At 36.6% G+C, this 52,063-nt stretch carries 47 protein-coding genes (1 of these 47 only partly in view); 29 read left to right on the forward strand and 18 right to left on the reverse strand.

Annotated features, from left to right (window positions below):
• Window positions 1–1,256, forward strand: the 3' portion of a protein-coding gene (locus HMPREF0693_RS01450) for an amidohydrolase (RefSeq protein ID WP_004242950.1). It extends 145 nt beyond the left edge of the window; only the last 1,256 of its 1,401 coding nucleotides appear in the window; the start codon falls outside the window, past its left edge; the stop codon is at window positions 1,254–1,256.
• A 73-nt stretch (window positions 1,257–1,329) separates the two neighbouring features.
• Here the strand turns inward: HMPREF0693_RS01450 and yidZ are convergent, their stop codons facing one another.
• The 4 genes from yidZ to mnmH all read right to left on the reverse strand — a co-directional run bounded on the left by yidZ (window position 1,330) and on the right by mnmH (window position 6,170).
• The gene (gene yidZ, locus HMPREF0693_RS01455) at window positions 1,330–2,301 is read right to left on the reverse strand and encodes an HTH-type transcriptional regulator YidZ (RefSeq protein WP_004242951.1); all 972 of its coding nucleotides are present in this window, start codon (window positions 2,299–2,301) and stop codon (window positions 1,330–1,332) included.
• Window positions 2,294–3,442 (reverse strand): MFS transporter, encoded by a 1,149-nt coding sequence (locus HMPREF0693_RS01460; protein WP_004242952.1) that lies wholly within the window; start codon window positions 3,440–3,442, stop codon window positions 2,294–2,296. Before HMPREF0693_RS01460 ends, yidZ begins: the two co-directional genes overlap by 8 nt.
• A gap of 204 nt (window positions 3,443–3,646) precedes the next feature.
• Window positions 3,647–4,699 (reverse strand): serine hydrolase domain-containing protein, encoded by a 1,053-nt coding sequence (locus HMPREF0693_RS01465; protein ID WP_004242953.1) that lies wholly within the window; start codon window positions 4,697–4,699, stop codon window positions 3,647–3,649.
• Between the two features lie 382 nt (window positions 4,700–5,081).
• Window positions 5,082–6,170 (reverse strand): tRNA 2-selenouridine(34) synthase MnmH, encoded by a 1,089-nt coding sequence (mnmH, locus tag HMPREF0693_RS01470; RefSeq protein ID WP_017827712.1) that lies wholly within the window; start codon window positions 6,168–6,170, stop codon window positions 5,082–5,084.
• 303 nt (window positions 6,171–6,473) lie between these two features.
• Between mnmH and HMPREF0693_RS01475 the strand changes: the two genes are divergently transcribed.
• The 9 genes from HMPREF0693_RS01475 to HMPREF0693_RS01515 all read left to right on the forward strand — a co-directional run bounded on the left by HMPREF0693_RS01475 (window position 6,474) and on the right by HMPREF0693_RS01515 (window position 15,572).
• Window positions 6,474–6,755, forward strand: coding sequence for a YtcA family lipoprotein (locus HMPREF0693_RS01475; RefSeq protein WP_004242955.1), 282 nt, complete (start codon window positions 6,474–6,476; stop codon window positions 6,753–6,755).
• A 3-nt stretch (window positions 6,756–6,758) separates the two neighbouring features.
• Window positions 6,759–7,799, forward strand: coding sequence for a multidrug transporter subunit MdtN (gene mdtN, locus HMPREF0693_RS01480; protein WP_004242957.1), 1,041 nt, complete (start codon window positions 6,759–6,761; stop codon window positions 7,797–7,799).
• A complete protein-coding gene (locus HMPREF0693_RS01485; protein ID WP_004242958.1) occupies window positions 7,786–9,642 on the forward strand; it encodes an FUSC family protein in 1,857 nt (618 codons plus the stop codon). Before mdtN ends, HMPREF0693_RS01485 begins: the two co-directional genes overlap by 14 nt.
• Window positions 9,639–11,114: a TolC family protein gene (locus HMPREF0693_RS01490; protein ID WP_004242959.1), complete on the forward strand. Its 1,476-nt coding sequence runs from the start codon at window positions 9,639–9,641 to the stop codon at window positions 11,112–11,114. The genes HMPREF0693_RS01485 and HMPREF0693_RS01490 overlap by 4 nt, the downstream gene beginning before the upstream one ends.
• A gap of 57 nt (window positions 11,115–11,171) precedes the next feature.
• Window positions 11,172–11,570: a DUF6122 family protein gene (locus tag HMPREF0693_RS01495; protein WP_004242961.1), complete on the forward strand. Its 399-nt coding sequence runs from the start codon at window positions 11,172–11,174 to the stop codon at window positions 11,568–11,570.
• A gap of 91 nt (window positions 11,571–11,661) precedes the next feature.
• Window positions 11,662–13,014: a molecular chaperone gene (gene yegD, locus HMPREF0693_RS01500; protein WP_004242963.1), complete on the forward strand. Its 1,353-nt coding sequence runs from the start codon at window positions 11,662–11,664 to the stop codon at window positions 13,012–13,014.
• A 137-nt stretch (window positions 13,015–13,151) separates the two neighbouring features.
• Window positions 13,152–14,177 carry a threonine aldolase family protein gene (locus HMPREF0693_RS01505; RefSeq protein ID WP_004242965.1) on the forward strand — a complete coding sequence of 342 codons (1,026 nt, stop codon included), beginning with the start codon at window positions 13,152–13,154 and terminating at the stop codon, window positions 14,175–14,177.
• Between the two features lie 172 nt (window positions 14,178–14,349).
• Complete coding sequence (locus tag HMPREF0693_RS01510; RefSeq protein WP_004242966.1) at window positions 14,350–14,613, forward strand: YjbD family protein; 264 nt, start codon at window positions 14,350–14,352, stop codon at window positions 14,611–14,613.
• A 359-nt stretch (window positions 14,614–14,972) separates the two neighbouring features.
• Window positions 14,973–15,572 (forward strand): LysE family translocator, encoded by a 600-nt coding sequence (locus tag HMPREF0693_RS01515; RefSeq protein ID WP_004242968.1) that lies wholly within the window; start codon window positions 14,973–14,975, stop codon window positions 15,570–15,572.
• Window positions 15,573–15,633: 61 nt separating this feature from the next.
• On the opposite strand, the gene xylB is transcribed toward HMPREF0693_RS01515, so the two are convergent.
• From xylB to HMPREF0693_RS01535, 4 genes are all read right to left on the reverse strand, one after another.
• Window positions 15,634–17,088 carry a xylulokinase gene (gene xylB / locus HMPREF0693_RS01520; RefSeq protein WP_004242969.1) on the reverse strand — a complete coding sequence of 485 codons (1,455 nt, stop codon included), beginning with the start codon at window positions 17,086–17,088 and terminating at the stop codon, window positions 15,634–15,636.
• Between the two features lie 78 nt (window positions 17,089–17,166).
• Window positions 17,167–18,483 (reverse strand): xylose isomerase, encoded by a 1,317-nt coding sequence (xylA, locus tag HMPREF0693_RS01525; protein WP_012367934.1) that lies wholly within the window; start codon window positions 18,481–18,483, stop codon window positions 17,167–17,169.
• 10 nt (window positions 18,484–18,493) lie between these two features.
• Window positions 18,494–19,969: a Na+/H+ antiporter NhaC gene (gene nhaC, locus HMPREF0693_RS01530; protein ID WP_004242972.1), complete on the reverse strand. Its 1,476-nt coding sequence runs from the start codon at window positions 19,967–19,969 to the stop codon at window positions 18,494–18,496.
• 6 nt (window positions 19,970–19,975) lie between these two features.
• A complete protein-coding gene (locus tag HMPREF0693_RS01535) occupies window positions 19,976–21,145 on the reverse strand; it encodes a MalY/PatB family protein (protein ID WP_004242973.1) in 1,170 nt (389 codons plus the stop codon).
• Window positions 21,146–21,333: 188 nt separating this feature from the next.
• Between HMPREF0693_RS01535 and HMPREF0693_RS01540 the strand changes: the two genes are divergently transcribed.
• On the forward strand, window positions 21,334–22,503 hold the full coding sequence (locus tag HMPREF0693_RS01540; RefSeq protein WP_004242974.1) for a XylR family transcriptional regulator: 1,170 nt from the start codon (window positions 21,334–21,336) through the stop codon (window positions 22,501–22,503).
• Window positions 22,504–22,515: 12 nt separating this feature from the next.
• Here HMPREF0693_RS01540 and HMPREF0693_RS01545 read toward each other — a convergent pair whose 3' ends face one another.
• Entirely contained in the window at window positions 22,516–22,800 is a 285-nt protein-coding gene (locus tag HMPREF0693_RS01545; protein ID WP_004242975.1) for a VF530 family protein, read from the reverse strand.
• A 104-nt stretch (window positions 22,801–22,904) separates the two neighbouring features.
• Window positions 22,905–23,972 (reverse strand): alpha/beta hydrolase family protein, encoded by a 1,068-nt coding sequence (locus tag HMPREF0693_RS01550; protein WP_004242976.1) that lies wholly within the window; start codon window positions 23,970–23,972, stop codon window positions 22,905–22,907.
• Window positions 23,973–24,193: 221 nt separating this feature from the next.
• Here HMPREF0693_RS01550 and HMPREF0693_RS01555 point away from each other — a divergent pair, with 221 nt between their 5' ends.
• The 5 genes from HMPREF0693_RS01555 (at window position 24,194) to HMPREF0693_RS01575 (ending at window position 29,721) form a co-directional block, all read left to right on the forward strand.
• Entirely contained in the window at window positions 24,194–24,508 is a 315-nt protein-coding gene (locus HMPREF0693_RS01555) for an antibiotic biosynthesis monooxygenase family protein (protein WP_004248086.1), read from the forward strand.
• 33 nt (window positions 24,509–24,541) lie between these two features.
• Window positions 24,542–25,243: an ArsR/SmtB family transcription factor gene (locus HMPREF0693_RS01560; protein ID WP_004242979.1), complete on the forward strand. Its 702-nt coding sequence runs from the start codon at window positions 24,542–24,544 to the stop codon at window positions 25,241–25,243.
• Between the two features lie 1,020 nt (window positions 25,244–26,263).
• Window positions 26,264–27,370, forward strand: a complete 1,107-nt coding sequence (locus tag HMPREF0693_RS01565) for a TIR domain-containing protein (protein ID WP_004242982.1) — start codon at window positions 26,264–26,266, stop codon at window positions 27,368–27,370.
• Between the two features lie 79 nt (window positions 27,371–27,449).
• On the forward strand, window positions 27,450–27,764 hold the full coding sequence (locus tag HMPREF0693_RS01570; protein ID WP_004242983.1) for a hypothetical protein: 315 nt from the start codon (window positions 27,450–27,452) through the stop codon (window positions 27,762–27,764).
• A gap of 829 nt (window positions 27,765–28,593) precedes the next feature.
• Window positions 28,594–29,721 (forward strand): hypothetical protein, encoded by a 1,128-nt coding sequence (locus tag HMPREF0693_RS01575; protein WP_004242984.1) that lies wholly within the window; start codon window positions 28,594–28,596, stop codon window positions 29,719–29,721.
• A 134-nt stretch (window positions 29,722–29,855) separates the two neighbouring features.
• Here the strand turns inward: HMPREF0693_RS01575 and HMPREF0693_RS01580 are convergent, their stop codons facing one another.
• A complete protein-coding gene (locus HMPREF0693_RS01580; protein WP_004242987.1) occupies window positions 29,856–30,365 on the reverse strand; it encodes a GNAT family N-acetyltransferase in 510 nt (169 codons plus the stop codon).
• Between the two features lie 154 nt (window positions 30,366–30,519).
• Here HMPREF0693_RS01580 and HMPREF0693_RS01585 point away from each other — a divergent pair, with 154 nt between their 5' ends.
• The 5 genes from HMPREF0693_RS01585 to HMPREF0693_RS01605 all read left to right on the forward strand — a co-directional run bounded on the left by HMPREF0693_RS01585 (window position 30,520) and on the right by HMPREF0693_RS01605 (window position 33,522).
• On the forward strand, window positions 30,520–31,011 hold the full coding sequence (locus HMPREF0693_RS01585; RefSeq protein ID WP_004242988.1) for a hypothetical protein: 492 nt from the start codon (window positions 30,520–30,522) through the stop codon (window positions 31,009–31,011).
• 258 nt (window positions 31,012–31,269) lie between these two features.
• The gene (gene osmB, locus HMPREF0693_RS01590) at window positions 31,270–31,491 is read left to right on the forward strand and encodes an osmotically-inducible lipoprotein OsmB (protein ID WP_004248092.1); all 222 of its coding nucleotides are present in this window, start codon (window positions 31,270–31,272) and stop codon (window positions 31,489–31,491) included.
• Between the two features lie 541 nt (window positions 31,492–32,032).
• Window positions 32,033–32,782, forward strand: coding sequence for a bifunctional NADP-dependent 3-hydroxy acid dehydrogenase/3-hydroxypropionate dehydrogenase YdfG (gene ydfG / locus HMPREF0693_RS01595; protein ID WP_004242991.1), 750 nt, complete (start codon window positions 32,033–32,035; stop codon window positions 32,780–32,782).
• A 97-nt stretch (window positions 32,783–32,879) separates the two neighbouring features.
• Window positions 32,880–33,236 carry a DUF1283 family protein gene (locus HMPREF0693_RS01600; RefSeq protein WP_004242992.1) on the forward strand — a complete coding sequence of 119 codons (357 nt, stop codon included), beginning with the start codon at window positions 32,880–32,882 and terminating at the stop codon, window positions 33,234–33,236.
• A 49-nt stretch (window positions 33,237–33,285) separates the two neighbouring features.
• A complete protein-coding gene (locus HMPREF0693_RS01605; RefSeq protein ID WP_004242993.1) occupies window positions 33,286–33,522 on the forward strand; it encodes a DUF1161 domain-containing protein in 237 nt (78 codons plus the stop codon).
• 229 nt (window positions 33,523–33,751) lie between these two features.
• Here HMPREF0693_RS01605 and bioD read toward each other — a convergent pair whose 3' ends face one another.
• From bioD to HMPREF0693_RS01620, 3 genes are all read right to left on the reverse strand, one after another.
• Entirely contained in the window at window positions 33,752–34,423 is a 672-nt protein-coding gene (gene bioD / locus HMPREF0693_RS01610; RefSeq protein WP_004242994.1) for a dethiobiotin synthase, read from the reverse strand.
• 195 nt (window positions 34,424–34,618) lie between these two features.
• Window positions 34,619–35,830, reverse strand: a complete 1,212-nt coding sequence (gene mlc, locus HMPREF0693_RS01615) for a sugar metabolism global transcriptional regulator Mlc (RefSeq protein ID WP_004242997.1) — start codon at window positions 35,828–35,830, stop codon at window positions 34,619–34,621.
• 129 nt (window positions 35,831–35,959) lie between these two features.
• Window positions 35,960–36,874: a LysR family transcriptional regulator gene (locus HMPREF0693_RS01620; RefSeq protein WP_004242999.1), complete on the reverse strand. Its 915-nt coding sequence runs from the start codon at window positions 36,872–36,874 to the stop codon at window positions 35,960–35,962.
• A gap of 138 nt (window positions 36,875–37,012) precedes the next feature.
• Between HMPREF0693_RS01620 and HMPREF0693_RS01625 the strand changes: the two genes are divergently transcribed.
• Both HMPREF0693_RS01625 and tus read left to right on the forward strand, forming a co-directional pair.
• Window positions 37,013–38,278, forward strand: coding sequence for an MFS transporter (locus tag HMPREF0693_RS01625; protein WP_004243000.1), 1,266 nt, complete (start codon window positions 37,013–37,015; stop codon window positions 38,276–38,278).
• A gap of 472 nt (window positions 38,279–38,750) precedes the next feature.
• The gene (gene tus / locus HMPREF0693_RS01630) at window positions 38,751–39,680 is read left to right on the forward strand and encodes a DNA replication terminus site-binding protein (RefSeq protein WP_004243001.1); all 930 of its coding nucleotides are present in this window, start codon (window positions 38,751–38,753) and stop codon (window positions 39,678–39,680) included.
• A 75-nt stretch (window positions 39,681–39,755) separates the two neighbouring features.
• On the opposite strand, the gene fumC is transcribed toward tus, so the two are convergent.
• Window positions 39,756–41,153 carry a class II fumarate hydratase gene (gene fumC / locus HMPREF0693_RS01635; RefSeq protein WP_004243002.1) on the reverse strand — a complete coding sequence of 466 codons (1,398 nt, stop codon included), beginning with the start codon at window positions 41,151–41,153 and terminating at the stop codon, window positions 39,756–39,758.
• Between the two features lie 574 nt (window positions 41,154–41,727).
• Between fumC and HMPREF0693_RS01640 the strand changes: the two genes are divergently transcribed.
• Window positions 41,728–43,401: a YdgA family protein gene (locus HMPREF0693_RS01640; RefSeq protein ID WP_023843567.1), complete on the forward strand. Its 1,674-nt coding sequence runs from the start codon at window positions 41,728–41,730 to the stop codon at window positions 43,399–43,401.
• 81 nt (window positions 43,402–43,482) lie between these two features.
• Here HMPREF0693_RS01640 and HMPREF0693_RS01645 read toward each other — a convergent pair whose 3' ends face one another.
• Window positions 43,483–44,469 carry a hypothetical protein gene (locus HMPREF0693_RS01645; RefSeq protein WP_004243005.1) on the reverse strand — a complete coding sequence of 329 codons (987 nt, stop codon included), beginning with the start codon at window positions 44,467–44,469 and terminating at the stop codon, window positions 43,483–43,485.
• Between the two features lie 559 nt (window positions 44,470–45,028).
• Between HMPREF0693_RS01645 and add the strand changes: the two genes are divergently transcribed.
• Window positions 45,029–46,030: an adenosine deaminase gene (gene add, locus HMPREF0693_RS01650; RefSeq protein ID WP_004243008.1), complete on the forward strand. Its 1,002-nt coding sequence runs from the start codon at window positions 45,029–45,031 to the stop codon at window positions 46,028–46,030.
• Between the two features lie 68 nt (window positions 46,031–46,098).
• Here add and HMPREF0693_RS01655 read toward each other — a convergent pair whose 3' ends face one another.
• Both HMPREF0693_RS01655 and HMPREF0693_RS01660 read right to left on the reverse strand, forming a co-directional pair.
• A complete protein-coding gene (locus tag HMPREF0693_RS01655; RefSeq protein ID WP_004243014.1) occupies window positions 46,099–47,085 on the reverse strand; it encodes a bile acid:sodium symporter family protein in 987 nt (328 codons plus the stop codon).
• A 22-nt stretch (window positions 47,086–47,107) separates the two neighbouring features.
• A complete protein-coding gene (locus HMPREF0693_RS01660; protein ID WP_004243015.1) occupies window positions 47,108–48,151 on the reverse strand; it encodes an oxidoreductase in 1,044 nt (347 codons plus the stop codon).
• A 132-nt stretch (window positions 48,152–48,283) separates the two neighbouring features.
• Between HMPREF0693_RS01660 and HMPREF0693_RS01665 the strand changes: the two genes are divergently transcribed.
• From HMPREF0693_RS01665 to rsxC, 4 genes are all read left to right on the forward strand, one after another.
• Window positions 48,284–48,751: a DUF2569 family protein gene (locus HMPREF0693_RS01665; protein ID WP_004243016.1), complete on the forward strand. Its 468-nt coding sequence runs from the start codon at window positions 48,284–48,286 to the stop codon at window positions 48,749–48,751.
• 93 nt (window positions 48,752–48,844) lie between these two features.
• The gene (gene rsxA / locus HMPREF0693_RS01670) at window positions 48,845–49,426 is read left to right on the forward strand and encodes an electron transport complex subunit RsxA (protein WP_004243017.1); all 582 of its coding nucleotides are present in this window, start codon (window positions 48,845–48,847) and stop codon (window positions 49,424–49,426) included.
• Window positions 49,426–50,052 (forward strand): electron transport complex subunit RsxB, encoded by a 627-nt coding sequence (rsxB, locus tag HMPREF0693_RS01675; RefSeq protein WP_004243020.1) that lies wholly within the window; start codon window positions 49,426–49,428, stop codon window positions 50,050–50,052. The genes rsxA and rsxB overlap by 1 nt, the downstream gene beginning before the upstream one ends.
• A partial coding sequence (gene rsxC / locus HMPREF0693_RS01680; RefSeq protein WP_004243021.1) for an electron transport complex subunit RsxC occupies window positions 50,045–52,063 on the forward strand: 2,019 nt, incomplete at its 3' end. The genes rsxB and rsxC, both read left to right, overlap by 8 nt.

The raw sequence follows: 52,063 nt of genomic DNA on the forward strand, positions 1-52,063 counted from the left end.
TTGTTGTAAAAGAAAATAAAATTATCGCCGTTGGGGGGCCTGAGTTAACACAAGAATACCAAGCCAACAAAGTGTTAGATGTGGATGGTGATATCGTGATGCCAGGATTAATTAATACCCACACACATGCATCAATGACGGTTTTTCGCTCTTTAGCTGATGACGTGCCAGACCGATTACATCGCTATATTTTCCCTTTAGAAAATAAAATGGTGTCTCGCGATATGGTTCGCGTGGGAGCAAACCTCGCCAATGTTGAAATGGTAAAAGGGGGAGTAACTACCTATGTTGATATGTATTATTTTGAAGATGAAGTCGCTAAAACGGTTGATAAGATGGGAAATAGAGCCATCTTAGGTGAATCAGTGATTAATTTTCCGGTGGCTGATGCACAAACTCCTGAAGAAGGCATTCAATATGCTGTCAATTTTATTAATGAATATAAAGATCACCCGCGCATTATTCCTGCCTTTGCACCTCATGCACCTTATACCAATACCACAGAGAACCTGCAAAAAATTGCTAAACTCTCGGTAGAGCTTGATGCCCCTGTGATGATCCATTTAGCAGAAACCGATAGAGAGAAAGAAGAAATTGCAAAACGAACCGATGGTAAAAGCCCAGTTCAATATATGGCAGATATTGGCGCTTTAAATAATAAAGTCATTGCCGCTCATGCGATTATGGTTGATGAGCAAGATATTGATTTATTAAAAAAATATGATGTAGGTGTAGCTCATAATATTAGTGCTAATACCAAATCAGCCAAAGGTGTTTCGCCCGTTGTTGCCATGCTAGAAAAAGGTGTTCGTGTTGGTTTAGGGACTGACGGGCCAATGTCGAGCAATACACTCACAACGATGAATGAGTTAAATTTAGTAGGCAAAATTCATAAATTAGAGAATAAAGATCGCGCCGCAATGCCACCATTAACCGTCGTTGAAATGGCAACAATAGGCTCAGCCAAGGCATTACATATGGAAGATAAATTAGGCTCTTTAGAATCGGGAAAACTTGCTGATATTATTGTTGTTGATACTAAAGCACCTAATATGGTGCCTATGTATAGCCCATATGCAGCATTAGTTTATGGTGCGAATGGAAGTAATGTTCGTCATACCATTGTAGATGGTAAAATTTTGATGGAAGATCGCCAACTGTTAACCGTAGATGAACAAGCGATTATCAGTGAAGCTCAAAATTTTGCGAATAAAGTACGCCAAACCGTTGTTGATAGTGGTGAAGTTGTTAAATAGATTGTAGTAATATAGCGTTAATAAGTTTATAAAAGGTGATTTGATATCAAATCACCTTTTTTATTTTAAACTATCAGATATCGGAGGTTTGTTGGTTAATACTTTTTCTTATTGTATTTCTTAGCCATATAATTTTTGTATTATGGCTATTACGCTTATGCCATAATAAAACAAAAGGTAGATGAAGCTGGTCTAAAAACACAGGGGGGAGAGGGATAGGTAATGTTACAATATCAGGAAAATGTGTTTTCACATAATAACGACAATATCCTGGTGCACAAGTAATTAATTGATGGTCAGGTTGAGATATCATAAAAAGAGATTGCTCAAAAGAAGTATAAGTAATTGCTATCTGACGACTTTTGTTCATTTCTTTTAAGATATTATCCAAAGCCCAATGACTTTGTTTGTCATATTCTGTACTCACCTGAGAAAACGATAAAAAATTATTAAGATCCCACTTCATTTTCATTAACGGATGATTTTTGTGTAGATAAACGAGTGGGATATCATCAAATAATATTTCATAATCAATCACATCAGGAAGTAGCTCTAGTAACTCTTTTGAGCGTGAATAGTATTCTCGTCCAACAAGCCCAATATCAACTTCTCCATCAATAATATTAGAAAGGGAATTATATTCCCAATTTTTTATCTGAAGTGTGGATTTTGGGTAATGAGATAATATTTGTTGTGGTAAAGAAGGTAACATGACCTGATGTAACGGTGTTTCTAAAACTAAATTAAATTTAAGTCCAACAGGAACTTCTGTATTACGTTTATTGGCTATATGGTGGCTAATATTAATAAAATCAGATAAAGAATCTTCAATACTTAACGATAATGGTGTTGGGATCAACCCTTGTGGACTACGGATAAAAAGAGGATCATCAAACCATATCCTTAATTTGGCTAATGCTTTACTCACAGCAGAAGGAGAAATGGATAACCACTTAGCGGCCAAGGTGACACTGCGCTCCTGTAAAAGAATTTGAAATATGACTAACAAATTCAAATCAATTCTATGTAATGGTTTGTTAGACATTATATTTAACCTTTTTTTGTTCTGTGAACCGAGGAAAGCATAGAAAAAGAGTACCTACAATACAACTGATAAATAAAATAACCACCAACATATTTATTGAGGATACTTCAATCCACCCCATTACCCAAATATAAAGTGAAGAAAAACTTAATTGTGAAATACCCAGCACAGAGCTCGCAACGCCGGCTCGTTGGCTAAATGGAGAAAGTGCTTGGCTCATAATAATCCCAAATAATAACGCAAATCCTGAGCCGCATAATGCAAAGGTAATAAAAAACCAACGCATTTCACTCTTTTTCCCTATAAAAAGGAAAATAATACCTATTCCAAAACATATAAACCCTACTGATAAAATATGCTTATAGCGGTATTTCATTAATATTTTTGGCATTAAAAAAGAAATGGTCATACTTATCATTGCTAATGATGTCATTAATATTGAATACTCTCCTGTTGAATAATTCATTTGTTGCATCACTACAATAGGGGAAATATTGACATAAGTAAGAATAACGGCCATTCCTAAGCAGGAAATAAGTAAACGACTTAAAAAATAGCGAGTGAAAAAAGAGTCTGTTGTTGGTTTTATTACAGATAGATTTACTTTTTTATTTTTAATTTCTTTTTTATGGTAAGTCTCTTTTATCCCCAAAAAACAAAAGATAAAAACCAATAGGGAATAAGCCCCCATAAGATAGAACATCATTGACCATTCGCAATATAATAAAATAATAAAGCCTAGAACGGGAGCTAATACCGGAATAATACAAGTAATACCATTTATCATAGAAAGTACTTTAGCACGTTGTTGTTCTGTTAATGTATCTCTTAATATCGCAAAAGTAACAACGTAACAAAAACCTGACCCACTACCTTGAAAAAATCGTGAAATCAAGAACTGTTTTTCCGTTATCGAAAGCCCAGCACTTAATGACGCTAAGAAAAAAATCAGAGTACCAAATAAAATAACAGGCTTACGACCTAAATTGTCACTGCACCATCCAGCAATTAACATGGATGGCACCATTCCCATCAAATAAATTGAAAATGCATGGTGCAATGTCACTTCAGAAGCATTTAAATCGCTAGCAATTGCTGTTAATCCAGTTAAGTATAGATCAACACCAAGAGGATAAATCAATAACTAAAAAAAAACTAAAAATAACATATTTAGTCATAAACCACCTCGTTTTAGAAAGTGGCATTCTAGTAACTAAAAAAAATAAAACCTAATGATAAAAGAGCAATCGCTTATTTCCATAATGGAAATAAGCATGCTTTTAGTTTTTATATCCTTTATTTTCTACTTATCTTTAGGGATATATACTAAAATTCGATTTATTTTTTATCCTATTTTCTTGCATGCTTGTATTAAAATTTTAGCAACTTCAATTGCTATTACATCAGCATTATATTCTTCACGATTAGATAAAACGGCGATAGTAAGCCTTAAATGAGGCAAACGCATAAAATAGGTTGCGGTTCCCATCCAGCTACCTCCATGCTCAAAGCTTAATTCACCTAATGTATTATTAATAAATAATCCAAAACCATAAGCTTCATAATCAATAACTAATTGGCCTTCTCGTGTTAAGGGAGAAAAGGCCTGCGTCATTTTTCTGATAACTTCTGAGCCACCGACTTTAGCTGTACGAAAGTTTTCACCCCATTTCATCAAATCACTTGCACTCGAATGTATTGCACCATCACCAGTTTGAGTCCAAGGACTTTCTGACAATTGATAATTACCTTGCTTATCTTTGGCATAACCAGAAACAATGGGGTTTATTGTGGGATATTCTTCGACAATAAAAGTATTGTTCATTTTTAATGGTGTAAAAATTTTCTCTTCGGCAAAAACAGAAAAAGGTTTTTGGCTAACTCGTTCAATGATTTGAGACAGTAAAAAGTATCCAGTATTGTTATATTCAAATTTTTGCCCAATCGGGTAATACGTTTTTGTTTGTCTTACAACATCAGCGAAACTTTCAGCAGGAGTCAACGGCATTTGATAAGTTATACCGCGCTCGAATGCTAGCTCCATATAGTCGATTAACCCACTGGTATGATATATCAATTCATAAAGACTAATTTCCTTAGCATAATCTCCTAATTCTGGTAAATAGGTAAGTACTGATTCATCAAGCGATAATTTACCTTCTTGAGCCAAGAGAAATATAGAAAAAGCCGTAAACTGTTTAGATACTGATGCTAAATTAAATATGCTGTTTTCATCAATTTTTTGTTTTTGGCTAATATCTGCTAGCCCTTTTTCAGCTTGATATATTAATCCATTATCAAAACGGGCCATAATGATGGCTCCAGGCTCATCATTTAAAATGGGATTAAGTAATTGTCTTATTTTATTTTCAATATAGTGATTGTCTATGTTTTTCATCGTACTACTCTTAATATCGCTGGAGATATCGCATCCTCATTATTGAAATGTATTATCAGCCATTTAAAAAGGAGAAAATTAAGAAAAGCTTATATAGCACAATAAGATCCATTTTATATTATTGTCAAAATATAAAGTGTATTTTTACTATTACTCATTTAAAGATATCAAATTTTACATGCAGATTTATAAGGGGTAGGGAGAGTGTATATTTTTCTTGAGCTTTCTTTAGCAGTGCTTTTTTCTTTGGATTGATAATAATTTTAGGATTATGGTTATATGCTAAGCAGAAAAAACAGCTCTTTTAGTCAGCATAATAAAAATAATAATTAACCCCCAATATCTATTGGGGGCTTTATTTTAGTACAGAAAATCTAGGGAGTTAATGGTTAGCAAACCATTGTTCAACTTCTTCATAGCTACCCGTATAGATAATTTTATCTTGTTTTTTACTTAACTGGTAACGATACATAGGATCGTAATATTCTTTTAGTAAAGGCGATAACCATGAAAAATGCACTTCTGTATTCGCACTTATTTTTTGTGCGGCTAAAGCATTATCAAGTAATTGAGTTAACTCCGCGGCTCTTTGAGCACCTAATCGACGTCGAATAGCATACAATCCATGATGCAAATAATCACTGTATTCTTGCCAACCTTTTTCTTCACCATACGCTTCAATAAAGTCATGAGTCATACGATCAAAATATTCTTCTTTGAGTCTTGCCATACGCCGCTCAAATGGATCATCCACCACAACCAAATGGGCTGTTGCCATTTGTATACGCAAACTTTCCGGTAAACCATTAGCACCTATAGCACGGCCTTCGTCTTCGAGTACCCAGCGCGAATGATAAGGGGATTTTTTTAACATATCGACAGCAAGGTAGTTTTCGAAAGTCGCTTGAGCAAACTGAGCCTCAATAGTGCGACCAAATGAGGAGCCTCGATGATGAGCGAATCCTTCTAAATCAATTCCCTCTGGTAAAGAGCGTACTAAGGTTGTTTTACCATTACCTGTACAACCACCAATTAAGATAATAGGGCGTTGTACTAGCTCATTGGTCATTTCGATCGTCGCTTGTCTTAACGCTTTATATCCACCTTCAATTAAAGGATAATCGATGCCTATTTCAGCTAACCATTTTTGAACAATGTGTGAACGCATACCGCCACGAGCACAGCAAATAAATCCGGAAGGAAAACGCTCGCAAGCCTCGCGCCAAGCAGCAACACGATGTGCTTTTATCTCGCCTTTAACTAATTGATGCCCCAACTCTACCGCTTTTTGAGAGCCATGTTGTTTGTAGCAAGTCCCTACAGCCGCACGCTCTTCATTATTCATTAAAGGTAGATTTATTGCGTTGGGCATCGCTCCTTGATTGAATTCTATTGGCGCACGAACATCAATAATTGGTGTTTCCTTAGCAAGGAGTTGGCGTATATTTTGAGCAGAAAGCGTTGATTCCATAATAAAAACTATAATATCTAAACAGGCAGAAAGATTGTCTACTATACTCTTAAAATTACCTAATAGCACACACAGAGCATGTTTTTGTGAGTAATAAAATCAAACTCTATTTAACCAGCACTGCGGCATTATTTTGAAAAGCGTATTTAAAATAAAGAAAATTGAATTGATCATAAATAATTCAACTACAATAACCTTATGCTATTTTTAGCAAAATAATATAAGTCACTTTATTACAACTAAAAATATTATAGTATTGATAGCTATGAATGGATTTAATCATAAAATGATAGGTGTATTACCTTGAACTTAATAAAAAAACATCATCGAATTATCAGCTTAACTGTGATGACTGTATTGTTGACGGGCTGTTCACAAGGGCATTCTCCTTTTATTCCTATGCTAGGTGCTTATTTTCCCTATTGGATGTTATGTACATTTATTGGCCTATTAGGTGCTTTTTGTCTACGGGTTTTACTTATCTACTGGGGAATTGATGATAAATTGCCAGTACCTTTGTTATTTTATTTTGCGATTATGTTATCAATTTCTTTAACTATCTCCTTACTTTATTTTACTTATTAAACTATGGATAAAAAAATCAAAAAAAGCCTAGCACGCGTGATCACCATTATTGTTTTTTTGATAACGCTCATTTTATTATGGCAAAGTATTCATATATCGGCATTAAATCCTCTTAGTGAAGATGCCATCATTGATGCAAATAAAATTAATATCTCAGCCTCGGTGCCTGGACGCATTGCTGCTGTTTATGTCAAAGAAAATAGTAAAGTCAAAAAAGGCGATTTACTGTTTACACTTGATCCCACAATGTACGCACTCAGGGTAGAGCAAGCAAAAGAGCAACTACAGATTGCACAAGCGACATTAAGCAATAAGCAACGTATTATTATTGCGGAAACATCCAATTCAGAAGTGGCACAAGAGCAAATAAAACGTGCGCAGGTCAATTTATCATTAGCCACACAATCATTAAATCGATTAGAACCTTTATTAGCAAAAGGCTTTGTCACAGCACAACAAGTCGATGATGCTCGGACGTTAAAACATGATGCTGAAGTGACATTAAAACAAGCACAGAAACAGAATGTGGCATCTGAAGCACTTATTAATAATACCGATTCAGAAGAAGCATTAGTCAAGTCATTAAAAACATCGCTTGCCATGGCAGAGTGGGAGTTAAGTAATACTGAGGTAAGGGCGCCAAGTAATGGATATATCGCCGGGGTCGTTTTATCTCCCGGTGAATTTATTTTGTCAGGGCAATCTGTTTTTACCTTAATTGACTCTGATACTTGGTTTGCTTCGGCCTATTTTAAAGAGACAGATTTAAATAATATAAAAATTGGTAGCTGTGTGGTGATTTACTCCATGATTGATAATCAACACCCCATTAAAGGTAAAGTTGAAGGAATTAGTCGGGGAGTCATGTCGACCGACCTGATTAATATTCCAAGAGACTTACCTTATGTACCTAAATCATTAAATTGGGTTCGGGTTGAGCAGCGTTTTCCTGTCAAAGTCATTATTACTGAACCACCAGAAGCACTCATGCGCATCGGTGCCACTGCTACTGTAAATATTGTACCTAACGATGATGACTGTTAAATCTTCGCTGATAGCAAAACAAGTCAAACAAGATTTATTACCTTTTGACTATCGATTCGCCACTACGTGGCGCATAGCGTTACTGTGTGCCTTAATGGCCGTGATCGCTATGGTTTATGAAATTCCTGAATCAGCAATCAGCTGTTATTTAATTATCTATTTGATTAAAGCGGATGCGGTACAAAATATATTACTCTCCCTTGGGGTCATTATTTTATGCTCCATTGTGGTTGGTGTGGCGTTAGTACTGTTTAATCTCACTATTCAAAATATTATTTTACGCTTCTTTTTTATGGCTTTTTTCTCAGCCATTTTTATGTATTTAGCTTCAGCAAGTAGTCTTGGTGATATAGGCAATTTAGTTGCTTTGGTGATCGCCTTTTTAATGACGCTAATTGAAGATATCCCATTTGGTGATGCTGCAACCAGAGGATTGCTTTATGCGTTATTAATGGCCGTTTCGCCGATGCTATTGGTGATTATATTCAATTATTTTTTTGGTATTAGCCCACGGAAATTACTGCTTAATAAAATTTCAACGCGCTTTATGGCAGCCCATGATTTTTTCTTAGGGAAAAAAACTAACCAGATAACGCTGAGTGAAATACTAGGAACACAAGCAGAATGCCAACGTTATTTGATGGTTATGAAAATCCTTTATCTATTAGGTAAAGAAGATATCCAATGGTTAGAAAACATGGTTTATAACTCCTATGCAATATTAGTTATGTCAATAACAATGGATGACAATACCTCAACATCGTTACGTTTTATGTTAGCGAAAAGATGTAAATATATTGCGGACTGTTTTGCCAATCACTCGTTAGATAACATTAAAGATAGTGTGCAACGTCTTCAGCCAATAAATAGAATCGCTTTATTGGATAAATTTAATACTATTTTGCTAACAAAACGAACCACTAAACCCATTAAAAAAGCCACACCCTTTTTTGTAAGCGATGCATTTAGTAATCCTAATCATAAATACTTCGCTATTAAAACAACTCTTGCCGCTATTTTATGTTATTTGTTTTATGATTATTTTAAATGGCAAGGTATCCATACAGCGATGATCACTTGCTATGTGGTTGCACTTACTTCAGTGGGCGAAACGGTTCATAAACTTACACTAAGAATAATAGGGTGTCTGATTGGCGCATTAATTGGCATGATCTCACTGCTTTATATTATTCCTAATATTTCTGATATTTTTCAGTTGATGGTATTGATCTTCTTCTGTCTTTTACCTGCAGCCTGGGTTGCCGCCGGTAATGAACGTATCTCTTATGCTGGCGTACAAGTAGGTTTAGCCTTTTTGCTAACGACACTACATGGCTTTAAACCGAGTTTTGATATGGATGTGGTTTCCGACCGTATTTTGGGTATTTTATTAGGCAATATTGTTATGTATGTCATTTTTACTCGAGTCTGGCCCGCGAGTATCGTCAATACAATATACAAACAGCTCGCCACGATTTTAGATGACTATACAAAGTTAAGATGCTCTGCCAATAAAAGTGAGTGTTTAGATTTAGTCGCCTCTATTAATGAGACTATTGCACAATCTAAAGATAATATTGATTTACTGCTGTTTGAGAGAAAAGATAAAGAAAGAAACAAAGTATTCACCTTGTTTTTTAAACAGTCATTAAGCAAGATTTCTTACATTAGTCGCCATAGTTATGCTGATAGGTTTATTTTTGATGATAATGGTGAGTATTCCGATACACTGCCTTTATCTCCAGATGATTTTAAGAAAAATGTCTTAACTGAAGAAATAAAAATGTTGCCCATCAATGAAAGAGAACAAGTATTTAAACAGTTAATAAGAGAAAATAGATGATGATAAAATCGGCCATTAATCATAAAAAATATATTCTATCATCGTGGTTAAGTTTATTACTTGTTGGATGTATTGATACTAGCGATTATGGGAAATACTCAGCACAACAACCGATGCCTTATAATAATACAAACTATATGGCAGCTTCTGAGCAATACCTCGCCACACCTCAGCAAGAGCAAACCACTAAAACGAGCTATGGATTGGCAGAGCTTATCGATCTTGGTCAGCAAAATAATCCTGAAACACGGATTGCTTGGTTATTAGCGAAAAAATCAGCCACCGATATTGGTATGGTAGAAAGTACTTATTTGCCGATTATTACCGCAACGGCATTGGCAGGTTATCAAAGAGGAAAAGTAGATTTACCCGCCAATCCAATTGTTGATGATATTAAAACATCAAACAGTGCTTTTATTCCAGCGTTAACCTTTAGATGGCTTATTTTTGACTTCGGCAAACGAGGAGCTTTAGCCGATGCCGCTAAACATGCTTCTTTGGCAACAAACCTTAATTTTAATCTGATGCATCAAAAAATAATTCATGATGTTTCTGTTGCCTATTTTAGCTATGGTGCGGCCCTTAAAAAAGTCACTCTTACCCAAGAGGCACTGCAAAGAAGCAAAGATATTTTATATGCCATAGAGCAAAAACGTGCGCGGGGATTAGCAACCGTATTAGATGTTGCTTTAGCCAAACAACAAGTTGCCCAAGTAGAATTACAACATGTGTTAGCTAAAGGTCATGAAAAAGATCAATATCAGTTATTACTGTCTGCAATAGGTGTCTCTCCCTTTGAAAAGATAAAAGTGAATTATGATAATGACGCGCGCTTACCTGATGATATTTCCCCATTGACTCACGATGTGATAAAAAAAGCGTTATCACAACGCCCTGATATTTTAGCTCACTATGAATTAGAGCAAGCGGCATTAAAAACGGCACGCTCTGTTGAATCTGACTATTTTCCTAAAGTGTATCTCGCCGGTGCTCTTGCTGGTGGTTCGGGGCATTTTGATGTTCAAGGGTTACCTGAAATTAGCCAACGAACTTCATCGTCGAATATTTTAATTGGCGTGAGTATTCCCTTATATGAAGGGGGCATGCGTCAGTCGCGAATGAGCAATGCTCAATCAGATATCCAATTAGCACAAGAAAATTTGCGCAAAAGTCAAGATACGGCAATCAAAGAGATCTCTCTCAGTGAGAATGCATTAAGATCGGCCCTTGAAGCAAACAAAGCGGCTAAAAATCTCGTTGATACCGCACAATTAAGTTATACCGCCAGTGTCGATTTTTTTAACAATGGACTAGGTACAGTAACGGAGATTAATACTGCAGAAATTGCACTATTAAATGCGCAACTCTCACATATAGATGCTTATACAGGCTCATTAATTGCCGCAGTAGATTTAGCCTTTGCTTTAGGGGATATTGATCAGGGCTTACCTAATATACACCTTGATAAATAGAGATAATCACCTTATAAAAAGGGCTGCCTATCAAATAACAGTGCAATAGAGACGTTTGTGATCTTTGAAATCGCCAGAACAATAATACATTATGGTTTACATTTTTTAGCGCCAATAGCACTCGCTTATCTATTTTGGGGTAAAAACTGGCGGCTTGCTGCGCTTCTTATGATGAGTACGATGGCAATAGACATTGACCATTTGTTTGCAACGCCAATCTTTGATCCCAATCGTTGCAGTGTTGGTTTTCATCCATTGCATACTCTATGGGCTGCCATTGTCTATATCGTTTTATGGTTTATTCCTTCTTGGAAATGGAAAGCCATTGCCGTTGGGTGCTTATTTCATCTATTAACCGATTCTGTTGATTGTTATTTAGGTGGTTTAAAACCTGATATGGCTATAACAATAAGCTGTAATAAACTTTATTCGCCAGAAACGCCATTCGAATATTAAAAGACAAAACACCACAATCTGGTAGTAATTACAATAAGCTTGATGTAGAGTGCTCAGTCTTTTTTTTAACGAAGTCTAGCTGGGAGGCGATATGTTTATTGGCTTTGACTATGGAACATCAAATTGTTCTGTGGCAATAATGAAAGAGGGGAAACCAACGCTATTACCTTTAGAAGGTGAGAATGTTTATATTCCATCTACTCTTTGTGCGCCAACCCGTGAATCTGTTTCCGAACATTTATTTCGCCACTTAAATATTAAACCTACCAACTCTATTGGCGAACAACTATTAAGAAAATCAATCGCGTTTAATCGTGATGAAGATATTGAATTAGTGCCTGAGGATATTGTTTTCGGTCAGGCGGCATTAAGTTTGTATCTAAAAGATCCCCGTGATGTTTATTACGTCAAATCGCCTAAATCTTTTCTTGGTGCCTCAGGCTTACATGAGATACAAATCAGCTTTTTTGAAGATTTAGTGTGCGCCATGATGGCCAATATAAAACAACAAGCGGAACAAAGCACCCAAGAAACCATTACTGATGCCATGATTGGTAAACCTATTAACTTTAATGGGTTAGGGGGAGAGGCTGCCAATAAGCAAGCCGAGCGTATTTTAATTAATGCAGCTAAACGAGCCGGCTTTAAACAGGTTTTATTTGAATTTGAACCGGTAGCCGCTGGTTTAGAATATGAATCCACATTAACCAAAGACCAAACAGTCTTGGTAGTTGATATTGGTGGTGGTACAACGGACTGCTCATTGATTCAAATGGGCCCTAGCTATCGGGGTAAAACCGATCGTGCCAGTACACTATTAGCGCATAGTGGACAACGTGTTGGTGGTAATGATCTTGATATTTATCTAGCTTTTAAACAGCTAATGCCTTTATTTGGCATGACAGGGCTAACTTCATCGGGCATAAAATTACCGTTAAAACAATTTTGGGATCCTATTGCCATCAATAATGTTGAAGCACAAAAAGATTTTTATTCTCAACAAAACTTAGCGGCATTAAATCAACTACGTCGTGATGCCCAAGAGCCAGAAAAGATAAAACGCTTAATTGAAGTCTATAATGAAACACTAGGATATGGCATTGTCCGCAAAGCGGAAGAGGCAAAAATGGCATTATCAGATTGCCATACCTATTTAGCCAGCATCGCGTTATTAAGTGAAACATTAGAAACCAATATCACACGCCAGCAAATGGTTGAAGCCATTGGATCCCCTAAAGATAAGATGATTGATTTGGTCAATGATGCCGTACAACAAGGGGGCGTAGTACCTGATGTGGTGTTTATGACCGGAGGCTCTGCGCGTTCACCGATTTTATGTCAAGCTATCGAGCAACAGTTACCTAATGTGCCTATTGTAAAAGGTAATGATTTCGGCTCAGTAACCGCAGGGTTAGCCCGTTGGGGTGAAGTTTGTTTTAAATAGGCGGTTTTAAATCGCTCTATTTTTAAATATATTAGACTCAGCATGTGGTGTTTATTTGATAATTTGTCAATTAAAGGCCATATGCTTTTCTTTTATCTATAATAGACAGACCAAACACAACATAAATAGGAGTACACGTGTACCGCTTCCAAAATGATTATAATGAAATTGCACATCCTGCGGTCATGAAGGCAATTACAGATACAGTAGGTCAACGTTATGATGGTTATGGTATGGATACCCTTTGTCATCAAGCTAAAGAATTAATCAAACAGCGAATTAAACAACCCGAAGCGCAGATCCATTTTTTTAATGGTGGCACCATCACTAATTTAACCGCTATTTCTCACTTTTTACGCCCACATCAAGCAGTAATTTCTGTCAGTACCGGGCATATTGCGACTCATGAGACGGGAGCAATTGAGGCAACAGGCCATAAAGTGATCACCACTTTTTCTGCTGATGGTAAATTGACCCCAGATTTATTGAAGCCGATCCTCGCTGAACATAACGATGAACATTGGGTGCAACCTAAACTTGTTTATATAACCAATGCCACTGAAATTGGTACGGTATATCGTAAAGCCGAATTACAAGCGTTACGCGAATTTTGTGATGCACATAATTTATGGTTATATCTTGATGGTGCACGTTTAGCGACAGGGTTGATGTCTGATAACAGCGATCTGACGATTGAAGATATCGCACACTTAACAGATGCTTTCTATATTGGCGGCACGAAAATTGGTGCTATGTCAGCAGAAGCATTAGTGATTTGTCATCCTGCATTAAATTCTGATTTTCGCTTTAGCTTAAAACAAAAGGGCGGATTACAGGCGAAAGGTTGGTTATTAGGGGCGCAATTTGCGGCGTTATTTAGCGACGATCTCTACTTTAAATTAGGTAAACATCTCAATGAGATGGCCTCACAATTAGCCGCATTTTTTACTGAGCATGGTTTTGATTTTTTAGCACCACCAGAATCTAACCAAGTGTTTGTCATTTTACCTAATGACATTGCAGAAAAGCTAACGCAACAGTTTGTTTTTCATCGCATATTACTTGACGATCCACAGCTAAGCTGTTTGCGCCTTTGTACTTCTTGGGCAACAACACAACAAGATATTGATGATTTTAAAGTTAAATTTCTTAAACTTATTTAATCGGTCTATCTGTTAGTTTAATCCTTCACTCACTTTATGATATTACGCGTGTAATAAGCGCGTAATATCTATCTCGATCGCGTTTTACTATCAAAAAAGGCAATTGATTGATTGTGAGTCGTTGAAATGATGTTATATTAAAGACTCCTTTCTCAATACAGGGTGTGATTGTATGAAAAAGCTGACTCTTCAAGAGATGACAGATGCCCAACAGATGCGCGTTAGAACCAGGATCGGTCAAGAGAGAAAGAAATTGGGGCGTGAATTAACTAACGCCGAAATGAATAAAGTGAAAGATGCTATTATTACCGAAATCTCCCTCGAAGTAGAAAAAGCCAGCAAAAAAGCCCTTTCCCAGAAGAAAAAACAGAAATTAGTCTCTAGTGATGAAACCTATAGCTGGTCTGCCCAAAACCATCGTCGCGGGTATCGTTAGCAATAGCTATTATATTAGCCCTAATATATCAATATATTTATTAGGGCTAATAGTTATATTTTCTTGAAAGGTATCAGAATAATATATTTGTAGGGCAGGTTATATCTTCTAGTAATAAGTCACCTTCAATTACCTTATTATATAATATCGTTATTTTAACTTATCATACCGTAGAAAATTCCATATAATAGAATAAAAGCTGAAACTTATCCATATGGATAGACAAATTCCTAAAATAATGAATTTCTCTAGCGCTAAGTATTACCATTCCTATAAAATTAAGCACTAGTTGGTAAATAAAAAAAGAAAAGGCAATTTAATATCTCCTTATTCATTATTTATTGATTAGAATTTTATATATGACTTTCGACATTTTTTTATCATTAGCCATATTTTCATTTGTTACATCAATTACACCAGGCCCGAATAATATTATGCTTCTAGCATCAGGCATTAACTTTGGCTTAAAGCGTACAATGCCTCATGCTATCGGTGTGTCTCTCGGTTTTTTTGTGATGTTATTGGCTGTGGGGATAGGCATAGGAGCACTTATTAAATCATCGCCCATTATTTACAATATATTAAAATATCTCGGAGCACTGTATTTATTGTGGTTAGCTTGGAAAACGGCAATTAGTCATTCTGTTGAGCAAAATAGTAATAGACAAGGCTCACCGTTAACCTTGTTAGAGGCTGCATTATTTCAATGGATTAATCCTAAATCATGGATGATGGCGATTTCAGGGATAACATTATATACCTCACCACAATATCCTTATATTTCAATGTTGTTAGTTGCTATTATTTTCACATTAATTAATTTTCCTTGTGTTGCTATATGGGCCACTTTTGGTCATAGCTTACGAGAGCGATTAAAAAATCCCAAAATATTAAAACTATTTAATTTTATTATGGGTGGTTTATTAGCATTAAGTGCTATTTCTGTATTATTCCAATAAATAGAAAAGGGCAAGTATCATCTCGCCCTTTGTATAATCCTGATGTTAACGCAATATTGTTTTATATTTTCATTGTTTCAATAAGTGTGTAGAGCTTTTTAAAGGCATTATATTTATCTTGATATGCCTTATGTTTTTCTAAATTGGGAACATGACGTGTTTCAAGTTTTGGCTGTGAAAGAATAATTTGTGATAAATGAGCCGGATTTATCGCTAATTGCGCCAGTCTAGCAGCTCCCAGCGCAGGACCAACATCACCACCTTGACGATAATCCAAGGTTTTTCCTGTAATATCAGCTAGTAATTGTCGCCAATATTCACTTCTTGCCCCTCCACCAATTAACGTTATATTGTCTGCATGTTGTCCAGCCTTATCCGCCACTTCAATTCCTTGCCTCAACGCAAAACTAACACCTTCTAACACCGCTCGACATAAATCCGCACGCTGATGTTGGTGAGTTAACCCCCAAAATACACCTTTGGCATCCGCATTATTATAAGGTGTCCGTTCACCAGAAAGATAAGGCAAAAAGAGTAGGGAACTATCAGAATGAGCATGCTGTTCTATTTCTTTAAACATTGCACCAACATCACTGATCCCCGTTAATTGGCATACCCAATCTAGACAAGAAGCCGCACTTAATATTACCGACATTAAGTGCCAAGTTTGTGGCAATGCATGGCAAAAACTATGTACCGCATTGTCACTGTTTTGGAGAAACTTTTCACTGACAACAAAATAGACACCGGATGTGCCCAAAGAGAGCATTCCTTGACCCGGTTGATATACTCCTACACCAATTGCACCCGCTGCATTATCACCACCACCCGCTATAATCGGCACTTGTTTCATTTGCCATTTTTTAGCAATTTCTGGCAGTAAGTAACCCGTTATCTGGTTACCTTCAAATAAGGTCGGCATTTGACATCGAGAAAGCCCCGTTGCCGCTAATAATTCATCACTCCAATCGCGTTTTTGCATATCCAACCACAGTGTACCCGCCGCATCCGACATATCACTGGCAAAATTACCACTCATTTTCCAACGTAGAAAATCTTTTGGTAATAGCACATGAGCAATCTGACAAAAGATCTCCGCTTCGTTTTCTGCGCCCCATTGCAATTTAGGCGCTGTAAACCCAGGCATAACTAAATTGCCCGTAATTTCTTTAAATTGAGGGTACTGCTTTGCCAGTCGTAAACACTGTTTAACACTGCGACCATCGTTCCATAAAATAGCAGGGCGTAATATATTTTGCTGCGCATCAAGTAATACCGCGCCATGCATTTGACCACTGAGACCAATGGCTTGGATCTGTTCCATAGGTTGAGTACGACTCAGTTGTTTTATCGCTTCATCAGTTGCCTGCCACCATGCTTGTGGATCTTGCTCTGACCATTGAGGATGAGGGCGTGAGAGGGTTAAAGGTATAGAATGACTGGCAACGACATCACCTTGCTCATTCATGATGATCGCTTTAACACTTGATGTGCCTAAGTCTAGCCCTAAATACATGACGTTTTACCCCATGATCTTATGTTAATTAAATCAATAAACACAGCGCTACTCTGCTGTGTTTATCTTTTTATACCCTTAACCAAAAATATAACGATTCACTAAACTCTCTAGCATCTCTTGACGTCCGCTTTGTAAGCGGGGCGCTAAGGTATTGCTTTGTGCATATTTTGCCACTTCTTCAAGACTTAATTTGCCTTGTAGGATATTTTGGCCAAGTTCAGCACTCCATCCCGCATAACGTTGAGCAATAAATTTATCAAGTCCACCGTCTTGGATCATTCTTGCTGCAATACGTAATGCCATTGCCATGGTGTCCATTCCGGATATATGCCCATAGAAAAGATCGTATTTATCATTACTTTGACGACGTACTTTGGCATCAAAGTTTAATCCACCAGTCGTAAAACCACCGGATTTGAGAATTTCATACATAACTAATGCATTTTCTTCTACACTATTGGGGAATTGGTCTGTGTCCCAACCTAATTGTGGATCACCTCGGTTAGCATCGACTGAGCCTAAAATACCTAATGCAATAGCTGTGGCGATTTCATGATGGAAACTGTGACCCGCTAAAGTTGCATGGTTAGCTTCTATGTTCACTTTAACTTCTTTTTCTAAGCCAAATTGTTTTAAGAAACCATAAACTGTCGCAGTATCATAATCATATTGATGCTTAGTTGGCTCTTGTGGCTTCGGCTCGATGAGCAGTGTACCTTGGAATCCAATTTTATGTTTATGCTCAACAACCATCTGCATAAAACGACCAATTTGTTCCCGCTCTTGGCGTAAATCTGTATTTAATAATGTTTCGTAACCTTCGCGGCCTCCCCATAACACATAGTTTTCGCCTCCCAGCGTTTTTGTTGCTTTCATCGCTTCACAAACTTGAGTTGCCGCCCAAGCAAATACTTCTGGATCAGGATTTGTTGCAGCACCAGCTCCGTAACGAGGATGAGTAAAACAATTTGCAGTTCCCCATAATAATTTAACGCCCGTTTCTTGCTGTTTTTGCGCTAATACCTCAGTTATTGCTGCCATATTGGTGATATATTCATTAATGCTATTTCCTTCAGAGATAACATCAACATCATGAAAACAGTAAAAAGGTACATTGAGTTTATGGAAAAATTCAAAAGCAACATCCGCTTTACGCTTTGCTTGTTCTAGTGCTTCTCCCGGTGTCTGCCAAGGTCTATCAAACGTACCAATACCAAACATATCCGAACCATTCCAGCAGAAGTTATGCCAATAGCAGGCAGCAAATCGCAGATGATCTTCCATTCTTTTCCCTAAAATAATTTCATCTGGATTATAGTAGCGAAAAGCGAGAGGGTTATCGCTGGTGGTACCTTCATATTGAATTTGTTCAATTTTATCAAAGTAAGACATGGAACCGTCCTTATTTAGTATCAAGTTGTAATTCTGAATGTGATCCAAGCTCAGCAGTCATTTCTTCCTGCTCTTCTGGTGTTAATTTAGCAATGCCAAAACCGGTGAAACCCCATAACATGGCAAAGAAGATGCCACTCCAGCACAATACAGCCCAAGGTAAATAACTTAGGGTTGCAACACCTAATGTGCCCGCCATATAAGCACCGGCAGCAGTCCAAGGTAAGATAGGCTCAAAAATAGTGGCGGAATCTTCAACAGTACGAGCAAGGTTTTTAGGGTGTAAACCGCGTTCAATATACGCACCACGTAACATTTCGATAGGAATAAGAATAGAGATTTGTCCATTGCAAGTAACACCAATCATGGTCAGTCCACAGGCAATGGTCGCTAAGATCATCGATCCCGTTGAATGCACCATTTTTAGCAGTGCATGAACTATCACTTCTAATGCACCGCTTAAAGATAGAGTCCCCGCAAAGGAGAGTGCGCAGAAACAGATAAGTAGGGTGCTCATCATGGAGTTCATACCACCACGATTTAATAAATTACCTAATAATTCAGGTACTTCTTTACCTTGGATCATGGAGACATTAAAGCCATCAACGGCACTTTTTACGATATCATGTAAGCCAAATCCTTGAATAAGATAAGCATTCAACATCGCAATAGCGGCAGAGGCTAGCATAACTGGAATAGTCGGTTTTTTCGTGACCGAACCATATAAAATGACTAATACAGGAATAAGCAGGATCAAGTTGAAGTGATAAATATTCTCCAACCCATTGGTAATTAAGGTGACTTTTTCAGGCACTCCTTGTCCTGCTAAATCGCCATTCATACCATAAACAGTCATGATAATCGCTGTGAGGATCAAGGAAGGTAATGTGGTATAAAGCAGGTGACAGATATGTTGATAAAGATCTATTCTGGCCGCCATTGCAGCGAGGTTAGTATCCCCTGATAGCGGTGAGAGTTTGTCACCAAAGTAAGCACCAGCAACAACGGCACCCGCAGTTGCTGCAAGATTAGCCTCCATACCGACAGCAACGCCCATAAAAGCGACGCCAATAGTGCCCGCCGAGCCCCATGAAGTACCAGTACAAACTGATACTAATGATGTCACTAGCAGTGCTGTAACATATAGCATTTCAGGACTGATCATCTTTAATCCATAGTAGATCATCAGTGGAATGGTTCCTCCCACCATCCATGTCCCGATTAATAAACCAACGCTAATTAAGATCAGCAAAGCCGGCATCGTTTTGGCGATTTTTTGTGAGATAGCCGTTAAGATTTCGTCGTAACGATAGCCTAATCGTTTAACTAATAATGCCGCGACGACGGTTGATAACACCATTAGTGGTTCGGGAGGTAAATCAAAAGCGGCGTAACCTCCGCCTAATAGCACCACCATTGTAAATATAGGAAACAGTGACTCGAGAAGTGTAGGGGTTCTCGGATTATTTATCGTTTGCGTTTTCATTGTAATTTATTCCAAACTGGCGTGAGGTGAGGTACGAATAAGCCGAGTAAAAACGGTTTCTAATATTGAACGAGGTGTAGCAATATTAATGCGGAAAAAACCATCCCCAGCCGCACCAAAACCGCTTCCCCAACTCATTTCTACTTCGGCTAATGAAACAAACCAATGCTTTAATTGTTGTTCGGTTAACTGCATTTTTTGATAATTGATCCATAGCATGTAGGTGCCATGGCTTTGAGTGATAACCCAATCAGGAAAATAACGTGCACATTGCTCTTTTACCCACTGCCTGTTTTCAGCAAGGTAATGTTTAAGCTCCTTGATCCATTGTTGACCTTGTAAGGTATAAGCTTGTAAGAAAGCAGGGACAGAGAAGTAACCAGGATTATGAATACCTGCGGCAATTAAGCATTGTTTAAATTTCTCACGATATTCTGGATTAGCAATCACAATATTGGCTATTTCAAGCCCCGCTAAATTGAAGGTTTTAGCCGGTGATGTGCAAATAAAAGAGTGTTGCTCTACATAGCTACTTAAAGTTGATATAGGACGATAAATGGCATTATCAAAAACAAAATCAGCATGAACGTCATCAGAAATAATAAAAACTTTATATTTTTCAGCAAGTTTAGCAATTTTTAATAAATCAGCTTGTTGCCATACTGTTCCGGTTGGATTATGGGGAGAGAGCAATATAAAACAGACAGATTGTTTAAATTTATCTTCTAAATCGTCAAAATCTATTTCATAGTATCCATTATGATAAATTAATGGGCTTTCTAGTAGATGGCGATGATTTACACAAACTGTATTGCTAATAGGATGATAAGCAGGTGACAAGGTTGTCACTTTATCGCCAATTTGAGTAAAATTTTGAATATAGAGAGAGACGGCTTGGATAATACGAGGGCAAAACACCACAGATTCAGGTGTAACATGCCAAGCATATTGAGATTTAAACCAATTTACCGCAACATTATTCCAATCAGAACTAAGATCGGTATAGCCATAAATACCGGTTAAATTAAACTGACTGAGTTTATTAATAATAAAATCTGGTGCAGAAATATCCATATCGGCAACCGATAATGGAATAACATTGGCGTTACTGTTGCACCATTTAGCACTGTAGGTATTTTGCCTAGAAATTAATTTATTAAAGTTATTCTGATTCATGAAAATCCCCTCGGCAATGTGGTTTAACAACAAAATACTCGTTGTACTTACTCTTGGTTATTCCTATTTTTTACTTTGCTATTACGAAATCTGACTTGTGTGATAGTAATCACATAGCCACGAAGGAGAATGCTGGCAAATACAAAGCTGTGGTTTAATGGCCAACATGGAAGAGTGGGTGATCTAATATGAAAAAAGATAAATACTTTCGTATCGTGCTGTTATTCAACGCTAATAAAGTCTATGACCGACAAGTTGTTGAAGGGGTAGGTGAATACTTGCAGGCGTCACAGTGCCATTGGGATGTATTTATTGAAGAAGATTTCCGCACCCGTCTTGATAATATTAATCATTGGGTTTGTGACGGCATTATTGCAGACTTTGACGATCCCATTATTACTCAACATTTAAGCCAATCACCCTTATCTGTTATTGGTGTCGGTGGCTCTTATCATCAAGCAAAAGATTATCCTTCTGTGCCGTATATTGCTACTGATAATTACCAATTGATTCATCAAGCTTTTTTACATTTAAAGCAAAAAGGGCTTAAACATTTTGCTTTTTATGGATTACCGGCAAAAAACTACCCGCATTGGTCTAATGAGAGAGAATATGCATTCCGGCAATTAGTTACTCGCGAAAAATACCCTGGCATCATTTATAACGGTATGGATATCACACAAGAGAATTGGCAACATGCACAGAATCGTTTATCTGACTGGATACAAACGTTGCCACCACAAACTGGCATTATTGCTGTCACCGATGCCAGAGCGCGTCATTTACTGCAAGTCTGTGATAACTTAAATATTAATGTGCCTGAAGAAATCAGTATTATAGGCATTGATGATGAAGATATGACACGTTATTTATCACGTATAGCGTTATCTTCTGTAGTACAAGGTTCACGACAAATGGGATATTTAGCCGCGAAGCTTCTGCATCAAATATTAGAAGGGCATCCAACCGAACAACTACCAAGAATATTAGTTCCTCCAGTAAAAATCATTGAACGTCGCTCAACAGACTTTCATTCATTTAGTGATCCTACCGTTGTACAAGCAATGCACTATATTTATTACAATGCTTGTAAAGGAATAAAAACTGAGCAAGTGTTAGACGCTGTAAATATGTCGCGTTCTAATTTAGAACAGCGTTTTAAGAAAGAAGTAGGGAAGACTATCCATGCCGTGATTTATGAAGAGAAGCTGAAAAGGGCGAAAAACTTATTAGCCACAACAACATTATCAATACAAGAGATTTCTTTGATGTGTGGCTATCCGTCGTTACAATATTTTTACTCTATTTTTAAAAAAGAGTTTGGCATGACACCAAAGGATTTTAGAGATGAGAATTAATAAAAATAACAATTATTTTTTATAGCGACTATTTGCCCAAGGATCACTTTCAGAATAATTGATTGTATCATCAAGGTTTTCTTCAACAAGATTTAGATATAGTGCTTCTACCTCAGAGCGCGCCCAAGGAGTTCTGCGCAAAAATTTCAAACTCGACTTTACACTTGGCTCGTTTCTAAAACAGTTAATTTTGATTAGTTGGCTTAATTTAACCCAACCATATTTAGCCACTAACGCATTAACTTGCATTTCAAGCGTGATACCGTGTAGTGGATCTTTAGAACGAGCTTCTGTCATAGTTTACTCAAATAGGTTGATAATAAAGCGTAGCAGAGTACAAGAAAGTAACACAAGAGACAACCAAAGTATAAAGCCATCTATATTGTTATTATGGTTAAAAATCATAAATTAAAATCCATATTATAGGGAGAGAAATCCGGATTTTTATTTTTTATCCAATCGATAATAAGTGGTAACGAACCTTCAGTGTAAGCTTTACGGCCAGCCCACAGAAATTGTAATTGACGGTATATTGGCCAATCACTTTCTAATTGGTAATTAAATTCTGGCACACGGAGTAATCCATGACTAGCATGAGGGAAAACAACAATATCAGCTTGATGATGAGTATTTAATATTGCACGATAGTGACAAGCATTAAGCTGAGCATTAACGTTTAAGTCATTATTTCCCCATACCGCTAATATACGACCATTCATTTTTCTTAAATAACTTGATGAATCACTTAAGTAATTTTTAACAACAAAATTAAATCGATCTTCACTCATATCATTGCGCCGAGTGCGATCTTTTGTACCATGTAGTCCAAAAATATCATCATTTTCTTTTTGTTCTTTTGCCAGCAATTGTATAATTTCATCCGGTATTTTTCCTTGCTGTTCATAACGCAATTTTTGATAATATTGTCCTTGTTCTCGCCAATTGACAGCACCACCAATAATCACAGAAAAAGCTGGTTGTGATTGACTAGCGGCGATAGGAATAACCCATCCTGCTTGAGAAAACCCTAAAAAACCTACTTGAACTTCGGGATAACGAAGTTGCATTAATTTTAATGCAGCTACCGCTTCTTCAGCGCGAGCTTCCATTGATTGATGTAGCCAGTTTCCTTGACTATCACTAATGCCTGCTTTATCCCACGAGAATATCGCGATATTTGCATCCAAAAATGTATTGAACAGAGGGTTGTAGCCACCATTTGAATAACGATCTTGAGGCCCATCACCATGAATAACCACGATAACCGCTGACGGAGTCTTATGTTGAGGAGTAAGAAGAGTTCCTGATAGCCTGTTTCCTTGAGATGCAAAACTTAATTCTTCTTGAGCTTTATTTTCATAGTCAAAGTCTTGAATATGGCTTGTAAAAAATAATAGGGTGGTGATAACAAGCAGTAATAGAATAAATATAGCAATTATATATTTACCTACAGCATAATGAACTTTCATTATTTTTCTCTTACATTATGTTTTTGTACATAAAAATCTGATAATACTACATTTTTTGTTATAAATATAACAAGTAACAAGTGCTTTTAAAGATATCATTGCTTAATAAAGATACTAACATCATTTCTACTCTACATTCAGTCCGGAGTAACATTTCAATAGGTATCGAAACGTTTATTATTTTCTTTGTTATCCTGCTTATTCTTAACAAGGAGAATAAAATGATCGCTGTTATCTTTGAAGTTCAAATAGCCACAAGTAAGCAGGGGCAATATTTATCTTTAGCATCTCAACTAAGACCATTACTAAACAACATTGATGGATTTATATCTATCGAGCGCTTTCAAAGCCTAGCGACGGAAGGAAAGCTATTATCGCTTTCTTGGTGGAAAAATGAAGATGCTATACTGCAATGGAAAAATAATATTTTGCACAGCAAAGCACAGCAAGAAGGTAAAAAGAGCATTTTTGATTTTTATAAAATAAGTATAGTTAAACTAGAACGTTGTTATGAGTTTACAAGTACTCACACGTAATTGCACCATACTGGACAATAGAGCCGTTATAAGATGAATAATTACAAAACAAAAACGGAATATGAGCATACTTTGGAGTCAGCAATAGCCGCGGTTGGAGCCGCTATTGCGGATATTTCCAGAGTAAAAATACTCTGTGCTTTGATGGATGGAAGGGCGTGGACAGCCACCGAGTTGAGCATTGCTGCGGATATCTCCGCATCTACCACAAGCAGCCATTTATCAAAATTACTCAGTAGCGGCCTTATTTCTGTGATCTCTCGTGGTAAATATCGCTATTTTCGATTAGCTAGTGATGATATAGCAAAAGTTATTGAAAATTTGATGAGCTTCTCAACAGTTCATGTATCACAAGCAAAAATTACCACCCCAGAACATTTAAGAAAAGCACGTACATGCTATAACCATTTAGCCGGTGAAATTGCCGTTAAAATTTATCAGGTACTTTGCCAAGAAGAATGGATAACAAAAGATGGAACAGAAATAACTGAATTCGGAGATAAACGCTTTAAATTGATGGGACTTAATTTCCAAGCAAAACATTCGCGCAATATTTGTTGTCCTTGTTTAGATTGGAGTGAAAGGCGTTTTCATCTAGGTGGACAAATTGGCAGTGCATTACTTAATCATGCACAGACACAAGGTTGGATAAAACGCCACCAAGGATATAGAGAAGTGACGATTAATGAAAAGGGCAATAAAGCTTTTGCCCAATATTTTAATATAACAATATGATCTAGATGTAGGGGATATCGTGCACAGATTAGAGCTAGGAATGAAGTTATTGGTTATTACATTCTATTTAACATAATATACATTATGCGAACCATGGTAGGTAAATACGGATAGGCTTCAAATCTTACGGTTTTTTACCAACAACCCCTCCCTCGTTCAGTTTTATTTCCCGAAGCTTTAATATTCAAAATGGCTCGCACAAGATACGCTATGTTAAAGACGAACCTTGAGCCTTTCGGCGTTCTTTATTTTGCCGAAACACTCAAGAACCCTTTTGCAACATAACGTTATACCTTATGCGAACCATGATAGGTAAATACGGATAGGCGCTGAAATCTCTGTTTTTGGCTGATTGATTATGTTGGTTGGACCCAATGTTTTTTGTCTTTTTATCAGATACTACTTTAGAAAGGATTTTAATAAAGCCTTTTTAGATGTTTATACCGTCAGTTAAGTTGATGCCCGTGACGCTATCATAAGAATCAAAGACATCTATCCAATAATAATCCTTAATATTTTTATTTATTATTTCAAACTTCTACCGTTGATATTGCTCTTTGTTGTAACTATAAATCTAACCGTAAAATCGCCAATATATTTGTGATCGTTTATCACTTCAATACTGCATAAATCCCCGCCACAAATAATTTTCTGTAGAGGTAATCATTTACCGCAGCTTTTCAGATATCACACTAAAAGCTTTTTGTATTATTGTATTATTGTATTATTGTATTATTGTATTATTGTATTAATAATTATCACAGATAATGTCTAAGCCACCTTTTCTTCTCGTTATATAATCAATGTTAAAAAATTAGAAATATGATATCTGACGCTATTAAACACATAAGAATATGTTATATTAAATTTAGCAAAGATTTTTGATGTAAATGATTAATTGGTGTGAGTGTTTTTTAATCACTTATGCAAAAACCTTGGTATTACCCTAAGACTACCCCGTAGTACAGCACGGGGGTTTTGAATTTGTTTATGCTACACACATAAAATAAAGGACGAGTGATGTTACTAACAGAGCAACTTCAAAAAATTATTGAAAGATTACCGGATGAACCAAAAATAAAATTTAATGAGCTTGAAAAAATAATAGAAAAAGCAGATCTTGTAGGGAAATCATGGTCTGGTTCGTGGTTAGGCTATCAATCTAGAGTCTATTACGTAAATTTTTCAATGCCTCCTGCCGGAGCAATATTCAGTAGCCATTACGGATTTGAACAAATGTTTTCATCTGGAACTAGAGGTGATTGGAGACAATATAATTTTGATGATGTAATTAACTATATATATCAAATATCTGGTGATGTAGATATCAATAAATATAAAATTCAATTTGATGAATATGAAGAGTTATTTGATGAATCTAGAAATGATATATTATCTTTAATTTATGCCAATAAGGCAAAACTACCAAGTGATGACTTATTTCTTCAAAAGATAATAGAAAAAATAGAGAAATTTAAAATATATACTGAGCGTGATTTTGTGGATGTTCATAGACCGAGAGGTAAACTTCTGTCAACAGATATGGATGCTATTTCTGAAGGAATAAGAACGCCACCACATATAGCAATGATAGCTAAAATGGCTTGTCTAAGAGAATCTTACTCACGCTGTATTGACCTGAAAAAAGAATCAATAAAATTATTTAGCCATATCAGCAACCTACACGAAAAAGAGACTAAGGCATCTAGAGTTGGAACTAATATATTTTTGGGTCATGGACGCTCACATTTATGGCGTGAACTCAAAGATTTTATAAAAGACAAGTTGCATCTTCCTTATGATGAATTTAATCGAGTCCCTATTGCTGGAACTACAAATATAGCAAGATTAGCTCAAATGTTGGATCATGCTAGTTTTGCATTTTTAATAATGACAGCTGAAGATGAATTACAAGATGGTAACATGCAAGCCAGAATGAATGTTATCCATGAAGTTGGTTTATTTCAAGGTCGTTTAGGTTTTGAAAAAGCAATTATTCTATTAGAAGAAGGATGTCAAGAATTTAGCAACATCAATGGATTAGGTCAAATAAGGTTTCCCAAGGGAAATATATCCGCTATATTTGAAAATATACGAGAGGTATTAGAGAGAGAAGAATTAATATGAATTAAATTACTTGGCAAGCTCTGAGATGGCATTAACACTTACTTAGGGTGTTTTTTTAGATATAAATAAGGAAGCTATAATGAGTAAAATAGTAATTAGCGCCGACACACTCCCTCCTGAATTAAAATTAATTGATTTGCATGGTTTTGTTCAATACACACATAAGGTAGAGATATCAAATAAAGGTTTAATCCGTAGTTTTACCGAACGAAAGAAAAATGAAAGTCAAGAAGCTTTAGATGCTTTTATTGATAGTACTGGAATAAATGGAAATATGATTTATGGTACGAAAATCAGTACCACAACGGCACAATTTAAAGAAGCAACATATTTATATATGACATACTGTGGAACACTTGTAACGGTTGAGCGAATCGATCAAGTTCCCATTTGATTCGCACAATGCACTCTATGTATAAAGACGAACCTTCACCATTCCGGTAAACCCCAACCCCATTCTACCGGAATGGCTCAGAACCCTTTTGTAACATAGCGCCAAACATTATGCGAACCATGGTAGGTAAATACGGATAGTCGCTGAAATCTCTGTTTTTGGCTGATTGATTATGTTGGTTGGAACCCAATGTTTTTTGTCTTTTTATCAGATACTACTTTAGAAAGGATTTTAATAAAGCCTTAGCTGATTATTATTTAAATAAAATGAATGAAATTAGTAATGGAGAATATTCCTTTTCTATATTAGATTCTAAGGAAGTTAATTTTTTAAAATTAAAAATAATGCTCTTTTTCGATAATAATTGATTCGCACAATCCACTCTATGTTAAAGAGAAACCTTTAGTCCTTCAGCATTCTCTATTTTATCGAGGATTTCAACCCTTCTTTTGTGAAGCAACATCATATCTTATCAAGACAGGGGTTGTTAAAGTAAACTATCTAAAGTAAAAATATCAACAACAAGACGTGATACTGGTTCAAGTAAATAAAACCCCCTTTTCATTCGGTAACTTAGTATTTCCAACCAACCGACTTTCTTTAATTTATATGCTGATGCTACATTGCTAGCTTTAATACATCAGAATAGATAAAATTAAAACTCCATTATAGTTAAAGTAAATTATTCCTATAGAGATACTCGCATAAAGATAGTCATATTGGAATATAAATATTTTTATGAATATTCCTTTTTTATATGCTAGGCTAATTTAATAAAAACCTTGTCTCTTAATAAGAAATAATTTCTAGTAAACTCCTAGGAACATTTATGAAAATGAAATACTTACCATTTTTTATATTACTCATGACAATAGGTACAACATTAAGCTATGCTACTGATGGTGAAATTAAAATAATGGCAGGGAAAACTGGCTATGTAGGCGAAGTTGTTCCAGTGACAAAATTAGCTGAAACCTTTCCTAAAAGTTTCACTGCCCCTTCGAGCGCTAATTATTATGCTAGGCTTGGTTTTCTGAGCCTTACCAACCAGACGGGTTATTGTGGTAGTACCGATGGGCTACAAAAAATACCTGAAATTAATGAATGGGGATTTAAACTAATAAATAAAAACTATCCTACCTCTGGCTATTTACTATTGGCGATAAATGGAAACATTGGAGGACAATATAAAACTAATAATTCAGGTATCCAAAATATAAAAGGAGTATTAACTCGATCTAAGTTGACTCGTTCAAGTTTATATAATGTAAGCAAAAATGGTTCTTTTTGCTGGGGACCTTCGGCTTATGATCAAGAAAATTTTTATGATCCTTCTTTTCGATCTTATGTCTCTATCAGTATAAATAGTTATTCAGTTTATGCATATGGCGATATAAAACCTGGTATTTTTTCATTAGAAACTAGTTTTAAGTTGTCAAGAAATACAGCTAATAGCGTCGATGATAGTACTGCTTATTTTATCCGCCCTGGAGAAATTAAAGTTACGGCCTTAAGAAGCTGTAACGTAACAAGTAGTACTGAGACTAATATTAAATTTAAAGATCAATTTACATCAACATTTACTTCACCAACATTATTAGATACTTCACCAGTAAATTCTGTTAATGTTACATGTACTCAAGGTGGAAAAAACTATATTACAATAAAAGCTTATAATAGTCTTGTTAGTGGAAATATGTCTGGAATGCTTTTAAATGGAACAAAATCAAACAATCAATCAGAAGTTTATGTTGTTGCATCATTAAAAAATTTAACAAATCAAACATGTCAAGCGAATGATTCAAGTGCCATTAGATTCTTTGATGGTCACTATATACCTAATATGGATAATATAAAATCTTTTAATCAAACTTTTCTATTTGGTCTATGTGCTAATGGCAAAGTTATAGCAGATAAATATTCAGGAGCTGTCGATGTTTCATTTATCGTTGAGTAATTATTCTGATGGAGCAGAAATCAGATATTAAAACCAATATTAACTAAGTTTTTTATTAATATTTATCTAAAGGTATAAATAGTAATTTTACACCTATTTATACTATTTACACCATTTGTTACACCACTTGTAAATTATACAACTTCCCCATTTAATTCTAATATGTTTACATTCCAATTTTGACTACCTAATTCACACACCATACCACCGTCATATATAAATTCTTTCTTCTCATTATTCTCAATAAAACGGGTGAGATTTTTCATCGGAATATATCCAGAGGAGAGATAATAAGCATGAGAAACAGCAAATAAAATAGAAAAATTAACAGAATATTCTTTCAGTATAGCATGAGCCCTTTTTATTAATGATGCCGCAACGCCCTTTCCTCGGTATTTGTGAGCCACCACTACACAACTCAATATACCAATGGTTTCAGGAAATGAATCTAGGTAAACATCTCGTAAATAAACAGCTACATGTCCGATAACCTGATTATCATCAATTGCCAGTACCAACTTGTAAGGTATATCAACCTGATAAAAATTACCCTTCATATCCTCAAAAGCTGAATTCTGTAAGGCTATTGCTTGCTCCAGAATTTGTTCACTAACATCTGACCAACTATAACATTCAATTCTCATTTGATTTCTCGCTCTTATAAAACCCTTTATTTATTAATGGAATAATGTTAAATAATATTAATTATTTATTCTATTGGTGACCTATTGTTTTTCATTTATACTCCCCTCCATTATAAACATATTTTTATAAAACACCTGTACAAATAGAGGACCAATGGAATATTTAAATACAAAAATTATTATCGGTAGTTCAATCATCGCTTTAGCAACACTGTATTTTGCTATTTATTTAATACTATATCTTATTAAATGCGTTAGGACTCAAACGCCTTTTACTTTAAGAAAAATATGGAAACAATGGTTATTGAGTAGTGTTATTGGTCTAATTGGTGCTTATATTGTACAACTTGGTGATAATCAAAGAAGAAGCGAATTTACCAAAGAAGAGGTTAGCTTTATGAATGAAAATAAAGCATATAGCCAATTTACCTCGGCAGACAAAGATCTCGCGTCAAAAATAACCCATAAATGTACTTACAATTCAGATGCTGTATTTGAACAATGTTTACCAAAAATACTGACTTGGGAAGCAAAAATTTATCAATCATATAATGCACATCGTAAAATTTCTGATAGTGAAGCAATAAAATATACAGAAGAAGAATTACGCGATAAGCATAATTACTGGATCAACAAAAAACGCTAACTACCCGTCTGATCCGTTAGATTTAATAGGCTTAGAATCTGTAAGTTATTTTAAGCCTATTCTTAATATCTCTCATTTTGTAATACAATGCTCATTTTATTAACTAACTTAATCAGATAGTTAGTTATTATTGCCTTTTTAGTGATTTTTAATACGCATTTTAGGAGTATTGCACCCTATTCTTCCCGAATATTCTGATGCCAGTACGATTATGATAGCAGTAACTTTATAATGTTCTTTATACTGGAGCTTATAAAAATGAATATCACGTTTAAGAAAATTGGAACAATGTGTGTCGCTTCTGTTCTGCTTTTTTCACTTGCGGGTTGTTCAAGCATGACAAAACGCGATCGTAATACAGCAATTGGTGCCGGTGCTGGTGCTATAGGTGGTGCAATTTTAACAGATGGTAGTCCATTAGGAACCATTGGCGGCGGTGTATTAGGTGGTGTTATTGGCCATCAAGTTGGCAAAAAATAACTATTACCGTTATTTACTATGCTAAACTGAGCTTATAAATTTTTATAAGCTCAGATTCGAGCAATGACCTATATAGTAATCATAGTTACGAGTAAATGATGGTAAGAACGGCTCTATTGAAAATTAAAAATTTGATTATTTGGCTTTATCATCAGTTTAGCGATCTGCTCCATATCGCGGTGACTTTTGTACTCTGTTATTTTTGCTTTCTTTTATCTCCCACAGTTACCATTGCCGTTATAGGCGTCGTGATTATTGTTGTAACCATGTTTTTATTAAGCCTATTTGTTTTGCCCTAGCTTTTTTATGACACCTCTGTATTAAACCTTCTCTACTGTGACACGAAATAAAAACCCCCTTTCAACCCACTTTGATCAGTAGTGAAAAACGTATAACTCAGTGATGATTAAAGTTAAAAATCTTTTACATTGGCAAAGAACCTTATCTTTCCCCTGATTTATCTCAAAGCTGCATTTTTCAACTTGACTCTTGTTAACGTTCGCTTTTTACTTTCAAAGATTAAAACAATGAGGATAAGTAAATGATTATATTTATCACCGGTGCTTCAGCAGGTTTTGGAGAAGCTATTGCTCGTCACTTTATTAACCATGGACACAAAGTTATTGGTACCGCGAGACGTCTTGATAAACTGCAAGCTCTTCATCAAGAACTGGGCGATCTATTCTATCCTTTACAATTAGATGTCACCGATAAAAAAGCAGTCAGTGAAATTTATCATCAATTGCCAGAACAATGGCGCTCAATTGATGTATTAGTCAATAATGCAGGACTCGCTTTAGGGTTAAGTACCGCTGATAAAGCCAATCTTGATGATTGGGATACTATGATCGAAACTAATAATAAAGGTTTAGTGCATGTCACTCGTGCATTACTACCCTCAATGGTTGAACGCAATGTCGGGCATATTATTAATATCAGCTCAACAGCGGCTTCTTGGCCTTATATGGGGGGAAATGTGTATGGTGCAACCAAAGCCTTTGTTAAGCAATTTAGCCTAGGCTTACGTGCCGATCTTCAAGGTAAAAAAATACGTGTTACTGATATTGAACCCGGTCTTGTGGGGGGAACTGAGTTCTCATTAGTACGCTTTAAAGGTGATACCGATAAAGTAGAACAAACTTATGCAGGAGCAGATGCGCTTACTCCTGAAGATGTTGCGCAGGCGGTTTTTTGGACGGCAACATTGCCAGCACATGTTAATATTAATACGCTTGAGATGATGCCCGTCAGTCAATCTTTTGCCGGATTAAGTGTGCACCGACAAAATTAAACGCACTGAAAACTCATTTTTTGTTAAGGGATCATATATACTTGTTGATATAAAATAGTCATTGTTCAGTGCTACATAATTTTAGAGGATAGCCATTATGATAAATACGTTAACTAAGAAACAAGCTACAAGGACTCTGCTGTTTTCACTATTTCTTGGTTTATCCGTGTCTTCTTTTTCTTCTGTTGCAGCTTCAACAAATGTAACCATTAATGGCAATGGCTATGATAATGTTTTAGATAAAGAGCAAGCTCGACAAATGAAAGAAGATTGGGATCAAAAACGCGATCTCCGTAATAAAATCAACCAACGCGAAAAAACTGAGTTTAATAAAATAGATAAAGCTATTGATGAGCGTGATGCTTGTTTAAAAAGCGCCAATATCTATGCTTACTGGGAGCCAGAAACACGTCGCTGTTTAGACAGTAATACTGGTCGCCCAATTAACCCTTAATATAAATAAAACAATGATGTTTTAAAAATCAAGCAAGGAGAGAAATGTTATGAAAAAATATCTATTTGCAGTACTGGCTACATTGTTCGCATTTGCACCTTTAGCCGCAAATGCTGGATGTGATGAAGTCGTTCAAGATATTCAACAAAAAATTGAAAATAATGGTGTTCCTGCAGCTAACTTTACCCTAACAGTGGTTGAAAATGATCAAGTTGCACAGACTGAAGGTAAAGTTGTAGGTACTTGTGAAAATGATTCTAAAAAAATCATTTATACTCGCCATTAATCATTGATTTAATAGAATTAATAGCTAAAAAGGGTACTTTGTGTGCCCTTTTCTTTTTTAACCTAAATAGCGATTAGGCTATTAATATTTAGTATTCATTGTTAAATAAAAAAACACCCAATGAGTTAACCCATTAGGCGTTGATAAGTAATAAGTAAAACTAAATATTAATAGGAAATAAGTTATTGAATAGAAATAACTTATTTTTATTCTCTTTGATTGACCTTAACTAAGCGGGTTGAGCGATTTCTAACTGGCTTAAGTCAAGATAACAAGAGAGATCACGTTCTTCAGGGCGCAATAAATACGGGATTTCACCAATCAATGGGGCTGGAATATGTTGAGATAACCTTTCTACAATTTTTGCATAGTGCGGTAACCCAGGATTAATTCTATTAGCCACCCAACCAACTAATTCTAAACCATCATTAATAATAGATTGCGCGGTTAGAATTGAGTGATTGACACAACCAGGTTGGATCCCAACCACTAGAACAACAGGAATTTTTTCTTTAGCCACCCAGTCTGAATAAAAAGTATTATCATCAAGTAAATAGCGCCAACCACCATTTCCCTCGATAACAACGCATTCAGCTTTTTGGCCCAAATTATTTAGTTCACTTGAAATTTGATGGAAGTCTATTGCATTTTCACTTACATAACAATTTTCTAGCAAAATAGGGTTAATTTCGTCGTAGCGAGCGTCAATAGGTGAGGAATTATGAATAATCTGAGCATCACGATTACGATTACCCTCAACCGTTTCATGTAATTCGGTTGCGATAGGCTTAAAGCCCACTGCTGTTGTCCCGCCACGATTTATTGACTGAAGAAGTGCTCGGGTGACAACAGTTTTACCTATGTTGGTATCTGTCCCCGTAACAAACAAGCGTGTTAACATATAATTTACTTCCGTTATGACAGATAAATCAGGTTTACGAAAAATGACAGAGATTAGAGTTTAGGGTAACACTGTTTATGGTGGCTTGAGTTAGCTCAATTTTTTAGTTAATTGAGTAAAAATAGGGTAATGTAAGTGATCAATTGGCCTACTTCTCTATGCATAATACTTTAATTATACTTTATTGTATTATTATTAGCCTTGCATTAACTCAAGTAATAATGAGCCATTATATAAGGCTTCTTTTACTAGTGATGCCGCTGGCAATGTGCCTTTATTGCGCAATTCTGTTTCTTCAATAACCAAGTTATGGGCATATCTAGGTAATACATGGTGTTGGATACTACTAAGGATCAGGGGGAAAAGTGCAGATTTTGCTCTACACAGAGGTGAACCTATTAATATTTTTTGAGGATTAAAAATATTGACCATCACGGCTAAAATAAAACCAAGTCGTTGCGCCACTAAATTAATGATGTCTAATGCTTGTTTATCACCAATTAATACAGCATCACATAGCGTTTCTACCGTAATCGGATATTGATTAAGTATTGAGGTGGGATTTTCTTGCGCCAAGTGCTGTGCTTTTTTAATTAACTGAGGGATCGATATTTCCGTTTCTAAACACCCTTTTGCACCACAATAACATTGCGTCTGTGAATCAATAACTTTTGTATGCCCTATTTCGACGGCACTATGGCTGTTTGAATGTAATGTCTTTCCATTAGTCACAACCCCTGCACCGACAATATCATCAATAACAATTTGCAGAATATCGGTGTTATTTTTGGCTGCACCATAGAGTGATTCAGCCATCGTCCAAGCCGTTACACTGTGTTGTAAGAAAACAGCAACACCTGTTTTTTCCTGAATTTTATCAGCCAGCGGGATATCTTGGATAGCATAGTAAGGAGAGCTATAAATAACGCCACTAATCGGATCAACAATTGCATTCATGGTAATACTAATTGCAGTAAGGCGCTCTACTCTTGATTGATAACGTTGAAAGAATGTATCTATTGCAGCAAGGAAATGATGCAAAAAAGCATCACTATTTTGTTTAGGAAAGTCGAAGGTATCTTCAACAACTAATTGATTATCAAGCTCTCTTAAACTAAAAAGTAGGCTACCATTATTTACTCGAATACATAAAAATTGCCACCCTTTGCTCTCTAACTTTAAACCAACAGCCGGCCGTCCTCGAAATCCTAACCCAGGAAATTCTGTTTCATGAATAAGGTGTGCTTCAACTAATTCTCGCGTAATTTTAGTAATACTGGCAGGCGCAAGTGTTGCTTTTTTAGATAATGAGATGCGAGAAATAGGACCATGTTCATCAATTAATCGAAAAACAGTGCCAAGATTAAATTGTTTTACATGATCAATATGGCTAGGCGGGATCCCCATTTCATCTTATCCTTAATAAAAAAGCCGTAATTAATTCGAAGCTCTAAATAATTATTTTTCGATTATGTCGTCAGTTTGTGATAATTGTACAATAATTACATAAAAATCGTGATGGAAAGCACATATAAATCAAGATTTTTGATCTTCTAAGATATTTTTTAGCAATAATTGAGTCAACCTATTGGCCGCAGCGGGGATCGTTCGTTTGTTATGAGAAACTAACCATACTTCAGAGAAAGCATTCGAATTAGCAAAATGCAGATAATGCACACCATCAACTTTCATGCGGGTAAATGATTTTGTCACAATAGAAATCCCTAATCCGGCAGCGACAAGCCCCAAGATGGTCATCGCCTCTCCGGCTTCCTGTGCTATCGTTGGTGTAATTCCCGCAAGGCTAAGCAATTGAATAATTTCATCATAAAGCGCCGTTCCTACATCTCGCTCAAAAAATACAAAAGGATATTGCCCAATATCTTGAATATTTACGCCTGTTTCTTTGTATTCAAGTAAAGGATGCCCTTCATAAACTGCCAAAATAAAAGGTTCACGAAATAGGAGCTGGTGGTGCAAATTATCAGGTAACACCGTATTACGCATAATTCCCAAATCGATGTGGCCAGTTAATAATGGTGATATTTGCTGTTTAGTATTCATTTGATGCATATGAATACCGACTTCAGGATAATTTTCCCTAAATTGACGCAAACTTAACGTAACCAAATGCATAAAAGGTGTTGTTGAGGTAAAACCAATTGAAATTTCACCTAATTCTCCTTTTTCCATTCTTGATGCTCGTGTCGCTACCGCCTTAACTTGTGCCATAATTTGATAGGATCCTTTTAAAAACATTTGTCCTGCCGGGGTTAACGAAACAGAACGATTGGTTCTTTCGAGTAAACGAGCCCCTATCTCACTTTCTAAGGCTTGTATTTGCTGACTTAAAGGAGGTTGGGAAATATTTAATCTCTCAGCTGCCTTACCAAAATGTAATTCTTCAGCAACAGCAATAAAATAACGTAAATGGCGAAGTTCTATATTCATAATTTGTATTATTCGTTGATGTAAATGCCAATTGATACTTTAAAAGTCTTATTGCTAATGATTAATATATTAGACAAAAAAATCAAATGTTTCTAACATTGATATAAATCAAATTTAAGTATTGGATAGCCACTTTTTATGGACACTCATGAAATAAGCAGTAAAAACATGGCCCTAAAAGAAGATGTTTCTATCAACACCACTTCTAAACCAAACAGTCCGAAACACTATATCCAGCGTGATGACGCGCTTTATATAAAAGTGACAGTGTCATTTTTTATGGTTGGTTTAGCCACTTTTGCATTACTCTACTTTGTGCAACCTATCTTACCTATCCTATCAAAAGAATTTTCAGTCACCCCAGCAACCAGTAGTCTTGCTTTATCGCTTTCTACAGGTCTTATGGCTTGTGGTCTATTGATTACAGGGCCTCTTTCTGATGCGTTTGGTCGAAAAAATGTGATGGTTATTGCGCTATTTTGTGCGGCTTTTTTCACACTATTAAGTGCCATGATGAATAGCTGGACGGGGATTTTAATTACACGAGCACTCGTAGGACTATCACTTAGTGGTGTTGCAGCCGTTGCGATGACCTACCTTAGCGAAGAGATCCATCCTGCTTATCTAGCCTTATCGATGGGGCTTTATATTAGCGGTAACTCTATTGGTGGTATGAGTGGCCGTGTTATTACTGGTGTTTTGAGTGATTATTACTCTTGGCGTGTGTCTGTGATTATTTTAGGTATTTTTGCCCTTGTTGCTGCTATCATTTTTTGGCGAATATTGCCGACATCACAACATTTTAGGCCAGCAACCTTAAAACCACGTAATCTTCTTATCACAACTAAATTGCATTTTAGAGATAAAGGACTCCCTCTTCTTTTTATTGAAGGTGGCTTGTTAATGGGAGGATTTGTAACTTTATTTAATTATATTGGTTATCGCCTATTAGATGCACCTTATTCATTAACTCAAACAACCGTTGGTTTAATTTCAATTGTTTATTTGAGTGGAACTTATAGCGCATCGAAAGCAGGCTTATTAACCAATAAATATGGATTAGGTAAAGTGTTTATTGCCGGTGTTTCTATGATGCTAGCGGGTATATTAATTACACTATTTGACTCTCTAGCAATTATTTTTATAGGTATGCTTATTTTAACTACAGGTTTTTTTGCTGCCCATGCGGTAGCAAGTAGTTGGGTTGGACGTCGAGCTAAACGAGGACGTGCGCAGGCCTCTTCTCTTTATCTATTTACCTATTATGCAGGTTCGAGTATTGCGGGAACACTAGGTGGGATCTTCTGGGTCAATTTTGGTTGGCTTGGTGTTGGGTTGTTTATTGCTTTTTTAATGTTAACCGCACTATTAATCGCACTGCGCCTTAATCGAATAGCACAATAAAAAGTCATAATTTTCTATCTGTTAATTTATAAAAACCTATTGATAATAAAGAAAATTGTGACTTTACTTTGCTTTTTTTAATATGGATTCTCTATTTTGAAAAGGACAACAACCATGACTTTAATAAAATTACCAATAATACTAGCAACACTATTATTTGCATCTATATCTGTTGCCACAGTAGACAACTGTCCACCGACTAAGCCAGATTGTGTAGACGAATATACAGCTTTTCATTACCCCCCTGAAGAAGATTAAAAATAAAACCAAGCTAGCTTAAAAAAACCGCATATAACGATATTTAAGAAAAATATCATCAACAAAGTGCCCTTTTATCGCTATACTGTATAAATAAACAGTATAGCGTAATTTTTTAATTTTCACCCTACTAGACGATATACATTCCACTGAAGTTTATGTATTGTTTTTAATAACGGGTAATTGTATGTTGTAACTAAACAAGGTTATAGAGATGAGTAAATATAATGCAATACAGCGATTTAATCTCTGTTTTCAACAACTTGAAACAGAAATCAATGCTCTTACCGATTTTCTTCGTCAGTTAAAGCAACTTCCTTCTGCGGTTTTTGAATTACCTGAGGTAAGTAAAGAAGATGAACATGATGAGATAACAAATATTACAGTGTCACCTAGTTATGATCTTGATGCTTTAGAACTCTCTTTAAAATTAATGACCAATCTCTTTATCTATGATAATGCCCCACATGTCAGTAGCAAGCGTGCGATACGTTTACCGGGGGTACTCTGTTTTAGTGTCAGCAATCCTGTATTTAAGAATGTAAAAACACAAGTAGAGAGCATTAATTCATTAAAAAAACAGCTTTCAGATATTGTGACGAAAGAGTCTGGTATTTCGAAAGAAGAACGTTTTGATTTTGTCCATAATCAGCTAAAAGGCTTAATTACACTTAATGCTTATCGCACCCTCACCCTACTTTCTGATCCTGATACAGTACGTTTTGGCTGGGCCAATAAAAACATTATAAAAAACTTAACTCGTAATGATGTGTTAGCTCAGCTAGAAAAAAGTCGAGAAGCCAATCGCGCCGTACCTCCTTATACTAGTGAACAATGGGCTGAACGTATCGATAAAGAGATAATGACCCTTTCACAACTCCCGGAAAATGCCAAATTAAAAATTAAGCGTCCAGTGAAAGTCCAACCTATTGCCAGAGTTTGGTATTCGGAGCAACAAAAACAGGTACAATATGCTTGTCCCCTACCATTATTAGCTTTCTATATTGATAAAGCGTCGGATTTTAAGCCCATAATAGGTGAATTAGCTGATTATGATGTGAATAATATTCAAATTCGCCATCGCCCTAAAGCCAAAAAGTTACAATTAATTATTCCACGCTTACATTTATATCTTGAAAAATAAGCAATAGAAAAAAAATCCCGCTATCTGGGATAGCGGGATCCAATATTGTACTAGATAAAATAAGCGTATAATTGCTTATTTTTTCATACTACCAACCATATCTTCTGGACGTACCCAGCTATCAAATTCTTCTGCTGTCAGGTAGTTCAGTTTCAGTGCAGATTCTTTCAGCGTTAAGCCCTCTTTATGAGCTTTCTTCGCGATCTCTGCAGCTTTGTCATAACCGATATGGGTATTTAATGCCGTAACCAGCATTAAAGACTCATGCAATAATTTATTAATACGCTCACGGTTTGGTTCAATACCAATAGCACAATGCTCGTTAAAGCTACGCATACCATCAGCCAATAAACGCACTGATTGTAGGAAGTTATCAATAATCATTGGGCGATATACGTTCAGTTCAAAGTTACCTGAAGCACCACCGATATTGATAGCAACATCATTACCCATAACTTGAGCGCACAGCATGGTTAACGCTTCACACTGAGTTGGGTTCACTTTACCTGGCATAATGGAGCTACCTGGCTCATTTTCTGGAATAGAAATTTCGCCAATACCGCAACGAGGGCCAGATGCTAACCAACGTACATCATTAGCTATTTTCATTAATGAGGCAGCTAAACCTTTTAACGCACCATGAGAATGAACCAGTGCATCACAGGTTGCTAATGCTTCAAATTTGTTAGGAGCCGTGACAAATGGCTGACCTGATAATTCAGCGATACGTTTAGCAACGCGAACTGCGTACTCAGGATGTGTATTTAATCCTGTACCAACCGCCGTTCCTCCCAACGCAAGCTCACACACATGAGGAACTGAATCTTCGATATGTTTGATATTATGCTCAAGCATCGCCGCCCAACCGGAGATTTCTTGACCTAATGTAAGTGGTGTCGCATCTTGCAGGTGAGTACGACCAATCTTGACGATATCATGGAAAGCTTCTGCTTTCTCTTTAAATACTTTCAGTAATGATTTTAATTCCGGCAGTAAATCCTGACGTAATGCGATAACAGCAGCGACATGCATGGCCGTTGGGAACACATCATTTGAACTTTGACTTTTGTTAACATCATCATTCGGATGAATTTTGCGTTCCATGCCACGGATACCACCTAGTATCTCACTACCACGGTTAGCTAACACTTCATTCATATTCATATTTGATTGAGTGCCAGAACCGGTCTGCCAGATTGCTAATGGGAATTCAGTTGGGTGTTTACCTGCCAGCACTTCATCAGCAGCAGCAATAATTGCATCTGCACGTTCTTTAGGTAATAACCCGAGATCCATATTGACACCGGCGGCGGCTTTTTTGGTTAAAGCAAGCGCGTGGATCAGTGCAACAGGCATTTTTTCTACTGAAATACGGAAGTGTTCTAGAGAACGCTGCGTTTGAGCTCCCCATAACTGGTCAGCTGGTACTTCGATTTGTCCCATTGAGTCTTTTTCAATGCGAGTGGCTGCCATTTCAATCTCCTTAAGTACACAGAATAATTGATTAGTTCCGAATTACTTTCTAGTAAATAACTCGGATACAGCTATCATGCCATAAATAGAATAATAAATATGAGAGCTAAAGCGAGCTTATGAAATTTATAACAGAATGAAATTGGTTGATTTTTCTGATTAAATGAGGTTGGCTCACGATAATATTGGTGTTTTTGCTCTCTATTTATAACCATATTAATTACAAGCTTTTATTCTGTATCATAAATACAAATATGGCTTAAATAAATATACTTTTAATCCAAAAAAGACCAAAAAACGACATTTTTATCTTTAATTGCCTTATTTAAGTTATCTATAATTATTTCTCTTTAAACTCATTGTGTTAGCTTATAACTAAGTAAGTTCTGATTGCGTTCTTATTTCACTAAATCTATATTTACAGAGAATATAGATAGCAATTAATATACGCTAATTATCTATATTCATATTCAGAGTATTGATAACCAAAACCAATTTGTTGGATTGTTTAAGGGTAGCAAAACAATCTTAAGAACGTATGCTACAAAGCATACACAGAGGATGGACTAGAATTATGAAGAAATCGCTTGTCGCTGTTGGTGTTATTGTTGCACTAGGTGTTGTTTGGACCGGTGCATCATGGTACATGGGCAGTAAAATTGAAAGCCGCTTACAGGAAGAAACCAAACGCACTAACGTTCAATTAGCGCAACTTGCTAAAGAAAGCCAATTAGGTGCGGATATTAAACTTGAAATTCGTGACTATAAGAAAGGCGTCTTTACTTCTACTGCTGATCTTGCGGTTGTGATTTCAGAGCATGCCAAATCAGATGAAGATAAAAAAGTAGAAGAAGTGCTCTTTAAGACGGATATTGACCATGGGCCATTCCCTCTTTCTGATATTGCTCAATTTAATCTAGCTCCTAAGTTAGCAGCAATGAATAATACTTTAGTGAATAATGAGACCACTAAAGATCTATTTAAGTTGACCAAAGAGCCATCATTTATTGATATGCACTCTTCTTTATCGTTTGATGGCAGTGTATCAGGTAAAGTTAACATAAATCCTATTAATTACAGCAAAGAAGGTAGCCAGTTAACAACATCTGCGTTTCAGATTGATTTTTCTTCCGATAAAAATGCAACAAACATCTCAACAGCCGTAAAAGGTGATGAAGTCATTGTTAAGAAAGGTAATGATGAAACCTTTACGCTGAAAAATATTGCAGGCTCTGTCGAAGGAACTAAAGTTAAAGACGATCAATATCTATTTGATACACAAACACTGAACTTTGGCGATATTACCTTTACGAGCCAAGATAAGTCATCTAATTTCACTTTAAAAGATACTTCTCTTGCAACTAAGAGCCAAATTAAAGATAAATTATTCTTTATCACTCAAGATTATAGTTTTAAATCTCTTAATGTTGGTGGTTTTGATTTTGGTGCGGGTAAATTTGCTTACTCAATTGATAAAGCAGATCCAGATGCGATGTTGCTATTAACAAAAGTTTATAACAGCACCTTCTTACCTTGGAATCAAAATAAATACGATAATTCAGCGATGATTGAGCAAGCTGTACGTGATGTTTTGGAAAAAGGTTTAGTATTCCGTATCGATGAAGCATCACTTACCAATAGCAGTGGCGCAAGCAAGCTAAACTTTAAGTTAGATTTAAATGCGTTCAATGCTGATGCACTGAAAAAAGAAGACAAGGCGCCTTCAGTTCTGTTTAATGAATTGTTTAATAATATCGATTTTAATATCGATCTTTCTGTACCAATGCTAACGGAGTTCCGTAGTACCACACAATACCTTGATGTTATGCGTTATTCTGAAAAAGGCTTAACAGACGAAGATAAAGCTGAAATTCAGAAAACAACCGCTAACGACATGGCACAGTTAAAAACTGAATTACAGCAAAATATCAATCAAATTTCTCAAGACGAGAAAGATGCTCTGCCATTGATGCTGTTATCACAAGACGGTAATAAACTGTCTTTAAACCTGAACTATGCTGCTGATAAATTTACTATGAACGGTAAAACTTACAGCTTTGATGAGTTTATGGAAGTAACACAAGCCCCTCAAATGTTAGGTTTAGCGGCTATGTTATTTGGTGCAGGTGCTTCTTCTTATGATTATGATGACTCTGATTATCCTGAATATTCAGAAGAGCCAGATCAAAATGATGCAATAGAAGAGCCACAAGTTGAAATCCCAGCGGCACCTGCTGAAAACAATTAATTTTAGTCACTGATAGCATACAGTCACTAATCAATAAAGCCCCCTATCACCATTCTTATGATAAGGGGCTTTTTATTGTTATTAACAATCACAATGAGGCTTAAACACTTCGCGTGTGCCCCAATCTTCTTTACAACATGAATCAATCGCTTTATGCATTATTTCTGCAAGGGTATTAACTGTTGATATAATAGTAGAGAGCTCTTCACAAACATGACGACACGTTGAATTATCTTTATTCAGATCAGGAAGTTTAGGTAATGTTAAACTGTCACATAGAATTTCTTGCAGAACTAAAGAAAAATTAGCGATACCTGTTGTGTATATATAAGAGCGTCCTCCCGTCATCTGCGCTAAGCGCACATACTCTTTCGTGATGTTATCTCTATCAGCAATAGTAGGAAAGCGATCCACATTAGAGGGATCATCATTAGGCGTTCCCTGATAAGTATATACTTTTACTTTTTCGCTTCTAGCAACCACTATTGCCTCATTGTTTTTAAGCACAGCGGCTTGTGTTAATACACCTCCGCCACCTTCCATACCTTCATCACCTAAGACAAAAATTGCACGACGAGCGCCATCTCGCCAATCGAAATATTTACACACATCAATGACGGCTCGGCATAAATCTTCTTTATTTCCAGCATGATCTCGTCCATCAGCCTCTTTAAATGGCGCTCTTGCTTGTAATTTGTGAGCAGATACACCTTGTGTCATTAAATAGTCAGTCACTGAGCGATCGAACTTAGTATTATCCCACGTACCTTCTATTCCTAAAAAAGTGACTCTTAAACTTGATGGGCAACGTCCTAATGCCTTTTGAACAGCATCATCTATTTGTTGACTTAAATCAGAAGATTCATCAGCCATTGAGCCACTTGTATCTATTACCACAACTAAATCTAAAGCAACATTGCCATCTCCTGTCTCCATTTGTGAACTTAAAGTAGGGTTAGCAGTTGGTGGCGGAATTATTGGGTTAGCAGTTGGTGGCGGAATTATTGGTTTAGCTATTTGTTTATTACTATCATTATTTATTAAACTATTATTTGATTTTCCATTCATATTCTCGCTCCAATATATGCGATATTAAAAATAAAGTGATTAGCCTTTTTCTAGCAAGAATATATTATGATTTTATTTTGTTTATTCACTTCCTTATTAAATATAATAGATTTGTTGTTTTTTAATATCCCAATATTATTAACAATAATTAATAAAACAATCACTTTATTTATAATTAGATAATCAGCCCTTCCGCCAATAGACATTCTTAATTCTTACCAACACCTATCAATATATCTGATAGCTTATATCAAAAACTATGATATGTTTGTTTTTAAAGGAAAAATTACATTTTCAGCCAAGTTGATAAGAAGCATCAACTATACTGAAAAATAAAGATAATAAATGTACAGCATTAATTTAAAAATAATTTTTATCATCGAAAAATACAAAAAAAACGCCTCTTTATGTATTAAAAATAAACAACTTTAGTTTAATTTATAGTGAATCAATTGAAAATCATTCATAATAATAGGCAATTTATTACTTTATTCCCCTCAAAAGAAAGTCACCATAACAAGTGGATTTTCATTATTATTATTAAAAAGGAAAATAACACGTGATTGACACACAGTTGCCTTTAACCGATTTGCACCGCCATTTAGATGGAAATATCCGTCCGGAAACAATTTTAGATTTAGCACAACAACATAATATTGCCCTACCTGCCTATGAGCTAGAAACATTGCGCCCACATGTGCAGATAACTAAAAATGAGCCTAGCTTAGTGAGCTTCTTACAAAAGTTAGATTGGGGCGTTGCTGTACTCGCCGATTTAGACGCTTGTCGCCGTGTTGCTTATGAGAACGTCGTCGATGTTGCTAATGCAGGTATTGATTACGCAGAATTACGCTTTTCACCTTACTATATGGCCATGAATCATCAATTACCGATTGAAGGTGTTGTTGAAGCAATTATTGATGGTGTACAAAGTGCCTTACACACTTATGATGTTGAGATCCGTTTAATCGGCATCTTAAGCCGTACTTTTGGTGAAAATGCCTGCCAGCAAGAATTAAATGGTCTATTAAAACATCAAGATAAAATCACCGCACTTGATTTAGCTGGCGATGAATTAGGTTTCCCTGGGCATTTATTCCAACCTCACTTTAATCGTGCTCGTGATACTGGCTGGAAGATCACCGTTCATGCAGGTGAAGCGGCTGGTGCTGAAAGTATTTGGCACGCGATTAAAGAATTAGGGGCAAGTCGTATTGGTCACGGTGTTAAAGCCATTGAAGATCCCCGTTTGATGGATTATCTCGCAGAGCACCAAATTGGTATTGAATCTTGCTTAACCTCAAATATTCAAACCAGTACTATTGCCTCTTTAGCACAACATCCTCTTAAGAAGTTCTTAGAGCACGGTATTATCGCCTCGCTCAATACTGACGATCCGGCCGTGGAAGGTATTGAGTTAAAACATGAGTATACTGTTGCTGCTCCTGCGGCGGGTTTAACCGCAGCACAAATTCGCCAAGCACAAATTAATGGTCTTACTATGGCTTTTATTAGCCAAGCTGAACGTGATGCATTAATTAAAAAAGTGAGTTTAGGTTAATATTAACGAAAAAATACCGCCTTATTGCTAAGGCGGTATTTTTATCTTTTGCTCTATTTTTACAGTGACTACTGATGGTGTTTTTTAGCTTGATTGGCATAACGCTGAGCTAATATGGCACAAACCATTAATTGAATTTGATGAAATAGCATCAGCGGTAATAGCATGATCCCCACCGTTGCTGCGGGAAATAGTACATTTGCCATGGGAACCCCATTCGCCAAGCTCTTTTTCGAGCCACAAAATACAATCGTGATTTCATCAGCTTTATTAAAGCCAAGCCATCTTGCACTATAAATATTAATAACAAGTACAATAGCCAGTAATACACAACTGACAATGGTGATAGTCAATAACGACCAACCGTCAATTTTATGCCAAATACCTTCAACGACGGCTTCACTAAATGCAACATAAACCACCAGCAAAATAGAAGAGCGATCGGTTCTATTCACTAACATCTTATGATTATCAACCCAACGGCCAATTAATGGACGAGATAAATGACCGATAATAAAAGGCACCATCAGTTGTAATAAAATAGATTGTATCGCCCCCGCAGTATCAAAATGCTCAGCAGAGCCTTGTGTTTCCATTAAAAAACCCACCAGCACAGGGGATAAAAATACCCCTAAAATGCTTGATGCTGATGCACTACAGATTGCCGCGGCTACATTACCACCGGCAACAGAAGTAAAGGCAATAGCGGATTGTACTGTCGCAGGTAAAGCACAAAGATATAAAAACCCCATATAAACGGTAGGTGACATCCAGTCAGGTACCATAAACTGTAGTCCCAACCCTAGTAATGGGAATAAAACAAAAGTACTGGCAAAAACCACTAAATGTAAGCGCCAATGACCAAGTCCTGACAATATCGCTTCTCTAGAAAGCTTTGCCCCATGTAAAAAAAACAATAAGGCGATCGCAGCCGTAGTGAGATGTTGAAAGATGACTTTTATCTCACCTTGCGCAGGTAATAATGTTGCGAGTATGACCACCAAGATCATAATCATTAAAAAAGAGTCAATTTTTAGCTTTTGCCACCAAGACATGGTTTTCGTCACTCCCTAATGTTTACAGCTTAATTGTGGTTTTTGATTGATTTGAAAGGCTACCGGCTTCAATTAAACGCATAACATTAATGGCCTGTGACACAGTAACAGGACTCTCTTCACCAAATGCAATCGCACGATAAATTTGCTGATAATAAGCGGGATAATTACCTGATAGAGTCGGTAACTTTGTTGTTACTAATTCACCACTCTCTGTCGATAATGTTAATTCACCCTCTTGAGGATCAGCCCCCCAGTTATACATTTCCGTCGGAAGATAACCCGCTTTTAATGCATCTTCTTGGGTATCTAAACCATATTTTACATAACTGCCTTTGGTCCCATGAATAGCAAAAATAGGCGTAGGTGAGGCAACCAACATAGAGGCATGTAAAATAACTTTCAGATGACCATAGTCTAATAGTGTATGAAAGTAGTCAGCATTTTTAGCATTAGGGCGCAACTGAGCAATATCAGCAGTGATTGCATAAGGTTGACCAAAAAGACATACCGCTTGGTCTAGTAAATGAGGAGCCAGATCATACCAAAGCCCTCCACCAAGTCCGGCATCTTCACGCCAACGTTGGCGCACAGCGGGTCTAAAACGATCGAAATGCGCTTCATAGGCACTGACTTCACCTAATGTTTTATCGGCGAGTAATTTTTGAACGGTAAGAAAACCGGCATCCCAACGACGATTATGAAAAACTGAGAGTAATCTCTTAGCTTCTTTCGCTTGTTGTGCCAATTTTTCTGCTTCATCGAGTGTCAAAGTAAAAGGTTTATCGACAACAACATGTTTACCGTTTTTTAAGGCTTGTGAGGCGTAGGTATAGTGAGTGTTATTAGGTGTTGGAATAACAATTAAATCGATGTCTGGATCATCAATCAGTCGTTGTGGGTTGGCATACACCGTAATATTAGGAAAATCAGCGATAACTTTACTTTCATCAGAGCTTGAAATGGCTGATAGTGTTAACCCCTCAGTGGTACTGATCAGGGGAGCATGAAAGGTTTTACTTGCATAACCATAGCCTATAATCCCCACGTTTAAATTTTTTGTCATAACCCTATCCCGCTTTTATCTTTTTATTCTATAAATGAAAAATGACTTTCACTTCTACAGCTAAATAAATAATAACAAAGTTTGTGATAATATCTCGTTTAGAACTTAGTATAATAGTAGGATCTTTGATTAATGAAATTAAAACCTCAGACAAACGTTTTGCCCGAGCAATCCCCTAAAGCCCCTATTACGGGTTGGTTACTTGCCCCTTTGGCTTATTTGCTGTTGTCGATAGTGGGCTTAGGTTTAATGTCTGTTTTATATTTAATACGATATTTTTCAGATTTTTCGATTATCCACCAGCTACCTTTTCATGTGGTATCAAGCTGGTATCTTTCCGTGTTAACAACATGGGCGATGTTTGCATTTACCGCTTATTTGTTAAGACAGTTTTTTTACCGCGCTAAAAATTTTCCTCGTTTATTTATTATTTGGTTATTAATTAACTTATTGTTGGCGATAAAAAGTTTCGGTTTTGCCCCTGTTGATGATCAAACCGCGGTTAAGTCACTATTATGGGCCGTTATGGCAACTGTCTGCTTTGTGCCTTATATCAAATATGCTAAGCGTGTCCGTGAAACTTTCACACAAGATCGATAACTTCATACATTTCAGCTTGATATTATACTCGCCCGTTTAGCCTCTTTATTTTATGAGGCTTTTTCTCCATTTTTTAACAATTTTGGCATAGCAATGACTGATTACTTGCTTTTATTCGTTGGTACCGTCTTGGTGAATAACTTTGTACTCGTCAAATTCCTCGGTTTATGCCCATTTATGGGTGTATCAAAAAAATTAGAAACCGCGATAGGAATGGGGTTTGCGACAACGTTTGTCATGACGATTGCCTCTATTAGCTCTTGGCTAATGGATACCTTTATTTTAGTTCCCTTAGACTTACTCTATTTACGTACACTCAGCTTTATTTTAGTGATTGCTGTTGTGGTGCAATTTACAGAAATGGTCGTAAGAAAGACGAGTCCAACGTTATATCGTCTATTGGGGATTTTCTTACCTTTAATTACCACCAACTGTGCCGTATTAGGGGTCGCATTACTGAATATCAATCAATCACATACCTTTATGCAATCAGCAGTATATGGTTTTGGTGCTGCGGTAGGATTCTCCTTAGTTATGGTGTTATTTGCAGCCATTAGAGAAAGACTGGCTGTCGCCAATATTCCTGCTCCTTTCAAAGGCTCTTCTATTGGCTTAATTACTGCGGGTTTAATGTCTCTTGCCTTTATGGGTTTTAGTGGTTTGGTGAAACTGTAATGAATTCTTTATGGATAGCAATTGGTGTACTGGGTGTACTAGGGCTTCTATTCGGCCTGATTTTAGGTTATTCCGCTCGTCGCTTTAAAGTAGAAGAAGATCCTATTGTGGAAAAAATTGATGCCATATTACCACAGAGTCAGTGTGGTCAGTGTGGTCATCCTGGTTGCCGCCCTTATGCAGAAGCGGTAGCTAATAATGGAGAAATGATTAACCGTTGTGCACCGGGTGGTGAACAGGTTATGTTAAAAATTGCCGAACTGATGGGGGTTGATCCACAACCACTTGATGGTGATGAAGAAGCATTAAATCCGGTGAGAAAAGTGGCTTTAATTGATGAAGACAACTGCATCGGGTGCACAAAATGTATTCAAGCATGCCCAGTGGATGCCATCGTCGGCGCTACTCGTGCAATGCACACCATAATAGAAGATCTCTGCACAGGGTGTGATTTATGTGTTCCACCTTGTCCAACAGACTGTATTACTTTAGTTCCTGTGAAAATGACGACCTCTAATTGGAAATGGGATTTAAATACTATCCCTGTAAGAAATATTCCTGCAGAGCCAGAAGAAACACCCGAAGATGAACCGTCATTAAAGACGGAGGATAACGCTCATGTTTAATCTCTTTTCGTTATTTAAAAAAGATAAAATTTGGGATTTTAAAGGCGGCATTCATCCTCCCGAAATGAAATTACAATCAAGTCGCACGCCTATGCGTATTGCCCAGTTACCGGATGAGGTTACCATCCCTATTCATCAACACTTAGGTACTCCTGGGCAACTTTGCGTTAAAGTGGGTGATCATGTTTTAAAAGGCCAAGCCTTAACTCGTGGTGTAGGAAGAACATTACCTGTTCATGCTTCTATATCAGGTACGGTCACGGCAATAGAGCCATTTCCAAGCACTCACCCTTCTGGTCTACCTGAAATTGCAGTGAAAATTGTCTCTGATGGTAAAGACGAATGGCGAGAAAAATCACCACTAGTTGACTATCAATCACAAAGTAAAGAGGTATTGCTTACCCGTATTCATGAAGCAGGCATTGCTGGATTAGGGGGAGCGGGTTTTCCAACAGCCACAAAATTAAAAGGTGGTGGTGATTTAGTTAAAACGCTCATCATAAATGCCGCTGAATGTGAGCCTTATATCACAGCTGATGACAGACTTATGCAAGAGCACGCAGATGAAGTTATTGCGGGTTGTCAGATATTAATGCATATACTGTCACCGGATGAAGTGCTGATTGGTATTGAAGATAACAAACCTGAAGCTATTGCCGCCTTAAAACAAGCATTAGCAGCACTCACAAATGAAAAACGTATTTTTATTCGGGTGATCCCTACCAAATATCCATCTGGAGGCGCTAAACAGTTAACAAAAATATTAACGGGCAAAGAAGTTCCTTCTGGCGGTCGCTCCTCTGATATTGGCGTATTAATGCAAAATGTGGGGACGGTAGTGGCAATTAAACGTGCCATTATCGATGATGAACCTTTAATTGAACGTGTCGTCACCGTAACTGGACAAGGGGCTAAAACCCCAGGCAACTTTTGGGCGCGTTTAGGTACTCCTATTTATGCACTTATAAAACAAGCAGGCTTTGTTGCTGGCTCTGAGCAGATGGTCATTATGGGCGGGCCTTTAATGGGCTTCACCTTACCTGACTTAAATGCCCCCGTTATAAAAATTACTAACTGCTTATTAATTCCCTCTCCAGAAGAGATGGATACAGATAATGTTGAAGAGGCTTGCATCCGTTGTGGTCAATGTGTTGACGCCTGCCCTAGTGGTTTACTGCCACAACAACTTTACTGGTTTAGTAAAGGGAAAGAGCATGAGAAAGCGCAACAACATAATTTATTTGACTGCATTGAGTGCGGGGCTTGTGCTTTTGTCTGCCCTAGTAATATTCCATTAGTACAATATTACCGCCAAGAAAAAGCAGAAATACGAGAAATTGATGCGGAAGCTAAGCGAGCGGCTGAAGCTAAGGCTCGCTTTGAAGCGAAAAAAATCCGTATGGAACGAGAAAAGCTTGAACGTGAGGCAAGACATCAACGTGCTGCAGTTAAGCTTGATGATCACCAACAAAATGAAGTGCAATCTGCACTTTCTCGTGTAAAAGAAAAACATAGCATTGGCAAAATTATTGCTGTTAAAGCAGGAGAACAACCTGACAACGCAGCGGCTATTGCTGCACGCAAAAAACGTAAAGAAGAAGCCCGAGCAAAACAAGCTGCTAAATTGGCACAACAGGTACCACAAAATACCCATACCACCGCCGATGCAGAAAGTGATCCGCGCAAAGCCGCTGTAGCGGCAGCATTAGCTCGTGTAAAAGCTAAGAAAGCTCAACAAGCGCAAGCAACTACAAAAGTAGACACTCCTGCTGAAACTCAGGCTGAGGTGGAAACCGATCCACGCAAAGCCGCTGTAGCGGCAGCATTGGCCCGCGTAAAAGCTAAGAAGGCTCAACAAGCGCAAGCAACCGCAAAAGTAGACACACCTACTGAAACTCCTGCTGATGCTGAGCTGGAAATCGATCCGCGTAAAGCTGCTGTGGCTGCTGCTATTGCTCGGGTAAAAGCTAAAAAATCTCAACAAGCACAGGCAACTGCAAAAGTAGACATA

Origin of the sequence: Proteus mirabilis ATCC 29906 (assembly GCF_000160755.1) — a bacterium.
GTDB classification, from domain to species: Bacteria; Pseudomonadota; Gammaproteobacteria; order Enterobacterales; family Enterobacteriaceae; genus Proteus; species Proteus mirabilis.

Excerpts from the sequence above, each read along its gene's own strand:
- xylA (WP_012367934.1), bottom strand. The coding sequence starts at position 18,483 with ATGTCTTACTTTGATAAAATTGAACAAATTCAATATGAAGGTACCACC.
- HMPREF0693_RS01655 (WP_004243014.1), bottom strand. The coding sequence starts at position 47,085 with ATGTCTTGGTGGCAAAAGCTAAAAATTGACTCTTTTTTAATGATTATG.
- HMPREF0693_RS01515 (WP_004242968.1), top strand. The coding sequence starts at position 14,973 with ATGACTTTCGACATTTTTTTATCATTAGCCATATTTTCATTTGTTACA.
- rsxB (WP_004243020.1), top strand. The coding sequence starts at position 49,426 with ATGAATTCTTTATGGATAGCAATTGGTGTACTGGGTGTACTAGGGCTT.
- rsxA (WP_004243017.1), top strand. The coding sequence starts at position 48,845 with ATGACTGATTACTTGCTTTTATTCGTTGGTACCGTCTTGGTGAATAAC.
- HMPREF0693_RS01550 (WP_004242976.1), bottom strand. The coding sequence starts at position 23,972 with ATGAAAGTTCATTATGCTGTAGGTAAATATATAATTGCTATATTTATT.
- HMPREF0693_RS01565 (WP_004242982.1), top strand. The coding sequence starts at position 26,264 with ATGTTACTAACAGAGCAACTTCAAAAAATTATTGAAAGATTACCGGAT.
- HMPREF0693_RS01535 (WP_004242973.1), bottom strand. The coding sequence starts at position 21,145 with ATGAATCAGAATAACTTTAATAAATTAATTTCTAGGCAAAATACCTAC.
- HMPREF0693_RS01665 (WP_004243016.1), top strand. The coding sequence starts at position 48,284 with ATGAAATTAAAACCTCAGACAAACGTTTTGCCCGAGCAATCCCCTAAA.
- ydfG (WP_004242991.1), top strand. The coding sequence starts at position 32,033 with ATGATTATATTTATCACCGGTGCTTCAGCAGGTTTTGGAGAAGCTATT.
- yidZ (WP_004242951.1), bottom strand. The coding sequence starts at position 2,301 with ATGTCTAACAAACCATTACATAGAATTGATTTGAATTTGTTAGTCATA.
- HMPREF0693_RS01625 (WP_004243000.1), top strand. The coding sequence starts at position 37,013 with ATGGACACTCATGAAATAAGCAGTAAAAACATGGCCCTAAAAGAAGAT.
- HMPREF0693_RS01490 (WP_004242959.1), top strand. The coding sequence starts at position 9,639 with ATGATGATAAAATCGGCCATTAATCATAAAAAATATATTCTATCATCG.
- HMPREF0693_RS01555 (WP_004248086.1), top strand. The coding sequence starts at position 24,194 with ATGATCGCTGTTATCTTTGAAGTTCAAATAGCCACAAGTAAGCAGGGG.
- HMPREF0693_RS01640 (WP_023843567.1), top strand. The coding sequence starts at position 41,728 with ATGAAGAAATCGCTTGTCGCTGTTGGTGTTATTGTTGCACTAGGTGTT.
- xylB (WP_004242969.1), bottom strand. The coding sequence starts at position 17,088 with ATGTATTTAGGGCTAGACTTAGGCACATCAAGTGTTAAAGCGATCATC.
- HMPREF0693_RS01510 (WP_004242966.1), top strand. The coding sequence starts at position 14,350 with ATGAAAAAGCTGACTCTTCAAGAGATGACAGATGCCCAACAGATGCGC.
- nhaC (WP_004242972.1), bottom strand. The coding sequence starts at position 19,969 with ATGAAAACGCAAACGATAAATAATCCGAGAACCCCTACACTTCTCGAG.
- HMPREF0693_RS01600 (WP_004242992.1), top strand. The coding sequence starts at position 32,880 with ATGATAAATACGTTAACTAAGAAACAAGCTACAAGGACTCTGCTGTTT.
- HMPREF0693_RS01605 (WP_004242993.1), top strand. The coding sequence starts at position 33,286 with ATGAAAAAATATCTATTTGCAGTACTGGCTACATTGTTCGCATTTGCA.
- HMPREF0693_RS01545 (WP_004242975.1), bottom strand. The coding sequence starts at position 22,800 with ATGACAGAAGCTCGTTCTAAAGATCCACTACACGGTATCACGCTTGAA.
- HMPREF0693_RS01465 (WP_004242953.1), bottom strand. The coding sequence starts at position 4,699 with ATGAAAAACATAGACAATCACTATATTGAAAATAAAATAAGACAATTA.
- mnmH (WP_017827712.1), bottom strand. The coding sequence starts at position 6,170 with ATGGAATCAACGCTTTCTGCTCAAAATATACGCCAACTCCTTGCTAAG.
- HMPREF0693_RS01560 (WP_004242979.1), top strand. The coding sequence starts at position 24,542 with ATGAATAATTACAAAACAAAAACGGAATATGAGCATACTTTGGAGTCA.
- fumC (WP_004243002.1), bottom strand. The coding sequence starts at position 41,153 with ATGGCAGCCACTCGCATTGAAAAAGACTCAATGGGACAAATCGAAGTA.
- HMPREF0693_RS01540 (WP_004242974.1), top strand. The coding sequence starts at position 21,334 with ATGAAAAAAGATAAATACTTTCGTATCGTGCTGTTATTCAACGCTAAT.
- mlc (WP_004242997.1), bottom strand. The coding sequence starts at position 35,830 with ATGGGGATCCCGCCTAGCCATATTGATCATGTAAAACAATTTAATCTT.
- HMPREF0693_RS01580 (WP_004242987.1), bottom strand. The coding sequence starts at position 30,365 with ATGAGAATTGAATGTTATAGTTGGTCAGATGTTAGTGAACAAATTCTG.
- HMPREF0693_RS01660 (WP_004243015.1), bottom strand. The coding sequence starts at position 48,151 with ATGACAAAAAATTTAAACGTGGGGATTATAGGCTATGGTTATGCAAGT.
- HMPREF0693_RS01645 (WP_004243005.1), bottom strand. The coding sequence starts at position 44,469 with ATGAATGGAAAATCAAATAATAGTTTAATAAATAATGATAGTAATAAA.
- mdtN (WP_004242957.1), top strand. The coding sequence starts at position 6,759 with ATGGATAAAAAAATCAAAAAAAGCCTAGCACGCGTGATCACCATTATT.
- HMPREF0693_RS01570 (WP_004242983.1), top strand. The coding sequence starts at position 27,450 with ATGAGTAAAATAGTAATTAGCGCCGACACACTCCCTCCTGAATTAAAA.
- HMPREF0693_RS01575 (WP_004242984.1), top strand. The coding sequence starts at position 28,594 with ATGAAAATGAAATACTTACCATTTTTTATATTACTCATGACAATAGGT.
- bioD (WP_004242994.1), bottom strand. The coding sequence starts at position 34,423 with ATGTTAACACGCTTGTTTGTTACGGGGACAGATACCAACATAGGTAAA.
- yegD (WP_004242963.1), top strand. The coding sequence starts at position 11,662 with ATGTTTATTGGCTTTGACTATGGAACATCAAATTGTTCTGTGGCAATA.
- tus (WP_004243001.1), top strand. The coding sequence starts at position 38,751 with ATGAGTAAATATAATGCAATACAGCGATTTAATCTCTGTTTTCAACAA.
- osmB (WP_004248092.1), top strand. The coding sequence starts at position 31,270 with ATGAATATCACGTTTAAGAAAATTGGAACAATGTGTGTCGCTTCTGTT.
- HMPREF0693_RS01585 (WP_004242988.1), top strand. The coding sequence starts at position 30,520 with ATGGAATATTTAAATACAAAAATTATTATCGGTAGTTCAATCATCGCT.
- HMPREF0693_RS01620 (WP_004242999.1), bottom strand. The coding sequence starts at position 36,874 with ATGAATATAGAACTTCGCCATTTACGTTATTTTATTGCTGTTGCTGAA.
- HMPREF0693_RS01485 (WP_004242958.1), top strand. The coding sequence starts at position 7,786 with ATGATGACTGTTAAATCTTCGCTGATAGCAAAACAAGTCAAACAAGAT.